The sequence below is a fragment of the Nostoc sp. genome, assembly GCF_036917465.1.
In the GTDB taxonomy this organism is placed as follows: domain Bacteria; phylum Cyanobacteriota; class Cyanobacteriia; order Cyanobacteriales; family Nostocaceae; genus Nostoc.
The window spans coordinates 57,672-102,292 of sequence record NZ_JBALDL010000105.1 but is presented as its reverse complement, the minus strand read 5'-3'; the positions used below and the strand labels follow the sequence as shown (position 1 = coordinate 102,292).

The window sequence follows — 44,621 nt, the reverse complement described above, 5'->3', positions numbered from 1 at the left end:
GGACTTTAAGAGACTTTTGCCCCCCTTTTTAAGTAGGGGGAAATGCTTAATCATCCCTGAACTGATTGGGGGACTTTAAGAGACTTTTGCCCCCCTTTTTAAGTAGGGGGAAATGCTTAATCATCCCTGAACTGATTGGGGGACTTTAAGAGACTTTTGCCCCCCAATTTATCGGGGGGTTGGGGGGATCAAAAGCCTATGAGGACACTCTCAAAGACTTGTGTGTACACCGTAGCCTTATAAAGGAGAGGGAACCGGATTTCCTGTTTCCCCCCAATATATCGGGGGGATTAAGGGGGGTAAAACGTCTGTGGGACAAAGCTTTAAGCTTAAGTTGACACCAATGGCAACATGAGCGCCCATATACAAAGGCGCTCATGTTGCCCACGCCACAGGAAGTAGTTGAGTATTTTTTTATTTGGAAGTCCCTTAAGGCTAAAACTCTTTGTTAAGCTCCTAGTTCTCTAAACGCGCTATATCTAAAATATTTGAGCATGAATTTTGATTCAGCCGATGCCATAACAATATCAACTGCTGTACGCCAAGGTAAAACTAGCGCTGTGGAAGTTACTAAAACTGCGTTAGCACGAATAGCAGCACGGGATTATCAACTCAACTGTTTTACGGCTGTGACTGCTGAGGCGGCTTTAGCAGATGCAGCACGCATCGACGAGAAAATTGCCCAAGGTGATAATCCGGGAATCCTTGCTGGTGTTCCTTTTGCGGTGAAAAATCTTTTTGATATCGCTGGTTTAACAACTCTGGCGGGATCGAAAATTAATGCAGAGAAACCAATAGCTACCCAAGATGCAACCGCAGTAGCCAAGCTGAAACAAGCTGGTGCAGTGCTAGTTGGTGCTTTAAATATGGATGAGTATGCTTATGGATTCGTGACGGAAAATTTCCATTACGGTGCTACTCATAACCCCCATGATTTACAGCGAGTTGCTGGTGGTTCATCAGGTGGTTCGGCGGCGGCTGTTGCTGCTGGGTTAGTGCCTCTGACGCTGGGTTCTGATACTAATGGTTCAATTCGAGTTCCGGCGGCGTTATGTGGCGTTTTTGGTTTCAAGCCAACTTATGGAAGGTTATCTCGGGCTGGGGTAGCTTTATTTTCTAGCAGTTTTGACCACATTGGCCCTTTTGCGCGATCGGTGCAGGATATTGCGATAGTGTTTGATGTGCTTCAGGGAGAAGACGATCGCGATCCAATTTGTACAAAACGTCCGCCTGAATTGGTTTTACCACAACTTAAGCAAGATATTTCTGGTATTAGAATTGCTATTGCAACCGATTATTTTACCCAAGGTGCAGAACTAGAAGCTTTAGCAGCAGTGCAAAAAGTCGCTGATGCCTTAGATGTCAGTGAATATGTGACAATCCCAGAAGCACACCGCGCCCGTGCAGCAGCCTTTGTGATTACAGCTAGCGAAGGCGCAAATCTACATTTGCAAAAATTGCGATCGCGTCCTCAAGATTTTGATCCAGCAACACGCGATCGCTTTTTGGCTGGGGCGTTAATTCCTAGTAGCTGGTATCTTCAAGCACAAAGGTTTAGAAAATGGTATCGCGATCGCATTCGAGAAGTGTTTCAAAATGTGGATGTGATTCTTGCCCCAACTACACCAATTTCTGCACCGCTAATCGGCCAACAAACTATGGTTTTGGATGGTGAAGAAATTCTTGTCCGTCCTCATTTAGGGTTATTTACTCAACCATTATCTTTCATTGGTTTACCCGTTTTATCAATACCAATTCAGCGTCCAAATGATTTACCATTGGGCGTGCAATTGATCGCAGCACCATATAATGAAGCGTTGATTTTAAGGGTTGCGGCTGCTTTAGAAATAAAGGGTGTAGTTTCAGCCCCAGTAGTATAGCTATGTTAAACCTAGGTTGTTTTCCCGACTTTTAATAAATTAGCCAAGGTTGCTAATCTTCTAAAATCTGGATTTCATCAAGTTGATTAATCACCACATCCGCACCTCGAACGTTATCTGACTTACCCACCCAAGTGATACCAATACAACCTGCGGCTTTGGCATTACGCGCCATTTGCATATCACCAACTGCATCACCCACCATCAATGTAGCGCCTGGTTCGACTCTCAAAGCTTGGCAAGCTTGCAAAAATAGCACTGGATCTGGTTTACTCGGCCCCTCATCTACTCCCATTTCCAATTGGATATAATCACTTAATTGGTGATGTGCTACAAACTTATTTACTTCATCGGTTGTTGCAGCTGAGAGGATACCGAGTTTCAAGCCTCCTTTCTGCAAGTATTTCAACAAGTCCAAGCTACCCACAAATAGCGGTGAAGGAGTTTGTTCGATGTATTTTTCTGCTTCATCCAAAGCTTGACGGGCTATTTTTAAGGACTCAAACCATCCTTTTCCCGTTTCAGCAATATATGCAGCAGCCGCAACTTCTGTTTCGCGGCGACTCGCTACCGATATCAAACCTGCCGGATCTAGAATATTGCCATTGATACCAAATGCCATTAACAGAGGTTCCCCAGTTCCAGGGATTTGGGCATCTATTAATCTTGTTGCCTTTTGTGCTAGCGATCGCAAATACGTTTCAGAATCTTCTAAAGTACCGTTTTTATCAAACAAAATTGCCTGGATATTATCAAAAGTGATATTTCTACATTTAATAGTCACCACAATATTTCACCCCCACTTATTTAATCAGCATTATGAGTTTTTATTCCCAACTCCTGTACAGACAAAGATTTTTCGCGTCTCTCCTAACTCTTCCCAATTTCCACATAAAAAAAGAGGGAAAAACCCTCTTTATCCAATGATTTAATACTCTTACTTAAAAACAAGTAAAACTATAAAATGTATTATTCTTCAATAGCTGCGTTAATTTCCTCTTTAGTTTCCGTGGCTGCGGGAATTTCTTCTTCAGTTTCCGTGGCTGCGGGAATTTCTTTTTCAGTTTCCGTGGCTGCGGGAATTTCTTCTTCAGTTTCCGTGGCTGCGGGAATCTCTTCTTGAATTTCCGCAACTACTGGAGTTGCTTCCTCAAGTTCTGCTGCTGGTGGAATCTCGTCTTCAAGTTCTGCTGCTGGTGGAATCTCGTCGTCTTCAAGTTCTGCTGCTGGTGGAATATCTTCTTCTGCTACAGCATCCGCAGGTGCAGCCGCCGCAGCATTAGCACCTTGTTGCTTGGCTAGTAGTTGTTCACGATACTTAGCAGCCATTTCTTCTGCCTTATCGTAAACCAAATCCCGGTTTTTAATCATGTCGCCGGGTTCGGGTTCTAGCTGCTTGGTAGATAGGGAAATCCGACCCCTTTCTGCATCCAAGTCAATGATCATAACTTTCACTTCATCATTGACATTGAACACGCTATGAGGTGTATCAATATGTTCGTGGGAAATCTCAGAAATGTGTAGTAGACCACTCACGCCGCCGATGTCGATGAAAGCACCGTAGGGTTTGATGCCACGAACTGTACCAATTACTACTTCGCCGACTTCTAGGCGGTTCATCTTCCGCTCAACCAGCGCCCGACGATGAGATAGAACTAAGCGGTTACGTTCTTCATCAACCTCTAGGAATTTCAGTGGTAAATCTTCGCCTACCAATTCTTCTTTAGGTTTGCGAGTACTGATATGAGAACCGGGGATAAAGCCACGTAATCCTTCAATGCGTACCAATGCACCACCACGATTGGTTGCAAACACGCCAGAGCGGACAGTAGCATCTTCTGCTTGTAGCTGTCGCACGCGCTCCCAAGCCCGCATATATTCAATACGGCGAATGGAAAGGGTTAATTGCCCATCTTCGTTTTCATCGGTAAGGATGAAAAATTCTCGCGTTTCGTTTGACTGTAAGACTTCTTCCGGGCTATCAACCCGGTTAATAGACATTTCTTGTATAGGAATATATGCTGCGGTTTTAGCACCAATGTCAATCAGAGCGCCGCGCGGCTCTATACTGAAGACGGTTCCTGGGACAACATCACCAGGGCTAAAATGATAATCGTATTTGTCAAGTAGAGCAGCGAAATCTTCGTGAGTGAATCCAATTTCTGTAGCGGTTAAATTCTGATTGACCATGCTTATTTGTTCCTGGTTCTAGTCTCCGTAAAGGTTGTGTGACAGGTGTGATGTACTATGTAAGCAGTTCTATGGCAGCTTACACAAAAGATCCTTTTTCATCCTAGCGCAGAAAAGCTAGTATTAACACATATCTACTCCAAGATTGGAAATTATATCACAATAATTAGTCATTGGTTATTGGCCATTGGTGAGAAACAAAATAAATCACAAATGACAAAAACAATAATATCCGTTGCGACTACACTTAGCAGCAACGGATACTAACTTCTTGAAATCAGCTTAAAGGTCTGGTAATTAGGATCTACTTATCTTTTGGTTTCTCAAAGCGAGGGGGTTCGCGGAATGCGATCGCAAAAAATAGAGTACCTATACACAAAGTAAAAATCAAGATGTACGCAACGCTTTCCATATTATTAGTTCCTGCCTATCCAGCTAGTAATGAGGAATTAGGGATTGGGTACTGGGTATTACGGATTGGGAAAAGTTTTTCCTAGTCCCCAATCCCCAGTCCCCAGTCCCCAGTCTCTTAGAGAGCTTCTTTCCGGCGGGTTGATTTGTCACCCACTTTCTGGAACAGACCCCACTCAACTTGTTCTTCTAGATCCGCATCAACACCAGCAAATACGTCTCGGTAGATTGTCCGAGAGCCATGCCAGAGATGACCAAAGAAGAACAGCAGAGCAAATACAGCGTGTCCAAAGGTAAACCAACCTCTAGGACTTGTGCGGAATACACCATCAGAGTTCAAGGTTTCCCGGTCAAATTCAAAGATTTCACCACCTTGAGCTTTACGGGCATACTTCTTCACATCAGCTGGTTCTGTAAATGTTTTACCATTCAGATTACCACCATAGAAGCTGACGGTGACACCAGATTGCTCGAAGCTATACTTCGATTCTGCCCGACGGAAGGGAATATCAGCGCGGATAATTCCATCAGCATCAGTCAAAATCACTGGGAAGGTTTCAAAGAAGTTGGGGAGACGACGCACGGTCAATTCCCGTCCTTCAGAATCTTTGAATACGGCGTGACCTTGCCAAGACTGGGCAATACCATCACCCTTCACCATCGGCCCTGTACGGAATAGACCGCCTTTAGCGGGGCTATTACCGACGTAATCATAGAAAGCCAGTTTTTCAGGAATCTGCGACCAAGCTTTGTCAAGGGTTGCACCTTCAGCAACGTTAGTTTGAACGCGGCGCTGAATTTCTTGACGGAAGTAGCTTTGATCCCATTGGTAACGGGTAGGGCCAAACAATTCGATGGGTGTGGCGGCGTTACCGTACCACATAGTACCAGCAACAACGAAAGCAGCAAAGAAAACTGCTGCAATACTGCTAGAAAGTACTGTTTCAATGTTCCCCATCCGTAGGGCTTTGTAAAGCCGTTCGGGGGGTCTAACTGTGAGGTGGAATAAGCCTGCAATAATACCAACAACACCCGCAGCGATGTGGTGAGCCGCAATGCCACCAGGGTTATATGGGTTAAAACCATCTGGGCCCCATTCTGGTGCTACTCCCTGTGCAGCCCCAGTTATACCATAAGCATCAGAAACCCATATCCCCGGCCCGAATAGTCCGGTGACGTGAAAAGCACCAAAGCCAAAACAAAGTAGACCAGATAAGAACAGGTGAATGCCAAACATTTTTGGCAAGTCGAGGGCAGGTTCACCAGTGCGGGGATCTCTAAAGAGTTCCAAATCCCAGTAAACCCAGTGCCATACGGCAGCTAGGAATAAAAGACCGGAAAGAACAATGTGAGCCGCAGCAACGCCTTCAAATGACCAGAAACCAGGATCGGTTGCAGGGCCACCAGTAACGTTCCAACCGCCCCAAGATTGAGTAACGCCCAAACGTGACATGAAGGGTAGAACGAACATCCCTTGTCGCCACATCGGGTTGAGAATCGGATCGCTAGGGTCAAAAACAGCTAGTTCGTAGAGTGCCATCGAACCAGCCCAGCCTGCTACTAAGGCTGTGTGCATTAGGTGTACAGAAATCAGCCGTCCTGGATCATTCAGAACGACTGTATGTACTCGGTACCAGGGTAGTCCCATCGACTACGCTCCTCCTCGATGAGTTAGTTTACAAAGCAATTTTCTTACTGAGATTCTAAGAAACGAAATTCGCCACTCAGAAAACTCTCTCTTGTTTTTTGTTATTGCCAGAGCCAGAGTACTACCACAGTTAGTCTTAAAAGTCAGACAGCGTGGGCGCTTTGGCAATGCTTACTCGCTTCGGGAGGTTTACCTTGTAGGGTAGCCACCACCAAGCAAAAAATGAGAATGTTTTAAAAAGTGTAACTATTGATGGAATTGTTTGCAAGCGTGTAAATTGATGCGATCGCGTAGCATGACAAAGTTTTTTCACTACCAATCCCTGTTGGGGATTAAATTTACTTATATTTTCTTTATGAAAGACAAAGGAGAAATTGCAGTTAAGTATTTCCCCTCTGCCCCATGTCTATCTTACTGAACTACCAACTGGATATTTTGTAGTTGACACTTTGCCTCAGCTGTGTTTAGACGTTCAATTACTTGTTCGGCACTCATCAGACGTTTGAGTACTACTTGACCTATGGTAGTACTGGCTGTGTCTGGTATTGTAGGTTTCACCTCAATGGTTAAAATGGCTTCTTCAACTCGATAAAGCCATAGCAATTCGTTTTCTTCCACTAAACAAATATTCATTCGCTGAATATCTGGTTGTCGTCGCCATGCGGTTATTTGCCAAAGTCCATCAGATGCCCAGACTCTAGCAACTGCCCATCCCTCAGATAGAAAGAAATACTTCACGCTCTTAGTCTCACTATTAAACTTTCAATCTGCTGTTTACGATATCGTATATTATTTGTTAATTATGTATAATTAATGATATTTTAGCTTAATGCTGTTTAAATTATTATTGCCCAATTTTTAATAGAAAAAATACTTATTTATTTCATTTAACTCAGTAGAAGAAATAAAAAAATCATAATATTATGATTTTAAACTAATAGTTTTATTTTATTTCCAATTTGACAATAAATATTTATGTATACTATGGTTAGCAAATGTCGAATAGAATTTTATAAATGCTTAATGTAACTATGAACAAACCGATAAACTCACCATTTAGATATCCTGGCGGCAAATTTTATGCTCGCAATTTGATTCTTAATCATATTCCTTCTCACTCTTATTATGCTGAACCTTTTGCGGGGGGTGGTTCTATATTTTTTGTAAAAGATAAAGTAAATATTAATTGGCTCAATGATATTGATGAATTATTAATAAATACATTATTGATAATTAGAGATCAACCAGAAGAATTAATAAAATTTTTAGCAGAGGAATCTGCTACTAAAGAAAGACATACATATTACAAAAATGAATTCATCCCACAAAATAAATTAGAACAAGCTGGTAGATGGTTTTACCTTAATAGAACCTCCTACTCTGGGATTATGAAGCATCAAAACTGTTATTGGGGATATGGTGATAAATATAGTATGCGTCCAGAGAATTGGCCCAGAAACATACATCGGACTTCTGAGAAACTTCAAAAAGTTAAAATTACTAATCTCGACTTTGAAAAAGTTATCGAATCTGTACCTAATGGATCTTTTTTATTTATTGATCCTCCTTATTTTAATGCGGATCAAGATAAATTTTATGCTCATTCATTTTCTAAAGACGATCATTTAAGGCTATGCCAAATATTAAACAGACATAAGGAAAGGATAAAATTTCTTATAACTTACGATAATAGCGAAGAAATTAGAAACCTATATGAATGGGCATTAGAAATACACGACAAAGAATGGAATTATACAATTAATAGAACCGACGAACAAAAAAATGGAAAAAGTAAACAAGATAATTTTAAAGGTGAACGATACAAGGGGAAAGAAATTTTTATATTAAACTACTCTTCTCTTGACTCTACCTCTCAAAATTGTGAACAATTAGTTTTAAAAGTTTGAATAATTTTATAGAAATAATCAATATAAATTAGATCATATTCTAAATTTTTAGAAGTAATTCATCGAAGAAAGCTTCGCATTTTTCTATTTCTATCCATTTATTTGTTGGATATGGAACTAATGTTGATTCTAAATTTTGAACATTGCCAAAATTAATAACTGGATAGTTAGGTATAAAACCACAATTAGACTTGTCTAGGCACTTTTTTCTTCCACAAATAATCCCTGTTTCATGTGATATAGCTATATCAAAAGAACTAGCAAGATAAACTTTGTTATAAACAAATTCTTGTATAAATGCTTCGGTAAGATTAGGAGGATTTAGCTTTTTTATAAATTCCATTCCTTCCTGAGTAAAATTAAATCTATATGATATATTTGCCTCTTCATCTTCACCTGTTTCATAAAAAGCATTGCCAATAGAAGTAGCAACAACATGAAAACTAGATGTACGATATTGGTCACTATGTGTAATAAAAGCATCAAGAGAAACATTGAATTTGTTTGCTGCTGCTAATGCTTTATCATTACTCTTAGTAGTTCGTGAACGCATACACTTAACAGGTATCAAATAATCACCTTTCTGACCAAGACCACTTTTATTCTGCTTGAGTACTTTAAAATCTCCTTTTTTAGCTAACTTACACTCAATAGATATTATTTTCCGTGTGTCTTTATGTTCCAACTTTATATCAATATCATGTGTTCCAGTCTGTGCATTCATCATAGGCTTTGTTACCATCCATTTTTCCCCGAGGCAAAAGTTGCTTTAATCTAGCGGATGTAGAAAACTAAAATGCTTTCCCACGAATCATGGGAGAAACTTTTAAATCAGTTACAATTTTATATAAATCATTAATTGATATATTTAATGACTGACAATACTTCCGAATATCATTTATCCATTTTTCTTGTTGTTCTTGAAGCACTTTTAAGTAATACCTTTTAATAATTCATCTACAGTTATAACCAGGGCTTTGGCTATTTTTTGAATATTGATAAGAGTGATGTTTTTCTCGCCTCTTTCAATCATTCCTATATATGTCCGATGAAGTTCTGCTTTTTCGGCTAATTCCTCTTGGGATAGTCCTCTCTGCAATCTTTAATATCTGACTCGTTTTGCGAATTTATCAAGTATCTCAGCTCTCATAGAATTTTGCTAAGACAACTAAAGATAGTACTAAACTTATACATACTAAAGTTATACATACTATAGTTAGCATTAAAGTATTTTTACTTAATCATTCTGAATACACATAATTTATTTATTCGATCAAGATCCTCTATAAAAGGTATGTCAAGTAGTAATTAATTGTAAAAATTGCTATAAAACTAGCGAATATATAGTATAATTGCTGACTTCTAATTACATAAAATTTAACTGTATGACCTGGTTTTCCTTGTCGGTGAAACGGTGGGGTCGGATAACACAATTCCTATCTTTGTTCTCTCTATGTTTATTTTTAGTTGTTAGTTGCGCTCCTCGTCCACAGTCAACTATGCCACCATCGGGTTCTGTAAATAGCCTTACAGGTGATGGTCGTATTACTATAGGTACAACAGCAAAGCCGAGAACCCTTGATCCGGCTGATGCTTATGAGTTAGCATCTTTGGGCTTGGTGTTTAATATGAGCGATCGCCTCTACACATACAACCCAGGAAGCACGGAAATTAAGCCCCAGCTAGCTACAGCATTACCTAAAGTCAGTCAAGATGCCTTAACTTATACCATCCCCTTACGTCAGGGAGTGGTTTTTCACGATGGGACTCCCTTCAACGCCCAAGCAATGGCGTTTACCATCAACCGCTTTATTCAAAATAAAGGAAAACCCTCATTTTTACTAACTGATGTAGTCGATTCGGTAAAACCTACAAGCGAGTATGAATTAACCATTAAGCTGAAAAAGCCCTTTGCAGCGTTTCCGTCACTGCTGGCGTTTCCTGGGGTGTGTGCGGTTTCGCCAAAAGCTTACGAACTCGGTGCTGGGAAATTTAAGCCGAATATTTTTGTTGGGACTGGCCCTTACAAGTTAGCGCAGTATGGTACTGATTCAATCAGATTTGATCCGTTTGATAAGTATTGGGGAGAAAAACCAGCTAACAAGGGTGTTAACCTGCAAATTCAAACTAGTCCGGTTAATTTGTTTAATGCTTTCCGTACTGGTGCAGTGGATGTGGCTTATCTGTCGCTACAGCCAGATCAAAATCGGAGCTTAGAAGAAGGTGGTAAAAAAGGGGATTGGCAAGCGATCGCAGCTGAAGGTAGTGTAGTAAGTTATCTGGTATTAAACCGAAATCAAAAGCCCTTAGATAAATTAGAGGTTAGACAAGCGATCGCGTCAATCATTGACCGTCCACTTTTAAATGAGCGGGCTTTACTTGGTCAAGCCGATCCGCTTTATAGCATGATTCCCACGACATTGAATGTTTCTTTGCCATTATTCAAAGATGCTTATGGCGATGCTAACTTTGATAAAGCTAAAAAATTGTTAGCTACTGCTGGTTTTTCTAAAGAAAATCCGGCAAAAGTTCAAATTTGGTATCCTTCTAGTTCACCTACTCGTACTTTGGCAGCACAGACACTCAAATCTCTTGTTGATGTCAAAATGGATGGAATACTGCAATTTGAAGTCACCCCCGCCGAAGGGCCAGCCTTCTTTAAAGACATTACCAAAGGTTTATATCCAGGAGCTTTACTTGATTGGTATCCAGACTTTTTAGATCCAGATAATTACATCCAGCCATTTTTATCTTGTGATAAAGGTTCAGTTGCTAAAGGATGCGAAGATGGAGGCAGTCAAAGTCAGGGTTCGTTCTACTATAGCGAAGCAATGAATAAACTAATCGATCAGCAACGCAAAGAACTAAATCCCGAAGCGCGTCAGAAAATTTTTGCAGAAATTCAAAAGCAAGAAACTGCTGATGTCCCTTACATTCCCTTATGGCAAAGCAAAGACTATGTATTTGCTCAAAAAGGCGTAAACAGCGTACAACTTAACCCGACCCAAATTCTGGTTTACCAAACAATTAAAAAGTAGTCATTGGGCATTAGTCATTAGTCATTGATAATAACTGTTGACCATTGACTTTTGACTATTAAATAAAATATCTCATGTTCAATATATTATGACTACACCATTTAGTTAACTTTGTACACTCTGAATAGAGTAACCCAATCACCATCCAAATCAGTGTTTTTAAATGCCTAATGTTTGCCCATGTTTTCGATTGACTCAGTAGTGTGAACAAGTCATCATATAAACGGGAGGTCGCTTCCATTTATTTTTCTGTGTTTAGTCACCAGCTAAAGTACAGCGAAATTACTCGTTATATAAGTCTGGCCATCCTTTTTATCTTGAACTCAGAGTTTTGTCAGTCAACCAGGTTACGCGCTCCATATTCTGATACAATATACAGCAGATTGCAACTTGGTGAGGTACAGATCATCGTAGGGGCACAACATGTTGTGCCCCTACCCGTGTACTTAATTTACCTGCAATACGCTGTAATACTAGGAGAGAATTTAATTGAAACTCCAATTAAGAAAGCAAGAAATGGGTAGTTAACAACTGATTAGAAAAAAGAAAATAAGGAGTTTTCATCCAAGCGAGTATTTGTTGAACACCAAATCTGTTCGGTAACTCTTCGACTACGCTCAGGGTTACACCGAGCGAAGCCAAGGTGTAAAAATATTCCGAGTTGTCCAAGACCTATTTAGATTAAATTATAAAAAGTATGAACAAGTAATTTTGACAATTTGTGAACTAGCTCCGATTCGGAATTGGAGCGCTAATATTGCCAATAAAAATAGACACCTTAGCATCAGAATAAAATAAACGCATATAATTACATATTTTTGCGTTTTTATTATCAATAAATATCTGAAAGCCGTATTTTATCGTATTGACTAGCTAGTTAGTAATGCTTGCATGTGTATATTATAAGCTAGTCAAAGCAAAGTTTTGATAGTTTTTGGAGATGTCTAATGATGCTTAGTAAACTAGGTAGACCAAAATATTTATTTCTCTTACTACTAGCACTTTCAATCACCATTAAAGTTGGCGTTAGCTTACTACTAATTCCCTTAAAATCGGAACCGACTCTGCTTGACCAAGATGAGCAGGAGTATTATTTTTTGGCAGGTGACTTGCTCAACGGGAATTATGAGTTCAATTCCCGAAGAACCCTGGGTCATGTTTTAGTATTAGCAATATTCAGGCTAATTACCTTTGACAATTTCAAGTTGACTCAGTTACTTCCTACTGTGATATTTAGTCTAACAGCCCCGCTTATGTATTTGCTGGTGCGACGGGTCACAGATAATAATTTACTAGCAATGGTCGTAGGAGTTCTGACAATTATTTGGCCACCCTATATTTATTATGGCAGATCTCTTTATAGTGAAACGACTGCATTACCAATTTTCATGTCTTTACTGATTATGCTGCCTAAAGGATCGGCACTGATTAATAAGTCAGAAGGAAATTGGATTCGCTGGGGATTGTGCGGATTTATATTGGGACTGTGTATGTTAATTCGTCCAATGTACCTTCTATTTATCCCTTTTGTTGTACTGATTGTATTCTTAGAAGAGATTCAGTGGTCTAAAGCTTTAAGGCGAACAATCTTCTTGTTTGGAGGATGCTTTCTAGTTGTCTTACCTTGGTCAATTTACATGACAATAAATGCAGGGGTTCCTATTTTAATTAGTGCTAATGGCGGAGAAACTATTGCTGGGGGACTAAATCCCACACTCATTAAAGAGGGATATCAGGTTGTGACCATGCCAGATGGTAGGATTACATGGCAAGGTCCAGGCAAGTGGATAGAAATGGATAAAACTGGTTATCTCAGTGAGGAAGACCTAAAGCTACCCTATGCTCAAAAAGATAAACTACTGCGAGAGCGTACCAGAGAATGGATTCTCAAGCATCCTAGTGACGCACTTAAGCTGGAAGGTACTAAGTTACTTTATATGTGGGGCTTTTATCCCTTGCAACTTGAGAAACAAACTCTTTTAGGTAGTATTCCCACTGTCATCGCACTAGTTCTGAGCATCATGTCCTTGATTCGTTTTAGGCAATATACAAGACACCTGGTTCGTTTCTGGACACTACCTATTTTTGTTTCAGGAGTTGCATTGATTAGCTGGGGAAGTTGGCGCTTTCGTGAACCAGGGGATTTAGGAATTCTTGCTCTAAGTTCCATGTGGTTATTGTCTGTATTATTTCCGTCCTTAAAAATTTTCCGATGTGTGAGGGGGCGAAATGAGCAGTGATTCCGAAAGTTACGCGCTTGGAATTGATGAGCCACTTTCAATAGTCTGATCGCCAGGTTTTACTCATATCTACTTAACGCTCTTTTATTACTTTGAAAAAATAAAATATTTGTAGGTTGGGTTGAACATTCGTGTTACCCAACAGAAGCAGGGATTATTGGCGTTGGGTTTCGTTCCTCAACCCAACCTACCCATAGATTTATAGAAAATAGTGACAACAAATGGCATTTCAATAACGAATTAACGACTGTCCCAATATAGTGGCAGATCCTTTGTGGGTTATACAACTTATCTCAAAGCCGATGAGAAAAAACTACGGGTCTCACCTAGACGAGGTTTATATATCTAAATTAATAGATAAAATAGTTCCAAAAAGCGCATTTTAAAGTTTGAATTACTTATGTCTCGCTCTAAAGCTTTACAATATTACATAGTTTCCCGGTTGCTTCTCGCGCCACTTCAGTTATTAACAATTATCACCATTGTATTTCTCTTACTAAGAGCAACACCAGGAGATCCCGCAGATGCAATTCTCGGTGGACGTGCGCCAGAAGCTGCTAAAGAAGAATTACGAAAACAATTAGGTTTAAACTTTCCTCTGTGGCTACAGTACCTCAATTATTTGGGCAGCATACTGCGTTTCGATTTGGGAACCTCTTTAATGAGTCGCGGACAGAATGTTTGGGACATAATTGGGCAATATTTCCCCGCAACGGTGGAGTTAGCAGTATGTAGTATGGCGGTTGCACTCATCGTTGGAATTGCGGTTGGAACTCTTTCAGCTTCTCGTCCTGGGACATATTTCGATGTTGGTGGACGCTTGTTTGGCATTATCACCTACGCACTCCCCATGTTTTGGGCGGGAATGCTTTTGCAGTTGATTTTCTCAGTCCAACTTGGCTGGTTTCCCAATTCTAACCGCTTCCCGCCTAATCTTCCGGCTCCCACTACTGTGACTGGTTTGTATACAATTGATAGTTTGCTCGGTGGAAATCTCACCCAGTTTTTCGCATCTTTGCACCATCTTGCCCTACCAAGTCTCACTTTGGGAATTTTGCTGAGTGGGATTTTTGAGCGAATTGTGCGAGTGAATTTAAAGCAAACGTTGAAAGCAGATTATGTAGAAGCCGCTAGAGCTAGAGGTATTGGTGAAAATAAGATTTTAGTGTCTCATGCTTTAAAAAATGCGCTAATTCCAGTAATTACAGTGTTGGGATTAACGTTTGCTTCCTTGTTAGGTGGGGCGATTTTGACAGAAGTAACATTTTCTTGGCCTGGGTTAGCTAATCGACTGTATCAAGCGATCGCCGATCGCGATTATCCCACAGTCCAGGGAGTGCTAGTCTTTTTTGGTGCGATCGTTGTGAGTGCCAGCATTTTGATTGATATTTTAAATGCTTATGTAGATCCGCGAATTCGATATTAATTTGATATTTTGTTAATTTTCTTGAGAGATACCACTGGCTAAAATACCAAGGATTTTATTTACATCTTTGAGATAATATTCACTTAAATCAATGCTCAATACTTGTTCTTCTAGTTTCAGGAATTGCCAAATACTCCCCGTTGTGACTGCGCCGTAAATTGTTTTAATCTCAGTTGCCGCTTGCTGATTAAACATTTTAGCTGCTACAATTTCGGCTGCACACTGACCCAAACCCGCATTAATATTTTCTTTTTTTGCTTCTACAAGTAAATTACTCGCTGCTAATTCAGGAACGGCAGCGAAAATATCGCGTTTTTCTAATGTGGTTAAACTAAACTCTTGTTTTGTCTTAGCTAAACTAAACTCGCTGTAGTCCATAGAACTACTACTCCGTTATATCAAGCGATCGCCGATCGCGATTATCCCACAGTCCAGGGAGTGCTAGTCTTTTTTGGTGCGATCGTTGTGAGTACCAGCATTTTCATTGATATTTTAAATGCTTATGTAGATCCGCGAATTCGCTATTTTCGATATTAGAGCATCGATTCAGTAATCAAAAACCTCACCCTGGTTATGCTATGCAAAACCTGTCCCTCTCCTTCTTAAGGCTACGGTGTACACACGTCTTTGTACAAACCCAAAATCGTTGGAGATCCCCCTAAATCCCCCTTAATAAGGGGGACTTTAAGAGACTTTTGCCCCCCTTTTTAAGGGGGGTTGGGGGGATCAAAAGCCTATGAGTCCACTCTCAAAGACTTGTGTGTACACCACACCGTAGCCTTATTAAGGAGAGGCATGTCCGTTAGGACAAGGTGAGGTTTTTGTTTTGATTAATTCGATGCTGTGTACACGCGAAGCTAAATTGTTGCAATCATGGCAATGCTTGCGACAGTATACGCTAAGGCATTTGCTATTTCGGCGAACGCATTTGCTATTTCGGCGAACGCATTTGTTATTTCGGCATCTCTATAACGCACCCTACGAAACAACTAGGAGAGTTGAAACCTAGTGCCGATCATGCTTGTGTGTATACCGTAGCTTCGCTTATAGCGAAGGGTGCTGGGGGGTTAGGTTTTTCACGGATGATAATGGAGGTTGAATGTTGACTGGTTCGGTGTAGCGTTGCCGTTGGGTTTTGCAGCAGTAGAGTAGAGCGATCGCAAATAGCTATATTCCTAAAATTATGAAAGCTCATGCATGAGTCATGGATGCCAATGGTAACATTACCCTGATAGCCGAAATATTTACAGTAAATCCTGTACGTTCCTGGTTATCATTTACCTCTTGTCATACTTATGACTAAATCAACTAGGATTTTTGGCGCGAATTCTGTAAAAGCTAAAAGGCAAAGGCAGCCTGGACTTTGGGAGAAGAATAAGCTGGCTCACTTTTTACGTTTGCCTTTGTACTTCCTGATGGCTTTGCTATGCATCCTTGGTTCACCCGTACTGGCAAAGGTTCCTAACTCAATTAATCCCTCATTTAAATTAACAATTAACAGTCAGACATCGCTGGCTATAGTCACCGATCCTACCTCACTACTAGAGCAAGGGAAAATTCTATACGATACGGGAAACTTTGCCAAGGCGGTAGAAGTATTAGAACAGGCTGTCCAAGCATATAGACAGGATGGAGAAAGCCTTTCACTGGCAGCAACACTGACTAATCTTTCTCTAGCTTATCAGCAACTCGGTGCATGGAATCAGGCACAGCAGGCAATTACAGAGAGCTTGAATTTACTCAAAGCACAAGATAAAAACCAAAATCTCCAAATATTTGCTCAAGCACTAGATATTCAAGGTCGTCTTCAACTGAGAATGGGAAATGCTGAGGATGCTTTAACAACTTGGCAGCACACAGAAGAAATTTACAGGCAAGTAGATAATCAAAGCGGCGTGGTGCGATCGCTAATCAATCAAGCACAGGCGTGGCGAACCCAAGGATTTTATCCCCGCGCTATCAAAACACTCACTCAGGTAAGTCAAACATTAAAATCTCAACCAGACTCTAGAGAAAAGACAGTGAGTTTGCGATCGCTTGGTGATGCCCTTTTAGTAGTAGGCGATTTGGAAAAGTCACATCAAGCACTAGAAGAAAGTCTGATAATTGCTCGAAATCTGCAATCAAGCGCTGATATTACCGCCAGTCTCTTCAGTCTGGGGAATCATGCCCGTCAACAAAAAAATAAAGCAACAGCGATCGCCTATTATGAACAAACTATTGCAGCATCTCCCTCACCCTTAATAAAAGTTCAAGCGCAACTCAATCTCCTGAGCCTACTCATTGAAGATCAACAATGGGCAAAGCTTCAAACTCTTTTGCCGTTGATTGAATCACAACTCAACCAACTCCCCCCTAGTCGTGCAAGTATTTACGCTCTAGTCAACTATTCACAAAGTATGACAAGAGTCAAGAGTGGAGTATTACAAGCATCAAGTAATAGTTATTACTTTAAAAGTGGCATTCATGACTCAGCTGCATTACTCGCCAGCGCCATCCAGAAATCTCGCAGTTTGGGTGACAAGCGGGCAGAAGCCTACGCACTAAAGAGTTTAGGCAGCTTATATGAAAAAACTGGACAATGGTCAGAGGCGCAAGAGCTTACCCAGAAAGGGTTAGCTCTGGCACAGAGCAGCAATGCACCAGAAATTACCTACGCCTTGGAGTGGCAGTTAGGTAGATTGCTGCGGGTACAAAAAGATATTAATGGTGCGATCGCAGCGTATGATGCTGCTGTGGATACTCTCCAGTCTCTCCGCAGAGATTTAGTAGTCAATAAAGATGTAGTAAACCAGGATCTGCAATTCAACTTCCGGGACAGCGTAGAACCCATCTACCGCGAGTCAGTAGAGTTATTGCTGAAATCCCAAGAAGGAAAATCAGACCAAAAAATCTTGGAGAAAGCACGCCAGAGGATTGAAGCACTCCAACTAGCAGAATTGAACGACTTTTTTCAGGAAGCTTGCTTACAAGGTCAGAAAGTAGCCCTCGATCAAATAGTAGACAAAGATAATCCCACTGCTGCCATCCTTTATCCAATTATTCTTCAAAACGAACTCCAGGTAATAGTCAAAATTCCCAAACACCCCCTAGAAAGTTACACTACTACTATTTCCCACAAAGCAGTAGAAGAACTCTTAGTAGACCTCCGAAAAAATCTGGTCAACCCCACCGCTACGAAAACCGTCCAAAAACAGGCGCATCAAGTTTACAACTGGCTGCTTCAACCCATTGAGTCAAAATTGCAAAAAAGTGGGGTAGATACCCTAGTATTCGTCCTGGATGGCCCCTTACGCAACTTACCAATGGCAGCCCTCTATGATGGTAAACAATACTTGGTAGAGAAATATGCAATTGCTCTGAGCGTAGGTCTGCAACTCCTCAACCCTAAACCCCTCGTTCAACAGCAGCTAAGAGCGCTAACCGCAGGACTGACTCAGCCACCACCAGGTTTTTCCAAGTTTGCACCGTTGCTTGCAATCAAATCTGAATTTGACGGAATTACCAAAGCAGGAGTCTCGACAACTAGTTTACTAGATGGAGATTTTAAGAAAAAGAATTTAGAGAGTCAAATTAGTGGTGCTTCATTCAACATAGTGCATTTAGCAACTCACGGCCAGTTTAGTTCTCGCCTTGAAGACACTTTTATTTTGGATTTTGATGGTCAAATTAACGTCAAAGATTTTGATACTCTCTTCCGCAGCAAAAGTAAAACCATTGTAGAGCTATTAGTTTTGAGTGCTTGCCAGACAGCAACAGGAGATAGCCGTGCAGCACTCGGTTTAGCAGGAGCAGCTGTACGAGCTGGCGCACGCAGTACCATAGCTTCCCTGTGGCAGATTGATGATGAATCAACAGCAATGTTTGTTAGTGCCTTCTATCGAGAACTCAAGAGTGGCAAAATCAGCAAAGCCGAAGCTGTCCACCGTGCCCAGCTACAACTTTTGAAACATCCTAACTATAAAGCACCAAGCTTTTGGTCTGCCTATGTGTTGATTGGCAACTGGCTGTAATTTGGAAATTCCGATTCCCAATTCCCAATTCCCAATTCCCAATTTTGTGGCATAAATTTAGTGAATGCAGATGATATGTACATAGCAGCATTGATCATTGAAAACTGACTTATGAGTAACGACACCTATCAGCTAGACGATTTCGCCTTAAAATTGCCGATTTCCCAATTAGCTCGTAGAACTGCCCAGGAATTTGCTAACCAACAGCCAAATTCGGAAAAAGGAGAGCAAGTTCGGCTGAATACGCTAGCTGTATGGGTAGTGAATGACTATTTAGAAATGATGGATATTCCTACTAACCTCCAGGCTAGTGACAGCTGGAATCCCATCATGCGTCTCTGTGGAAATATCGCTGACTTAGAAGTACCCTCAGTTGGTCGCCTAGAGTGTCGCCCCGTCCATCAACATCAGCAGATATGTTCCATTCCTCCAGAAACCTGGGAAGAACGGGTGGGTTATTTAGTTGTTCAATTTGATGAATTGCTCCAAGAAGCGAGGCTGCTTGGTTTTATTCCTAGTGTGACAACTGAAACACTACCCTTAAAACAACTGCAACCATTGGAAGCCTTTATCGACCACCTAGATCAACTACGTCAATCCCCAGTTAGTTCACTCGTGAATTTAAGTCAGTGGTTTGCTGGTATATTTGAGACAGGTTGGCAAAGTGTTGAATCCTTGTGGAACTTGCCAGAACTAAGACCAGCTTATGCCTTTCGCAATACTGAAACTCTGGAACTTAATCTCCTCAATCGACCAGAATCAATTACTAAACGCGCAAAACTAATTGATTTGGGTATCCAAATTCTTAACCAACCCGTCATGTTGATTGTGGAAATCAGCCGAGAAAAGGATCAACAAACCAGTATTCATCTGCAATTGCACGCTACGGGAAATCAAATCTATTTACCGCCCGGAGTTCATCTGATTGTTCTAGATAGTTCGGGAGCAGTATTTCTAGACGCTCAATCGAGAAAATCAGACAACTACATTCAGTTGCAGTTTCGCGGTGAACCTACAGAGCAATTTGGCGTTAGAGTGGCCATTAATGATACTAGTATTACTGAGCATTTTCGGATTTGAAACATCTAGCGATCTTCTCTCTTCGTCGGTAATTTACTAAGTGCTAATTGGTCAATTAAAAATTAAAAATTCAAGCCGGCTTTTGGGGATTTTGAGAAAAGTCTGTAAAAGCTTGTGGAGTTTGATTATGAGACATTAGAACAGGGCATGATTTTGCACAGGGAGATAGTGAGGCTCATGGGTAAGTTAGTGGTTCTGAAATTCGGAGAGGGTAGTTTTGAGCAAGGATTTGCTGTCACCCTCCAAATTGGTGAAGAACACGAGCGGGCTGCAACAGAAATTACAGGAAGACTACCTTCATTTCCCGAAATGCCTCTCTATTACAGTCATTGGCAGTCTAGTTATCGGCAGATAGGCAATCGTTATCGTCTCCATGCTGACAAAATGCAGGTGACAAATGTATCAATGGTTCAAGACTGCGAAAACACTTCCTATATCTTACGGGCCCGCTTTAATACCTGGTTACGAGCAGAAGAGTTTCGCCCTTTGAGGGAAAAATGGTTAGAAAGATTGTCGTCCGCAGAAGAAGTACGAGTAATTTTACAAACAGAAAACAGCCAATTGCAGCTATTACCCTGGCATTTGTGGGAGTTGTTAGAACGCTACCCCAAGACTGAAATTGCCCTTTCTTCACCTTCCTACGATCGCATTCACAAGCCACGCACAAAAAATCCATTAGTCAATATTTTGGCAATTGTGGGCAATAGTCAAGGAATTGACACCGAGGCCGATAAAGCTTTACTCCGACAGTGTAAAAACGCAGAAGTGAGCTTTCTGGTAGAACCACAACGCAAAGAATTAACCGAGCATCTTTGGGGAAAAAATTGGGATATTCTCTTTTTTGCTGGACACAGTTCCAGTAACCAAAATGGAGAATGTGGACGAATTTACCTGAATAAAACTGATAGTCTCACCATTGGCGAATTAAAATACGCTCTGAGGAAAGCCATTGAAAACGGCTTGCAACTAGCTATATTCAACTCCTGTGATGGATTGGGATTAGCGCGAGAATTGGCTGATTTACAAATTCCTCAAATGATCATCATGCGTGAACCTGTCCCAGATCAGGTTGCAAAGGAATTCTTAAAGTATTTTCTCGAAGGTTTTGCTGGGGGTGAGTCTTTATATCAAGCGGTACGCCAAGCACGGGAACGATTGCAAGGACTTGAGGATCGATTTCCCTGTGCAACTTGGCTACCAATAATTTGCCAAAATCCAGCACAGATACCACCCACTTGGGAGGAATTAAGGTCTACAACAAAAACTGAAGATAAAACGAATTTAACTTTGTCTACCAAACGCAGATTAGCAAAAACTTTGTTATCCAGTTTAGCAATTACAGTCTTAGTTTGTGGAGTGAGATGGGTAGGATTGCTGGAAAGTTTAGAAATTCCTGTCTTTGATCGGATGATGCGATCGCGCCCTGCGGAAGGACTAGATTCACGTCTGTTGGTAATCACAATTGACGATGACGATCTGGCAATTCAAAGACAAAATAATGAGTCCTTGATTGGAGCTTCTATTTCCGAAAAATCTCTCAATAAACTCCTAGTAAAACTGAATCAATATCAACCCCGTGCGATCGGCTTGGATATTTACCGTGATTTTCCAGCCAAACAACCAGATTTAATTACTCGTCTTCAACACACTCAAAACTTGATTGGCGTATGTAAAGGAAGTGATAGCACAAAAAATATCACAGGTATTAAGCCGCCACCAGAAATCCTCGATACAAATCTGGGATTCAGTGACTTTATTCACGATCCTGATGGAGTTATCCGTCGGCATCTTCTATTCATGAACCAAGAGCCTACATCGTTGTGTCCTGCCCGCCTTGCATTCAGTCTAAAACTGGCCTCTGTCTATCTGCAACCTTCAGGAATTCAACCAAAGTTCACCCCTGAAGGGAATTTGCAACTAGGTAAGACTATTTTTCCGAATCTGAAGTCTCGGACTGGCGGCTATCAAGATATTGATGCTAATGGCGGTCAAATCTTACTTAACTACCGTTCTCCAAAACAGATAGCCCAACAGGTGAAACTAACCCAATTTTTAGCTAGTCCAATTAACCCCAGTGCGATCAAAGACAAGATTGTTTTGATTGGTGTGACAGCAAAGGGAGATTCTCCAGACACCTGGCCTACACCTTTTGGCGCTCCTTTAGATGAGCAAATGCCAGGAGTGTTAGTACAAGCCCAGATGATCAGCCAAATCCTCAGCGCTGTGCAGGATGGGCGGCCGTTGCTGCGCGTTTGGTCGCTGTGGGCTGAGGTGGCGTGGATTTGGGGCTGGTCTTTGGTAGGTGGAGTTTTGGCTTGGCGAAAGCTTTCTTTCCCCTGGTTGGCATTGGCAGTCAGTATTACCTCTAGTGTTCTATATATATTCTGCTTTGGTTTGTTAATTTCGGGTGCTTGGGTGCCATTTGTACCATCGATTTTGTCGCTGGTAGCCACCGTTAGCCTGATGTCAATTTATAATTCAGAAACAAAAGTGCGGGTGGAAAGTGGGAAATAGGGAATTGGGGAAAGATTTTTTTGATTAAATTTTTTAATATCCAGCAGCAATACGGTTCGGTTAACGTTTTTATACCTCGAAGATCCCCCCAACCCCCCTTAAAAAGGGGGGCTTATAACCCTCTTTTACCCCCTTAAAAAGGGGGTCGCCGTAGGCGGGGGGATCTTAACCAAACCGTATTGTATCCAGCAGATAAATTTACAAGGTTTGCATACTTAAAGGAAAGTTTTTATGAAGTCAAATTCACAATTAATAAAACTGTTTTTAGTAGTAGCTTTTAGCTGTACCAGTTTACTAGTTAGCCTGACTTCAGTAGTGGCAAAACCAACTCTTGATTTTTCAATTAGGCATCGCTCTAATGCTAAAACGACCCTCGCTCAAGCCAAAACCTTTAATCAACCTGCAATTCCACCTGGGCCTCCTCCTGGGGGTCGCCCTCGTGGTGGAGCGAAGCGCGGGGGTTTTCCACCTACTAAACATGACCTGACTGCTTTAGTGCCTTTTACACAGGAATCTAACTCAGTGATTAATGTCTGGGGACAGACAACACTAGAACACCCAAGTTGGTTTTTTTATGTGCCATATACCAAAGATTCGCGCTATGGAGTTGAATTTGTATTGCAAGATCAAGACTCTAACGAGATTTACCAAAAAGCGATCGCTCTACCAGATAAACCAGGAGTGATCCGTGTGTCTTTGCCTACAACTGCTCCCGGCTTGGCATTAGACAAACAATATCGCTGGTTTTTCACCATTAGCTCCGATCGGGAAAAAAATTCTCCCCCAACTTTCGTCGAAGGAGTAATCCAAAGAGTCCAACTCAGTCCCGCCGTAGTCAAAGAGCTACAAACAACAGAACTTCTAAAGCGCTATGCTATTTATGCCCAAAACGGGATATGGTACGAAGCATTGACAATACTAGCTCAACTGCGCCAGAAAAATCCTAAAGATGCAGCACTGCAAACAGAGTGGAAAAATTTGTTAGGCAGCATCCACTTAGATGATATTGCCGCAGAACCGATTTTCTTGGAGCAACCTTAGAAACTAGGACTTACCCTTTGAAGGTGGGTAAAATTCTTGGACAATATATTCCTCTTTTCTCTGTGTCCTCTGCGCCTCTGTGGTTAGAAAAATTGCTAAACCGCAGAGGCACAGAGAACGCAGAGATTTTAAGAGTCATCTTGAAAGGGATAGTCCTAGAAACTATTTATAGCGATAAGATTCCTGGAGTTAAATTTGAAGCCCTTGAGGCTTATTATGAGCAAACCTCAAGTCGCGGATTATCAAAGGAAGTTAGGAAAAGTGAGTAATTGTTAGCTTTTTAGTTGCTGTTGATTAGCCCTGCTCCCCTGCCTCTCTGGCCAGAATTATCAAAAAGCGTTACAACTTTGTTCCACACTCAGCGCAGAAGTTGTGGTTAGGAGCATTTTTGGCATTGCAATTGCTACAATACACTGGCTCTGCTGCCGCTTTCGGCGATCGCTTCTGCAAGCCGACCATTTGAGCATTGCTCTTACCAGGAACTACCATTGGATAGCAGTTTTCGTCTCTGGTGACGTGGACATTTAAGATCACCGCGCCTTTGTGTGCCAGCATTTCAGCGATCGCATTTTTTAATTGACTGCGATCGCTGATTACCATACCTTTAATGCCATAAGCTTTTGCCAATAACTCTACATCTGGCATCCCTACTTCCATGTTCGAGCATGAGTAACGCTCACCATAAAAGGCTTGCTGCCATTGGCGCACCATTCCTTGCCAGCCGTTATTGATAATTATTGTCTTGACATCTATCCCATACTGTGCAAGCGTTCCCAATTCCTGCAAACACATTTGGAAACTAGCATCACCGCTAATACAAATGACTTCTTCATCAGGAAACGCCACTTTCGCGCCCATTGCCGCAGGTAAGCCAAAACCCATCGTTCCCAAACCAGCGCTAGAAATCCAGCGCCTTGGGCCATTCTTGAGAAATTGTGCTGCCCACATTTGATGTTGTCCCACATCTGTGGTGTAGAAAGCTTGAGGTGCTTGGCTACTGACTTCTACCATCACTTCTTGGGGTGAAATGCTGTCGGGATGGTGCGGCACTATTAGAGGATACTCATCGCGCCAACGGTTAACAAGATTTAACCACTCTTGGTTTTGATTTGGTGTAGCCTTAACGCCTGTTTCTTTGCAGCGACGCAACAAGTCTACTAACACGTTCCGCACATCACCGACGATAGGCACTTCGGGAATGCGGTTTTTGCCGACTTCTGCCGGATCGATGTCGATGTGAATTACTTTGGCGCGGGAGGCGAATTCGTCTAACTTGCCTGTAACGCGATCGTCAAATCTCGCGCCGACGCAAATTAACAAGTCACAATCACTAACGGCAAAGTTGGCGTAAGCTGTGCCGTGCATCCCCAACATTCCCAAAGCTAGGGGATGATGTTCGTCAAATGCACCGATCCCCATTAAGGTTGTGGTGACAGGGATATCGAATAATTCCGCGAGTTCTTTGATTTCTTCGTGGGCACTAGCTGCGATCGCGCCACCACCGACATACAGTAAAGGACGGCGACTTTCAGTAATTAACTGAATGGCGGCGTTGATTTGTCGGGGATTTCCCTTAACGGTGGGACGATAACCGCGTAATTTTGCTGAACCTGGTTTTACAGGTACATAGTCAAATTCTTCTAAAGCGACATCCTTGGGGACATCAATCAAAACAGGCCCCGGTCGCCCACTGCTTGCGATGTGGAAGGCTTCAGCGACAATTCGTGCCATATCTTTGGGGTCACGCACTACATAAGAGTGCTTGACGATGGGTAACGTAATTCCGTAAATATCGGTTTCCTGAAACGCATCTGTACCAATAGACGGCCGTGCTACTTGCCCCGTAACCACAATCATCGGAATTGAATCCATGTAGGCGGTGGCGATCCCTGTCACCAAGTTAGTAGCTCCTGGGCCAGAAGTGCCAAAGCATACTCCTACTTTTCCAGTTGCACGGGCGTAACCATCTGCGGCGTGGGCTGCGCCTTGTTCGTGTCTCACGAGAATGTGCTTCATAGCACCAGTTGCTTCCACCTTATACAGGTCGTCGTAAATTGGTAGAATTGCTCCACCAGGATAACCAAAAATATAATCAACGCCGTGGCGATGAAGGCTGTCAAGGAGAGCAAAACCGCCAGATGCACGTTTGGGCAGGACTGGCGGGCTAGAAATACGAGACTCTTTGTAATTCTCAGTTTGTGGGAGACTAATTTGGGAGAGCGATTCTCCTGCGGAGACACTTCGTGAACGCACGGTCAAACCTCAGACTATAGCTAAAGTTAATGCTGAATTCTGTATTCAAGATTTCATTTTAATTGAAAACTTCAATCAAAATCTTATTAATTTTTATATTAAATATAAATCTAGATTATTAGTCTACATTAATTAAAGTACGTCTTGCAAGACTTTGCGGGTATTTTGCCAAGCCCAAACACCAACAACTACGACAACAACACTCATTGATAGAAGCACAGTTCGTAGACCCAGAGCATCAGTTAATGGCCCAGTAATCGCCAAGGGTAAGGCCAGAGCGATGTTAACAGCATGATTTTGAAAGCCAAATACTTTACCGTGCATGGTAGGTGGTGTTTGCTGTTGAATTAAAGTTTGCATAGGTACGCCAATTAGGGCAGCACCTATACCTAAAAATGCACAGAGTCCTAGGGCCAGTAATAAGCTGTGCGTAAAAGTGAACACCCCTAAAACTACTGCCATCATCAAAAAACCAATTAAAGGTAAGGGTTTTTGATCTAATTTATCACCCCAATGACCTAAAATCGCTGCACCAGATACCATACCCACGCCTGCTGCTGCCAAGAAAAAGCCAAACTGTTTTTCTTTTAAACCAAACTCCTCGGCTAATTGAATTGTCAGCACCGTTAAGGCTGCAAACACACAATATAAGGTTGTCAGTTGCAGCATGGCATTCAATATCAAACGGTTTTTCTTGAGATAGCGCAGGCTTTCGGTGAATTCAGTCCAAGGGTGATTTGATGCTTGATGTTCCTGTTGGGGTTTGTGTTCTTTAAACTTAATCGGTTGCATGATTACAGCCGATAATATATATAATCCACCAACTACAATCTCTTGACCGTATTCTGCTCCCATTAAGCTTTTTGCCAAGCTCAAAATCGGCTCTCCTATAGCAAAGCCAACAATTAAAGCTCCCATCATTGTGCTGCTAAACAGCGCATTGGCTGCTAACAAATTCTCTCGCTTCACCAATAGGGGAATGGCTGCTTGCTCGGCTGGTGCAAAAAACTGCGTCACCGTGGAGATGGCAAAAGTTAAGATTAACAGAATCAAAAACTGTCGTGGTAACAAGGGAAGACACAGCGTTAAGATTCCCCGTACAATATCTGAGCCAACCATAATCAGTTTTTTTGGCAAGCGATCAACAAAGATACCACCAGCAGAACCAAACAAAATTGCTGGTATTGTAAAGGACAGCATCAAGGTTGAATACATCGAGTTTCGTGCCAACCCAGGAAGCGGTGAGTAGTTCTCTAGTAAAGCAATCATCAAAACGAAAAAGACTTTATCTGCTAACTGGGACACCAATTGCCCAAGCCACAGAAGCATAAAAGCACGGTTTTTTAGCAGTGCGCCAAACCCTTTATTAACAGCAGCCGGTTCAGTTGGAAACATTAGATACTTTACAGTGACTAGGGTAGATGGGGCATTGGGTATGGGGTATGGGGTATGGGGTATTAGGCAGAGAGGAGGATGAATACTGACTCCTAACTTCTAACTCCTGTACAGAAGCGATTAATCGCGTCTGTACTCCTAACTCCTAACTCATAATTCTATTGTCCGGACTAATTTGCTTCATAACGCTTTAACAGCATAAGCAAAAACTCAGCAGCTGTCAGATAACCTTTGGGTGGAGAAATTTCAATTAATGAATCTACCCACCAGCCTTGTACCGTTTGGAGCTTAGATGCAGAGCGACTTTTTGTTAGACATTGCCACATCGACAAATGATCGACTGCTGGTTGTGCATAAAAGTTATTCTGCCCACTACCCAGCAAACTAGAACTCCAATGAGTAAAATAATCATGACTCATCCGATGAATCGGGAAATTACCCTGTAGGGGTACTCCCCATCCATCTATAGCAATAAATGCTTTCACAGAACCACCCAAGAGTTGCCACAAATGTGCTGCCCCGATCGCTCCAACTACGCCAGCACTAAAGCTAATAAATATAATTGGCGATTTTAGAGAGTCGCTCAAGCGATACCTGCGGTGAGCTACGCTAACGCGCAAGAACTGCAAAATATGCAAAGCTGATAAAACTAAAACATCTTTACCCGGATAAACCAGTATATTTGCGGACTCATAGGCGATCGCGCCATCAGCAACCATATCTAATAATCCGACTTTAAAGCTTTCTGTTAATTCTGGCTTATGAATTCCAGGGCAAATAATTATACTTATCTCTCTATTCTGAAAATTGCTCATTTGAAGATAAATCTTTGTACCTGAAAATTTAGATCCCCGACTTCTTTAAGAAGTCGGGGATCTGCACACCGCGACTTTTACCAAATCAGACAGGATTGCTATCTATAAATATAGCCTTATTTTTACTGAGAAAATATAGCTGCTTCACATATTTTTCCGAAAGAATACTATGTCAAAAAAATCTTAACCTCAGCTATAAATAGTATTAGATTATTCTTCTTATTTAGATGATTATTTTTATTGTTATTTGTTGATGACATGATATATATAGCCATTGAAGAAGCAGTAGAAAATAATATACTTGAACCTAATCTATATAAAAGCGTGTTAAGCTTTGCGCCTTTAAGAGAATATTTTGAAACTCTCAACTTGATGTTGGGAATTGTTGAAGACTTAAATCTTGATAGACATATTTGGCACAAACCCGCATCAAATTAATTTCACTGAAAACGCAGCTTTATCACGCAGCCTCGGAGATACCTCACCCTGATTTTGCTGTGCAAAATCTGTCCCTCTCCTTATTAAGGAGAGGGATTAAAGATAGGACAGTGTGAGGTTTTTCTTCTGTTTTGGGTAATTCGATGACTTGTGTGTACACTGTAGCTTTTTAAGGCGAGGGAACTAGATTTCCTGTTTCCCCTCTTAGAAAGGGAGATTAAGATGGGTAATTCGACTTGTATATGCACCGTAGCCTTTTAGGAGAGAGGTCAAAATTGTACCTTTGATTCAATTTCCCATACTTAATGCCCGACGAAAGTCTTACTTTTGATGTATTATTTGAATTTTCCCACCTCTCCTATCCCCCTGGATGGGATAATATGTTACAAGTAAGGAGAATGTGAAAACTATTCCCTAACTTTATATTTCTCTGCACTCTGGTTATATTGAGGAACTAATTGTGGTTGCCACGCCGGAAAAAGTACAACACACCCACGAGCAATTATCAGGTAAAGACCGTGTAGCCGTACTGCTTATGGGCTACGGCGAAGTCGAAAGCTACGAAGATTTCGCCAACTATAACGAACAGGCTTTAAATCTACTGACAGCAAAATTCGCACCAGTACCAACCTGGATTTATCCGCCTCTAGCAAAGCTTTTGGCGCTATTTGACCGCCATGAGTGGGGACACACACACCACGATTTTATCTCCCCACACAATGCCATCTTTGAAAAGCAACGGGCTGGGATAGAGAAGAATTTACAAGAAAAATGGGGTGAGAATGTTCAAGTTTTCAAAGCTTTTAACTTTTGCGCCCCTTTCTTACCCAATCAAGTTTTAGCAGAAATTAAAAACCAAGGCTTTGAGAAGCTGCTAATCTACCCGTTGCTGGTTGTTGATTCTATCTTTACCAGTGGGATTGCGATCGAGCAAGTTAACAATGCCCTGGTTGAGTTGGCTGATGGTGAAGAACACTGGATTAAAGCACAGCGTTACATTCCTTCTTTCTTCAACGAACCAGCTTACATCGATTTGATGGCTCATCTGGTTGAGGAAAAAATTGCTGAGTTAGGCGCAGCTTATCTACCTTCTCAAATCGGTATTGTGTTAATGAATCATGGCTGTCCCCATAAAGCGAAAGGCTTTACTTCTGGGATTGCCGAAAGTGAAGCAATGTACGATTTAGTTCGGGAGAAGTTGATAAATCGTTATCCGTTAATCTCGGTAGGCTGGCTCAATCATGACACGCCCTTAATTGATTGGACACAGCCAAACGCCGAACAAGCGGCAAATAACCTGATTCAACTGGGTGCAAAAGTGGTAATTTTTATGCCAATTGGCTTTGCCACAGAAAACCACGAAACTTTATTGGATGTACACCATATCATCCATGCTTTAGAGAAACAGCATCCTGGTACAAACTACGTGCAAATGGCTTGCGTTAACGATCGCCCAGAATTTTTGGCCATGGTGGCTCAATGGGCTAATGCTCATATTGCAGAGTTATTGTCAGAGCAAGCTTTGACAGTTAATCCCCAACTCGCTGGCGATCGCCATCATCACCACCATCATCATTAAGTTGAGTTGACTTTAGTAGGGTGAGCAAAGTTTTGCGCACCCTATATTTCCGTACCTGTGTACTTCAATTTACCTGAAAAACACTGTATTTGTTTACTTCTTATTCCAGAGACTTAAAAATGCTTGAGAGATAGCTGGGGTAATCTGACTTTGTAAGTGATTTAGGGCATCACGATGATTTTGATTGTTGTCATCATAATAGGTGAACAAATTCGTCAGCTTAACAATCTCAGGATTTTGATCGTTTGTCCCTCTCCATTTATTAGTAACTTTGTGTAAAACGTCCTTGGGTAGGTTTTGTTGTAAGTTATTTAACGCTGCAATGTAAGAAGGATTTTGAGGATTCTTTTTAAATTGAAAGCACAAATCTATCAGCTTGAGTTGTGCTTGTGGCTGAGACTGGGGCTTATCTGTTAGGCTAGCTTGCTGTAGAATTTGACGCTGTTCAAAAGTGGCAATGCCATTCTCAGTTAAACCCTGAGATTTCTGAAATTTCTTGACTGCTGTATAAGTGGCTGGCCCATAAAAAGGCAAGTCTTGAGGAATTTCGGCAGGGGTTGCGAAACCGTGAAACTTCAATCTATTCTGAAGCCCTTTGACTGTCTCTTCCATTAAAGCTCTAGTCTCGACATCAGCGTTACCATTTACCCCAAGTTTTTGTGAGTACTGTTTCTGAAACTTTTTAATCGCTTCTTCAGTAAGATCGTCTATCAATGAGTTGATATTTCGCTTCCAGGGAGCGAATTTAGTCAGATCCGGCTTTGGATCGATCTCAGGGGCTAAATATCCCAACCCGATTAAGATATGACGGATGACTTCAGGGCTACTAGTAGCCATACTTTTTGGTTCCTTTGCGACTAAACTACCATTTAATGTATCTTGATTAACAAAATTTAAGTAAGTAGAAATAAATAAATCTAACATATCTTATTTGCAAAGCGTTCCAAAAGTTAAGCGATGTGTGATAACAGGGTGCAACTCTTTGAGACGTTGAGCGTAGGTGACTACACAGTGGTATATGATTTACGCCAGGACAATACCTTGCGGTAAGAAAAGGGGTTTTAAGAGCATGTCTGAGAAGTATTAAATATTTCGCTTGATCCCCCCTAGCTAGCCCCCCTTAAAAAGCGGGAAGAATCAAAGTCCCCCTTTAAAAGGGGGATTTAGGGGGATCTACAAGTCTCGAATACAACACCAAAAAGTTTTCAGACATCCTCTAAGGCTTGGTGAGCGATCGCTTATTCTTAACCATTGATGATACTACGTCGTAGGTATCCACAGATGTGCATTGCTGTCAAGTTATTTGATTGGCGGCGCTGGTATGAGTTCCCTTTAGATGTCGAACGTTATCTCACCATGACGTATCATTAGGAACATCTGTTTTCATCCGCCCCTAATCTATAAAATACTAGACATACATATTAGTAAAGGCACGGTAGAACCGTGCCCTAATTTGCAAAAAGTATTATTTTGAAAGGTTTTTGCTTTAGAGGAAATTTAATACTGGCGTAAAATTGCAGACAATGAACTATCTTTACGAAGATCCATCAAGTCTGCCAAAGAGTCTGTGCGCTTATCCAAGTGGTGCTTGTGTTCTGCTGGCAGAACCGTCACCAAATGTTTTGCTTTAGGTTGCATCTGCATCATCGGCATCAATTGAGCCTGTGGCACAAAAATTGGCTGGTTCTTGGGAAGGTGTGGTTCCAATTTTTGGTAATTGCTTTGTGCCAAGCGTGCCTGATGGCGGTTAACTTGTTTTTGGACTTTTTGTGGTTGCGTTTTCCGGTTGAGCATTTTGAAAATGAGCAAAGAACCACCACCACAACTTAGGGCGATCGCAGCCACCAACCATAAAGGTGTAGGATTACTATTCTCAGAAGGCACACTAATTGGTTCTTCAACAACAACTGGGATTGTTTCTGGTTCTTCTTGTGCTACCTGTCCAGCATTACCTAAGCTATACAGGGCAAAAGCACCACCTCCTAAAAACATGGCTAAACACCCAGTTAACAATAGCCAAGGATGATGTGCAACCAGATATACCAGAACATTCGAGCTTTGTTTCAATCTCGATTTCTTCTTTGTCAGCTGTGGAGTAGCCCTTCTGAGTCGGGTTGGCTCGCGCTGTACACTCTGACTTTTTTCCATGATTACTTTCAGATTTGTACCCCTCTAGTCAATAAATTGTACTGGAGGAGTCAAGCATCAGGTATCCGTAACAAAATTTCAGATTTCGGTAGCTTTTTTGTAAAACAGAAGCTACCAAATCTGACTAAACTTTTGTCAAAATTGTGTATGTCTTGTGACTTATTGCCCTAATAATCGGAAATCAGTTCACTTATTTTCTGCCTTAACTAGGAGAATACCTTTCTAGAGCAAGTTGAATTAATTGATCGACTAATTGTGGAAAAGAGACTCCACTATGGGCCCAGAGTTGGGGATACATACTCGTTGCAGTAAAGCCTGGTAAGGTATTGATTTCGTTAATAAAAACTTCTTTTGTCGCTTCTACATAGAAGAAATCTACCCTTGCTAAACCCGCAGCATCAACAGCTGTAAAGGCTTGCAAAGCCATGTCCTGAATTTGACGGGCGATCGCATCTGGAATCGATGCCGGAATCAGTAAATCTGCCCGACCCTCTGTATACTTAGTCTCATAGTCGTAAAAATCGCTATCATAACTAATCTCTCCAACGACGGAGGCTTTTGGTTGATCGTTTCCTAAAACGGCACACTCAACTTCTCTGGCAACGACACCAGCTTCTACAACCAGCCTTCGATCATAACTGGCGGCACTATCTAAAGCGGCTTCTAATTCTTGGCGCGATCGCACTTTGGCAATACCCACTGATGAACCCAAATTAGCCGGCTTGACAAAAGCAGGATAACCTAATGCTGCTTCAATGTCATCACACAGTTTTGGAAATACGCAAGGATTAGACCAAACTTGCGCTCTAGTTATCGCTTTGTATTTTACCTGTGGTAGTCCCGCTTGCTCAAAAGCAATTTTCATCGCAATTTTATCCATCCCCATTGCTGAACCTAACACTCCAGAACCAACAAAGGGGACTTGCATCAAAGTTAGTAACCCTTGAATTGTCCCGTCTTCACCGTTGGGGCCGTGGAGAATGGGAAACCAAACATCCACTTGGGCAACTTGAGAGGGAGATTGCCACTTGCTGAGGGTTTGGGCTTGAGGATTGGATATCAGATTTCCCTCAGAAGTTGATTGTTCAGCTTCCAGAAGCGGACTGCCGCTTTCTAAAACCTTTTGGGGTGCAACTCCTGCTAACCAGCGTCCATCTTTTTGGATGTAAAAAGGGAGTATTTCGTACTTACTAGCATTTTCCTCTGCACTTAAAGCTTTAGCGATCGCCCGTGCTGATTTAATTGAAACTTCATGTTCTCCCGAACGACCGCCAAACAGTAACCCCACGCGCAGCTTAGTCATTTTCGGTTCCTCGACACTTCTCAAGGAGATAGCGTATCATAACCTACAAAAGTTGCCATGTTTTTCTATATTATTTTTTTGCCCGTTCAAATCCTGGCTAGAAAAACTTGCGATCGCAGATTGTAACCCACGGAGGTGGGTTTTGCCTGTGTAGTCGCGGTTTATAACCGACCTTTGAAGCTACTTCTGATGCCGCACTTCAACTACAGTATGTACATTACCGCGAGGCGTAAAATCTGCTTTGACAGTCACTTCTAACGGATCGCAAGCAGCCACAAAATCATCCAAAATTTGATTTGCAGATTCTTCGTGAGAAATATAGCGATCGCGGTAACTGTTTATGTAAAGCTTAAGTGCCTTCAATTCCACTACCCGTTCGTCAGGAATATAGGTAACGTAAATTGTCGCAAAGTCAGGATACCCAGAAAACGGACATTTACAAGTAAATTCCGGCAAAGTAATACTAATGTCATATCGTCTGCCAACACGCGGATTCGGAAAGGTAATTAATTTACCTTCCGCAATTCCGCGTTCGCCATACTTCATTTCTTGGCTCGTCGGGGATACACTTTCAGCTAATTTGTCAGTTGTCATGTGTCATTTGTCATTGGTTATTTTACTTATTTTTACGTCCTTTTATGAATTTTGCAGCTTCTTAACTCCAAACTCTTGTACAGACAAAGATTTTTCGCGTCTCTCAATACTCTTCCTTCTCCCAGTCTGGACAATTCTCGTCTTCACAACCGTGGGGATGCATAGCACAAACTAACAAATTACCACTATAAACTTGACCGTGATAGTGAGTACAACCAATGCAGGCAGGATTTTTCTCAGCTGTAGGTTCAACTGAATAAGGAAAACCTGGATCTACATCTGCCACCATGTCTTCCAGTTCCCAGTAAGCCTCAAACATTGGTTCAGCAAAATCCTGTAAATACTGATCGACTTCAGTAACAATGTTAGGGACTTGCTCAGTGATTTCTTCCGTTAGCTCAAAAAAAGCGTCTACCATTTCACTCATTCCCAGGAAGAAACGCTCTACTTCATCAGCCACTGTTTCAACGATTTCTGCTAAATCTTTTTGCCACTGTTCCATAAACTTGACACCTTTGCAGGCTATAAACAGGACGCTTTGTGTTATCTGGGTGAAAGCACTACAATACACACTAGGCAATGTATCTTATCAAGTTTCTATATGAAGTGCCATGTTAAAGTGCCACTTCTTCTGATTATCTCAATCAAAAAATAATTTTTATCGATCGCGTTGCAATCGTTTTAACTCGTTTTGCAAGTCTATAACTTCTTGGCGCAATTTATCCACATTCTCACCAGATGCTTCCTCTTTCACCGTTGGTTCTTCATCTTCCTCTAAAATCTCAATGCGACGAGGTTCAGAAGGGGGTGTTTTTTCAGAGGTTTCAGTAGATGCTTGGGCTTGTTGGGCTTGCTTCATCATATCTTCAACGAAGCGGCGGGCTTCTTCTGTGTTCATTTCGCCCTTTGCCACCATTTCATCTGCCAGTTTTTGGACTTGCGATCGCACTTGGGCTAATTTTCCCCCTGCTTTCTCACCTGCGTAAGAAGCTAATCCAACACCGAGGTAAAAAGCTTTTTGAACAATATCTCCAAAACCAGGCATTGTTGCTGACCGCTCATAAAAATAGGGCGACCCGGAGACTACGCCTATCACAAGCCTCCCGTGTTGCTGCTACCTTCCGGTTCTGACAAGATTTGGGTGTTGCGATCGCATAGATCCAGGTCTTCTAAAAGAATAACATGAAAAACCAGTAAGTGTGTGTTATTCCATAACAATTCGCCATTCGTAAAGCTGATAGTTGACGCAGCCGTGTTTTACTAAGGGGTCATCAGCGACAATTGCTTCTGCTTCTTCCTTTGATGTTGCTGTTTGAGGCAACATCCCGCCTCTTTGCTCTGCCCAATAGCCTGTTCGCGCTTTGTGTCCTTTGCCAATTAAGTCCTGGATGTAGGCTTTATGAGCGGGTACATATTGGTCAAAGGTAGGTTTATCAACTTTGCCCTCTTCAATTTTTACAAACCACGGCATCTGTTTGCATCCTCATAATTGGGGATTTTGGATTGGGAGTAATATCAAGTTCAAATTAATTATAGTAAGGTGCAATCGTTGCAGTTCATCTATCCGAGTCCCATGCCGAAACAGATTACTATGCCTACGCTAACCACTTAAGCGAAGAATTGTTGGTTGGTTATCCTCAAGCAACAGAAGCGTGAGTTGCTCAATGCAGAAAAAGCAGTAGCCCATCCGGTTAAACTGATAAAGAAGAAAATAGCAGATTAGGCAGTGAATAACATAGTGCGGTTAGTTTTGACAGCAATATTGCTGGTGCTAGTTACAGCTTGTGGCAGTATTGGACTGCTACCGACTAGCGAGTTAGTGCAGAAAGCGATCGCACTTGGGCTAGAGCAAACTCAACAAAAACTTAGCCAACAATTGGATCTAGATTTTCAAGGATTTGAAATCAAGGGGCTATCAATTACCCAGGAACAACCCCTAACCATTGAAAATTTACCAGCTTTCCACGTTCGGGGAACCTACGATTTGATTCTCAAGCTACCAAAACGGCGTTTGACGCAACCAAAACAACCCTTTGATGTTTACCTGCAAATTCAGCAAGAAGGTAAAACTTGGCGATCGCTAATTCCAGAAAAAGCTAGTAAAAATACTCAAACAATTTGGCGCAGCTATCTCATCCAATAGCTGTGTGTGCAAATACAAAAACCATCACAACCTTTTACGTATAACTGCTGCGTCATAGTCATGATCGAGGTAATAGTTTCATCGGGGAAAGGGCAAGATGTATATTAACTTTTTCATCAGTTCCATTGCTGGAATTGTGGTTGTAGTACTAACAGCTTTTGGCTTACTGCAATGGTTACACATCCCTGCTGGTAATTTTCTGGATTGGGTGATTGGTGGTGCAAGTTTTTGGTGGCTATTGGTAATTGTTACCGTACCCTGGAATGTCCATTTTCAAGCGAAAGAAGTCTTAGCAGAAGCAGCGCAATCAACTGAGAAAGGAATTCCAGTCGATGAGAAACAAGTGAAGTATGTCACATTGTTGGCAAAGCGATCGCTCTGGGTTGCCATTGCTTTGCATTTATTCTCAGCCGTTGGTCTTTATACCCTTGCTGTCACTGGTATTAGTACGGTGGGATATATAAGTTCTGGTGCAGCTTTGTTATTAACGATTCTGCGTCCAGCGATTCGAGCTTACGAGTATTTATACGCCAGGTTAGCGATGATTCGCCAAGAGTGGAAGTATCCGCGCGAAGATATTGTTGAACTGCGCGATCGCTTCTCGATATTGGAACAAAAAATTCAGTCGTTGGAAGATCAACTTAATCCAGAACAACCTTATTCCTTACCCGCAACTCAACAACGCTTTGCTGAGGAGACTCGTAGAGATTTAGCCCGGATTGCCGCTAATTTTGAGGAATTACGGGCGACAAATCAAACTGAACATGAACGTTTGGCAAGAGAAGCCCGAACTGCGATCGCACAGCTGTCTACCGACGGGCAATTTCTCGATCATGTGCGCGAAATCATTCGATTTTTTAAGACTGCTTAGTTATTGCTCTAATAGCTTAGTATTTACGCATTGACAGATAAGATCAAATATGAATAGCTAAAAAACCATATCTCTCGTAGGGGTTTAGCATTGCTAAACCCCTACGTCGCGGGTCTATTTAGCATCAAAGAATGATTAAAAAAAGTCTGAAACTACCTATTTTGGTAAATTCATATCATGATTAATTTGTACAGTGCGTAAGTCCTGATTGTGTAGTCAACTAGCAGAATCGAGTTTTTGGTGACAATTCCCAACAGCAGAATGATACCAATTAGGGCATAAAGTCCCAGAGGTTTTTGAGCAACCATCAACGTTACCAGTGCGCCACCTAAACAAAAGGGCAAGGCAGCCATAATCGATAATGGGTGAAGAAAGTTGTTATACAGCAACACCAGAATTGCATAGATACACATTAATGCCAGCCCTAATGCACCGCCAAAGCGACCAAAAATATCTTGCATAATTTTGGCACTACCAGAGGGTTGCTGTACTACTCCTGGCGGCAAGTTTTGCATCACAGGTAGTTTGTTGATTTTTTCTACAGCCTCTCCCAAAGAAATCCCTTGTAAATTGGCTTCTACGGCAACTTTACGGGCGCGATCGTAGCGATTGATGGTAGCAGGGCCACTACCAAAACGGATGTCTGCAACCGCCACCAGAGGAATCAATTTGCCATTTTGACTGTCATCGCTGCGTTGACTTGTTTATCCGCTACCTCGCTTTGTTGACGGGATGTAAGACGACTTTATACACCCATTCCAGCAAAGGCGATCGCAATTCTTAAACCAGTACCCAAGAATAATGGTTTCAACTATGCCCTGGTTGATTTTTGATCTGGTTTGCTTAAAAAGCTAGCATCTTCAAAGGTTACAGGTTCTTCCACCTCGACTTTTGAAAAACTTTCATCGCTCACAGTCTTACCTCCACTTTCTTTTTATACATACCAATTTTGGTATTTTCTTAAGAAAACTTGAAATTTATTTACTTTCTATCAACTATGGCGCATTTTATAGCTGATGTCTTTAATCAATAAAAGTATGGAGTAAAACTTTAATGCTAAGGGTAATCACTAGGGTTGGATGCTTAATAATTTTATGTAAATATTAGAATAAAAAAATTATCCCATCTCATCTAGCTACTCTAGGTCACACACTATAGGCATTTAGATCACTGTCAACCAATGCTTAAATATGAAAGACTGATAGAACTAATCTAGATTTATTTAATTAAAACTCGAATAGTAAATGTACTTCTTAAGACTGAAAGACTGCTTTATCTACGCAAACAATAATTCCTTTAAAGCTTTAGTGTTATTAGAAAGCCATGTATCTATGACTTACGCAAAACTACACGCGGTAGGGGCAATTCATGAATTGCCCCTATCGGAAACTCAAGGTTTGGGCTATTTTTTGCGTAAGTCTTGGTATCCAAGCATAGATAAAGCTAGCGTTCACAGCTACACGTGAGTTACAAAGGAGCAAACTCCATAATTCCAGCCGGGATAGCCCTGATGATGGAATTTTGAAATCAATGCAAAACAATAAATAATTGGTATTTACCAGAGTAAGCAGATATGTTCAATGCCACTGAAATTTTAATTGATGCCTTTGTAGATGAAATACGAGAAGGCTACCGTCGCACTTATGGCTGTTTCAAAAATGATTATCAAGACATTATCGCCTGGGCTGGTAACATGGCTTTGGAAAACATTGCCAATAGTGATGCCCTTTATCATAATGTTGAACACACTGTTCTTGTTACCCTTGTGGGGCAAGAAATCTTACGTGGCAAACACATCAGAGAAGGCGGTGTTTCCAGTGAAGACTGGTTGCATTGTATCATTTCCTTGCTTAGTCATGATATTGGCTACGTTAAGGGAGTTTGCCGACAAGATCAAGAAGGAGCAGGTTTATATTCCACAGGTAAAAATGGCAGAATGGTTTCTGTAGCTCCTGGCGCTTCTGATGCTAGTCTCACGCCGTATCATGTTGATAGAGCCAAGCTTTTTATTGATGAACGTTTTGGAGGTCACAAGTTAATAGATGCTGAGGCAATTAAGAGCAATATTGAATTGACTCGCTTTCCCGTGCCTGCGGCAGAAGATCATCAAGATACAAAATGCTTTGCTGGGTTAGTTCGGGCGGCTGATTTGATTGGTCAACTAAGCGACCCGCGTTATCTGAAGAAAATTACTTCATTATTTTACGAGTTTGAAGAAACTGGTGTGAATAAAGTTTTGGGCTATAATACCCCTGCTGATTTACGGAATAACTACGCTAAGTTTTACTGGAATGGTGTCTATCCTTATATCCAAGACGGACTGCATTACCTATCATTGACACAACAGGGCAAACAAATTCTGGCTAATCTCTACTCAAACGTATTTGTTGTAGAACACGAAAAACAACAGCAAGAACAGCAGCGCTATTTAGAGAAATTAGCAGTGAAGAGTTGAGATTTGGGAGACGCGATTAATCGCGTCTGTTGAGAATTATTAATCATGAGTTATGAATTAAGATAAAACTTTAAGAACTCATAACTCATAACTTATAACTCCTAACTACTATGGATTGGTGGCGACGACTAAAGAAAAATCCTTTGGCACAATTTGGGGCAATTTTGCTGTTAATTTTTTACATAGCAGTAATTGCAGCAGATTTTGTGGCTCCTTATGACCCTTACGCTTCCCAGCCTAATGGTTCACTGCTGCCACCAACTCAGATACACTGGGTTTCTCAGTCAGGGCAGTTTATTGGGCCCCATCTGTATCCCACGACTCAGGGAGACACAAATTTAGAAACAGGCGATCGCAAACTCATTGTAGACTTCAAAAAACCCTCACCTTTGCGTCTATTTGTCTCTGGCTCAGAATACCGATTGTTGCAGATGAGTTTGCCACTACCTCCCAAGTGGGATGAAGTCACAATCTTTCCTGGTATTCCTTTAAATTGGCATTTATTTGGCACAACAACTGGTGCAAAAATTAACATCTTGGGTACTGATGACCAAGGACGCGACCAATTCAGCCGCCTGCTGCATGGCGGTCGCATCAGTATGTTTATCGGGATTTTTGGTATCATCATTACCTATCCCCTCGGTTTGCTCATCGGTGGAATTTCCGGTTATTTCGGCGGTGTGACTGATAGCGTCATTATGCGTTTAGCAGAAGTCTTAATGACTTTCCCTAGTATTTATCTTTTGGTGACTTTAGGGGCAGTCTTACCGGCTGGTTTAAGCAGTACCCAGCGTTTTTTGCTGATTGTGGTGATTACTTCGGTTATTAGCTGGGCTGGTTTAGCACGGGTCATTCGCGGACAGGTACTATCAATTAAAGAGCGAGAATTTGTCCAAGCGGCATGCGCAATGGGCGGAAACCCACTTTATATCATTCTTCGCCACGTTTTGCCGCAAACGGCTAGTTATGTAATTATTTCTGCTACTCTTGCAATCCCCAGCTTTATTGGTGCAGAAGCGATATTGAGTCTCATCGGCTTGGGAATCCAACAACCAGACCCCTCTTGGGGAAATATGCTTTCCCTGGCTAGCAATGCCTCAATTTTGGTATTGCAACCTTGGTTAATCTGGCCGCCGGCTGTGCTGATTATCCTCACAGTGTTAGCATTCAACTTACTAGGTGATGGATTAAGAGATGCCCTTGACCCCCGCAGTCTAAGAAGATAAGCCTTATTCCTGCCTCCTGCCTTCATTGATAAAAAGCACAAAACCTGGTCGAGGTTGACCAGGTTTTATCGAGTTCACAGGTTTCAAATTGTTAAACTGAATTAAGTAATTGAAAGTTAATAACTAAGGTGGACTTAAAACTAACAAATCCAGCATTATTACGTTTTTCCGCTTTGGGATTTGGCTTTGCCTTATAAATTAGGCTTTTACCACTCACATAAATTAATATGCTGAAATTTGCTTGGGTTGATGACAGGGGACACTAAGCCATTTACCCTCTTTGTTTGGTTTGATTATATTTGCTGTCCTACTATTTAAGTTATCACTTAGATTTGTGAGTTGCAATCCTTGGTTTACTAAAATTGATGTTTTGTGAGGTTTTGCAATCTAGCTCTAAAAATTTGATCCCCGACTATCTTTTTAAGAGAGTTAAGGGGATCTTCCAGAGTTCAGCATGGATAACCAAGCTACATTGTCATCATTCCCACATAATTTGACTGTTATCGAGATGGTCGGTAACAATACGTCCAATAACATCGATTTCTGCTAATTCGGCGGCAGAAAGCTTAGTTTGAGTAGCTAGTGCGTTGTCTAGTGCTTGTTCGGGATAACGCGCCCCAGCTATGACATTTGTTTGGGGTTGGGCAATTAACCAGGCCAAAGCTAACTGAGCAAGGGTACAATTATGAAGAAGGGCTATCGGACGCAATTTTTCTAGTGCTTCTTGAGCATGTTCAAAATTTTCGCCTTGAAACAGTTTATTTTTAGCACGGTTATCTGCTGGGTCAAATTTATGACCAAGACCAAATTTTCCTGTTAACAGTCCCTGTGCTAAAGGCGAATAGGCAAGAATAGAAATGTTGTTTTCAATACAATAGGGTAAGGCATCTTGTTCTACTTGCCTCCAGAATAAAGAATAGGGTGGTTGTAAACTATCAATACGTCCATAAGTTGCTGCTTCTGATAACTGGGCGTGGGAAAAATTGGAAACGCCAATGGCGCGAATTTTACCTTGCTCTTTGAGCAGGTTTAGAGCGCTCATAGTTTCCTCAATAGGTACGATTTCACTATTGAAAGCACCGGAGGGCCAATGTATTTGGTAAAGATCGATGTAATCAGTTTTCAGATTTGTTAAGGAGCGATCGCAAGCTTCAATGACTTGTTGATACTTTAGATGGTTGGCAAAAACCTTTGTGGCATACTCCACGTGAAGGCGTACATCAGATAAAGCTTCAGCAACAATTCGCTCAGAGTGTCCTTCACCATAAACTTCAGCAGTATCAATTGTAGTGATACCAGCTTCATAAGCGGCTCGGATAGTTTTAATCGAGTCAGCATCCTCAATTCCCACCCACATTCTTTTACCAGCTTGCCAAGTTCCCATCAGGATGGGTGTAATTTGCACATCAGAAGTACCTAGCGATCGCTTTTCCATAACCACTTCCTAATTCATTTCCCTGGATAGTTTCGCACTTTATCGGTCTTAGCTTGAAATAAAATTAGAGTTACACTACATGCTGATGGAATTGACTACAACCTTTCATGCTCTCAAAGAATGGGCAGTCGCCGTAAATGCCTTGGAAAGTGGCAAAACAATTATGTTGCTCCGCAAAGGCGGTATCCATGAACGAAATGGACATTTCCAAGTTGCCCAGAAGGAAATTTTGCTTTATCCTACTTACGAACATCAACAAGCTTTCATGCTGAAAGCTGAGTATGCTAATCGCGTCTATCCAGTAACATCCGGCTGGCATCCTGAAACAGTTCGCATCGGTAGTTGGGCTGAAATTACCGATATTTTGCCTGTTAGTGACGAATTTATTGTCAACGCCTTGCTTCCCTTCCATATTTGGAAGGAGAATTTTATTAGCGATCGTCTCAACTGGAAACCACGCCAGCCTCTTTATATTCTCCTTCTGCGGACATATAAACTACCCCAAGATCGAGAAATTCCTTATCATCCTAAATACCGGGGTTGCAAGTCATGGATTGATTTAGATCAACCAATTCATTTGCAAGGTGCAACACCAGTTTTGTCTGACTTTGCATACAGTCAATTAGTAGAGACAATTCGCAGCATTGTCGGCGACAAAATGGAGAGGAAGATTGACATGCTCAATCACAACCCCATCTTTGGTTAAATCTTGGTTATATTGTTGTCAACTTCATTCTACGCAGTAGGGACAATTCATGAATTGCCCCTACTGCGTAAGTTTTAAGTTTAATACATTTAGGACTTACGCAAGAGTTACGGAATAACGAACCGCAGAGGCGCAGAGGACACGGAGAAATCAGAGTTTGAGATATATTTTGCGTAAGTCCTAACATTGACAAATAATAATTACAGCAGATTGCAACTTGGTGAGGTACAGATCATCGTAGGGGCACAACATGTTGTGTCCCTACCCGTGTAATTCATTTTCGCGCAATACGCTGTAATTAAAATTACTGTTTGTAATGTCAGATGATGAAATTACTGAACCATTAACTAGATAACAGAGGCTATATTCAGTATTCAATAAGATGGGTGCATCTACCATTGATTATGAATCAGCCTCTAACAAAATCTTGGCAAGAAGTTCGCGCAGCTTTTCAGAAAATTTGGGGTTATGAAGATTTTCGTGCGCCACAGGGAGAAATTGTCAGCAGTTTATTAGCACAAAAAGATGCACTAATTATTATGCCCACTGGTGGCGGGAAGTCGATTTGTTTTCAACTTCCGGCACTCCTACAAACCGGATTAACTTTAGTAGTTTCGCCCTTGGTGGCGCTAATGGAAAATCAAGTACAGGAACTACGAGAAAGCAACCAAAAAGCTGCACTTTTGCATAGTGAATTATCTTCATCTCAACGCCGTGCAACTCTGCAAGCTTTGGAACGTCAACAGCTAAGATTGCTTTATTTATCGCCAGAAACTTTGCTAAGTGCGCCAGTGTGGGAAAAATTATGTCAACCACAATTGCAAATTAATGGTTTAATTTTGGATGAAGCTCATTGTTTAGTGCAGTGGGGTGATAGTTTTCGCCCAGCTTATCGCAGATTAGGAGCGGTGCGTCCGGCATTGCTAAAATCAAAACCACCAGGAACAAAAATTAGTATTGCTGCTTTTACTGCGACTGCTGATCCCTTAGCTCAAAAGATTATTCAAACAGTTTTACAATTACAGCAACCAGAGATTTTCCGCTTGAATCCTTACCGTTCTAATTTGCATCCTAGCGTTCGCATCGCTTGGACACCACGAGGTAGAAAACAACAATTATTAAAGTTTATTCAAAATAAACCACAACAATCGGGATTAGTTTATGTTCGTACTCGCCGCGATAGTGAGGATTTAGCTGAATGGTTAGGAGATATGGGTTATGCCACAGCTAGTTATCATGCGGGATTGGGGGCAACTGAACGCCGTGCAGTGGAAGCAAGCTGGTTAAGTAGTAAAATTCCCTTTGTGGTGTGTACTTGTGCGTTTGGCATGGGGATTAATAAAAGTAATGTTCGTTGGGTTGCCCATTTTCACGCGCCACATCTGCTATCGGAATATGTGCAAGAAATCGGCCGGGCTGGAAGGGATGGGAAACCGGCAGAAGCGTTAACTTTGGTGAGTGAACCTACGGGCTGGTTAGATCCAGAAGATAAGCAAAGACAGCAGTTTTTTCACGAACAAATGCGATCGCAACAACAAATAGCGCAACAACTCGTGAAAAAATTACCAAAACAGGGAGAAGTGAACGCAGTAACCCGACAATTTCCTGATGGTGCTACGGCGCTGGCTTTACTTCACAGCAATGGACAGTTAAACTGGCTCGATCCTTTTCATTACACCATTGCTCAAAAAGCGGGAAATCAGCCACCAACTCAATTACACGCTGCTAAACAGATGCATCAATATCTGACTACAAAGCAGTGTCGTTGGCAGTTTTTGTTAAACGCTTTTGGTTTTGATAAAGACGCAGCTAACTGGCGTTGTGGACATTGCGATAATTGCCTTAAGAAGTAAAAAAAAGTAATAATATATT

Annotated in this window: 38 protein-coding genes, 1 other RNA gene and 2 pseudogenes; 19 read left to right on the top strand and 22 right to left on the bottom strand. The window is 41.6% G+C overall.

Features of this window, described 5'->3' with window-relative positions; all coding sequences use genetic code 11:
- Window positions 1–494: 494 nt before the first annotated feature.
- The gene (locus V7K38_RS28185; RefSeq protein ID WP_334862877.1) at window positions 495–1,880 is read left to right on the top strand and encodes an AtzE family amidohydrolase; all 1,386 of its coding nucleotides are present in this window, start codon (window positions 495–497) and stop codon (window positions 1,878–1,880) included.
- Between the two features lie 52 nt (window positions 1,881–1,932).
- On the opposite strand, the gene V7K38_RS28180 is transcribed toward V7K38_RS28185, so the two are convergent.
- From V7K38_RS28180 to V7K38_RS28155, 6 genes are all read right to left on the bottom strand, one after another.
- Window positions 1,933–2,667 carry an HAD family hydrolase gene (locus V7K38_RS28180; protein WP_334862875.1) on the bottom strand — a complete coding sequence of 245 codons (735 nt, stop codon included), beginning with the start codon at window positions 2,665–2,667 and terminating at the stop codon, window positions 1,933–1,935.
- A gap of 182 nt (window positions 2,668–2,849) precedes the next feature.
- A complete protein-coding gene (locus V7K38_RS28175) occupies window positions 2,850–4,070 on the bottom strand; it encodes a 30S ribosomal protein S1 (protein WP_334862872.1) in 1,221 nt (406 codons plus the stop codon).
- A 304-nt stretch (window positions 4,071–4,374) separates the two neighbouring features.
- Complete coding sequence (locus V7K38_RS28170; protein ID WP_084227385.1) at window positions 4,375–4,482, bottom strand: photosystem II reaction center protein T; 108 nt, start codon at window positions 4,480–4,482, stop codon at window positions 4,375–4,377.
- Window positions 4,483–4,599: 117 nt separating this feature from the next.
- On the bottom strand, window positions 4,600–6,129 hold the full coding sequence (gene psbB, locus V7K38_RS28165; protein WP_334862870.1) for a photosystem II chlorophyll-binding protein CP47: 1,530 nt from the start codon (window positions 6,127–6,129) through the stop codon (window positions 4,600–4,602).
- A 136-nt stretch (window positions 6,130–6,265) separates the two neighbouring features.
- On the bottom strand, window positions 6,266–6,442 hold the full coding sequence (locus V7K38_RS28160; protein ID WP_334862868.1) for a hypothetical protein: 177 nt from the start codon (window positions 6,440–6,442) through the stop codon (window positions 6,266–6,268).
- Window positions 6,443–6,540: 98 nt separating this feature from the next.
- Complete coding sequence (locus V7K38_RS28155) at window positions 6,541–6,867, bottom strand: hypothetical protein (RefSeq protein WP_334862866.1); 327 nt, start codon at window positions 6,865–6,867, stop codon at window positions 6,541–6,543.
- Between the two features lie 293 nt (window positions 6,868–7,160).
- On the opposite strand from V7K38_RS28155, the gene V7K38_RS28150 reads away from it, so the two are divergent.
- On the top strand, window positions 7,161–8,036 hold the full coding sequence (locus V7K38_RS28150) for a DNA adenine methylase (RefSeq protein ID WP_334862864.1): 876 nt from the start codon (window positions 7,161–7,163) through the stop codon (window positions 8,034–8,036).
- A 40-nt stretch (window positions 8,037–8,076) separates the two neighbouring features.
- On the opposite strand, the gene V7K38_RS28145 is transcribed toward V7K38_RS28150, so the two are convergent.
- The gene (locus V7K38_RS28145) at window positions 8,077–8,778 is read right to left on the bottom strand and encodes a hypothetical protein (RefSeq protein ID WP_334862862.1); all 702 of its coding nucleotides are present in this window, start codon (window positions 8,776–8,778) and stop codon (window positions 8,077–8,079) included.
- 189 nt (window positions 8,779–8,967) lie between these two features.
- A complete protein-coding gene (locus tag V7K38_RS28140; protein ID WP_334862860.1) occupies window positions 8,968–9,135 on the bottom strand; it encodes a helix-turn-helix domain-containing protein in 168 nt (55 codons plus the stop codon).
- 286 nt (window positions 9,136–9,421) lie between these two features.
- Between V7K38_RS28140 and V7K38_RS28135 the strand changes: the two genes are divergently transcribed.
- From V7K38_RS28135 to V7K38_RS28125, 3 genes are all read left to right on the top strand, one after another.
- A complete protein-coding gene (locus V7K38_RS28135; protein WP_334862858.1) occupies window positions 9,422–11,074 on the top strand; it encodes an ABC transporter substrate-binding protein in 1,653 nt (550 codons plus the stop codon).
- 947 nt (window positions 11,075–12,021) lie between these two features.
- Complete coding sequence (locus tag V7K38_RS28130; protein ID WP_334862856.1) at window positions 12,022–13,314, top strand: hypothetical protein; 1,293 nt, start codon at window positions 12,022–12,024, stop codon at window positions 13,312–13,314.
- Window positions 13,315–13,714: 400 nt separating this feature from the next.
- A complete protein-coding gene (locus tag V7K38_RS28125) occupies window positions 13,715–14,740 on the top strand; it encodes an ABC transporter permease (protein ID WP_334862854.1) in 1,026 nt (341 codons plus the stop codon).
- 12 nt (window positions 14,741–14,752) lie between these two features.
- On the opposite strand, the gene V7K38_RS28120 is transcribed toward V7K38_RS28125, so the two are convergent.
- A complete protein-coding gene (locus V7K38_RS28120) occupies window positions 14,753–15,118 on the bottom strand; it encodes a hypothetical protein (RefSeq protein ID WP_334862853.1) in 366 nt (121 codons plus the stop codon).
- 15 nt (window positions 15,119–15,133) lie between these two features.
- Between V7K38_RS28120 and V7K38_RS28115 the strand changes: the two are divergent.
- From V7K38_RS28115 to V7K38_RS28095, 5 genes and pseudogenes are all read left to right on the top strand, one after another.
- A pseudogene (locus V7K38_RS28115) lies at window positions 15,134–15,277 on the top strand (ABC transporter permease); the annotation flags it as partial.
- A 758-nt stretch (window positions 15,278–16,035) separates the two neighbouring features.
- The gene (locus tag V7K38_RS28110) at window positions 16,036–18,753 is read left to right on the top strand and encodes a CHAT domain-containing protein (RefSeq protein WP_334862851.1); all 2,718 of its coding nucleotides are present in this window, start codon (window positions 16,036–16,038) and stop codon (window positions 18,751–18,753) included.
- 111 nt (window positions 18,754–18,864) lie between these two features.
- Complete coding sequence (locus tag V7K38_RS28105) at window positions 18,865–19,833, top strand: DUF1822 family protein (protein ID WP_334862849.1); 969 nt, start codon at window positions 18,865–18,867, stop codon at window positions 19,831–19,833.
- 177 nt (window positions 19,834–20,010) lie between these two features.
- A complete protein-coding gene (locus tag V7K38_RS28100) occupies window positions 20,011–22,347 on the top strand; it encodes a CHASE2 domain-containing protein (RefSeq protein ID WP_334862847.1) in 2,337 nt (778 codons plus the stop codon).
- 231 nt (window positions 22,348–22,578) lie between these two features.
- Window positions 22,579–23,388 (top strand): DUF928 domain-containing protein, encoded by an 810-nt coding sequence (locus V7K38_RS28095; RefSeq protein WP_334862845.1) that lies wholly within the window; start codon window positions 22,579–22,581, stop codon window positions 23,386–23,388.
- 339 nt (window positions 23,389–23,727) lie between these two features.
- On the opposite strand, the gene ilvB is transcribed toward V7K38_RS28095, so the two are convergent.
- The 3 genes from ilvB to V7K38_RS28080 form a co-directional block, all read right to left on the bottom strand.
- A complete protein-coding gene (gene ilvB, locus V7K38_RS28090; RefSeq protein WP_334862843.1) occupies window positions 23,728–25,641 on the bottom strand; it encodes a biosynthetic-type acetolactate synthase large subunit in 1,914 nt (637 codons plus the stop codon).
- Window positions 25,642–25,773: 132 nt separating this feature from the next.
- The gene (locus tag V7K38_RS28085; RefSeq protein WP_334862841.1) at window positions 25,774–27,036 is read right to left on the bottom strand and encodes an MFS transporter; all 1,263 of its coding nucleotides are present in this window, start codon (window positions 27,034–27,036) and stop codon (window positions 25,774–25,776) included.
- Between the two features lie 170 nt (window positions 27,037–27,206).
- Window positions 27,207–27,827 (bottom strand): hypothetical protein, encoded by a 621-nt coding sequence (locus tag V7K38_RS28080; protein WP_442940813.1) that lies wholly within the window; start codon window positions 27,825–27,827, stop codon window positions 27,207–27,209.
- A 264-nt stretch (window positions 27,828–28,091) separates the two neighbouring features.
- Between V7K38_RS28080 and V7K38_RS28075 the strand changes: the two genes are divergently transcribed.
- Window positions 28,092–28,289: a DUF3137 domain-containing protein gene (locus V7K38_RS28075; protein ID WP_334862837.1), complete on the top strand. Its 198-nt coding sequence runs from the start codon at window positions 28,092–28,094 to the stop codon at window positions 28,287–28,289.
- A 460-nt stretch (window positions 28,290–28,749) separates the two neighbouring features.
- A complete protein-coding gene (locus tag V7K38_RS28070) occupies window positions 28,750–29,868 on the top strand; it encodes a ferrochelatase (protein WP_334862835.1) in 1,119 nt (372 codons plus the stop codon).
- Window positions 29,869–29,961: 93 nt separating this feature from the next.
- On the opposite strand, the gene V7K38_RS28065 is transcribed toward V7K38_RS28070, so the two are convergent.
- From V7K38_RS28065 to V7K38_RS28030, 8 genes are all read right to left on the bottom strand, one after another.
- The gene (locus V7K38_RS28065; RefSeq protein WP_334862833.1) at window positions 29,962–30,792 is read right to left on the bottom strand and encodes a peptidoglycan-binding domain-containing protein; all 831 of its coding nucleotides are present in this window, start codon (window positions 30,790–30,792) and stop codon (window positions 29,962–29,964) included.
- A gap of 573 nt (window positions 30,793–31,365) precedes the next feature.
- Window positions 31,366–31,935: a hypothetical protein gene (locus V7K38_RS28060; RefSeq protein ID WP_334862831.1), complete on the bottom strand. Its 570-nt coding sequence runs from the start codon at window positions 31,933–31,935 to the stop codon at window positions 31,366–31,368.
- 283 nt (window positions 31,936–32,218) lie between these two features.
- Complete coding sequence (locus tag V7K38_RS28055) at window positions 32,219–33,319, bottom strand: D-alanine--D-alanine ligase family protein (RefSeq protein ID WP_334862829.1); 1,101 nt, start codon at window positions 33,317–33,319, stop codon at window positions 32,219–32,221.
- Between the two features lie 180 nt (window positions 33,320–33,499).
- A complete protein-coding gene (gene queF / locus V7K38_RS28050; RefSeq protein ID WP_334862827.1) occupies window positions 33,500–33,913 on the bottom strand; it encodes a preQ(1) synthase in 414 nt (137 codons plus the stop codon).
- Window positions 33,914–34,016: 103 nt separating this feature from the next.
- Entirely contained in the window at window positions 34,017–34,415 is a 399-nt protein-coding gene (locus tag V7K38_RS28045; protein ID WP_334862825.1) for a hypothetical protein, read from the bottom strand.
- A 156-nt stretch (window positions 34,416–34,571) separates the two neighbouring features.
- On the bottom strand, window positions 34,572–34,958 hold the full coding sequence (locus tag V7K38_RS28040) for a phasin family protein (protein WP_334862822.1): 387 nt from the start codon (window positions 34,956–34,958) through the stop codon (window positions 34,572–34,574).
- A gap of 25 nt (window positions 34,959–34,983) precedes the next feature.
- Window positions 34,984–35,080, bottom strand: an RNA gene (gene ffs / locus V7K38_RS28035) — signal recognition particle sRNA small type.
- A 37-nt stretch (window positions 35,081–35,117) separates the two neighbouring features.
- The gene (locus tag V7K38_RS28030) at window positions 35,118–35,384 is read right to left on the bottom strand and encodes a YciI family protein (RefSeq protein WP_334862820.1); all 267 of its coding nucleotides are present in this window, start codon (window positions 35,382–35,384) and stop codon (window positions 35,118–35,120) included.
- A 264-nt stretch (window positions 35,385–35,648) separates the two neighbouring features.
- Between V7K38_RS28030 and V7K38_RS28025 the strand changes: the two genes are divergently transcribed.
- Together V7K38_RS28025 and V7K38_RS28020 are read left to right on the top strand one after the other, a co-directional pair.
- Entirely contained in the window at window positions 35,649–36,056 is a 408-nt protein-coding gene (locus V7K38_RS28025) for a hypothetical protein (RefSeq protein WP_334862878.1), read from the top strand.
- Between the two features lie 97 nt (window positions 36,057–36,153).
- Entirely contained in the window at window positions 36,154–36,927 is a 774-nt protein-coding gene (locus V7K38_RS28020; RefSeq protein ID WP_334862818.1) for a hypothetical protein, read from the top strand.
- Window positions 36,928–37,133: 206 nt separating this feature from the next.
- On the opposite strand, the pseudogene V7K38_RS28015 reads toward V7K38_RS28020, so the two are convergent.
- Window positions 37,134–37,610, bottom strand: a pseudogene (locus V7K38_RS28015) (efflux RND transporter permease subunit); the annotation flags it as partial.
- Window positions 37,611–38,258: 648 nt separating this feature from the next.
- Between V7K38_RS28015 and V7K38_RS28010 the strand changes: the two are divergent.
- The 3 genes from V7K38_RS28010 (at window position 38,259) to V7K38_RS28000 (ending at window position 40,608) form a co-directional block, all read left to right on the top strand.
- On the top strand, window positions 38,259–38,393 hold the full coding sequence (locus tag V7K38_RS28010; RefSeq protein WP_334862816.1) for a hypothetical protein: 135 nt from the start codon (window positions 38,259–38,261) through the stop codon (window positions 38,391–38,393).
- 107 nt (window positions 38,394–38,500) lie between these two features.
- Window positions 38,501–39,382: an Npun_R2479 family HD domain-containing metalloprotein gene (locus tag V7K38_RS28005; protein ID WP_334862814.1), complete on the top strand. Its 882-nt coding sequence runs from the start codon at window positions 38,501–38,503 to the stop codon at window positions 39,380–39,382.
- A gap of 110 nt (window positions 39,383–39,492) precedes the next feature.
- Window positions 39,493–40,608 (top strand): ABC transporter permease, encoded by a 1,116-nt coding sequence (locus tag V7K38_RS28000; protein WP_334862812.1) that lies wholly within the window; start codon window positions 39,493–39,495, stop codon window positions 40,606–40,608.
- A 478-nt stretch (window positions 40,609–41,086) separates the two neighbouring features.
- Here V7K38_RS28000 and V7K38_RS27995 read toward each other — a convergent pair whose 3' ends face one another.
- Window positions 41,087–42,043: an aldo/keto reductase gene (locus V7K38_RS27995; protein ID WP_334862810.1), complete on the bottom strand. Its 957-nt coding sequence runs from the start codon at window positions 42,041–42,043 to the stop codon at window positions 41,087–41,089.
- Between the two features lie 79 nt (window positions 42,044–42,122).
- Between V7K38_RS27995 and V7K38_RS27990 the strand changes: the two genes are divergently transcribed.
- Both V7K38_RS27990 and V7K38_RS27985 read left to right on the top strand, forming a co-directional pair.
- Window positions 42,123–42,749 carry a DUF1802 family protein gene (locus V7K38_RS27990; protein WP_334862808.1) on the top strand — a complete coding sequence of 209 codons (627 nt, stop codon included), beginning with the start codon at window positions 42,123–42,125 and terminating at the stop codon, window positions 42,747–42,749.
- A gap of 404 nt (window positions 42,750–43,153) precedes the next feature.
- A complete protein-coding gene (locus tag V7K38_RS27985; RefSeq protein ID WP_334862806.1) occupies window positions 43,154–44,602 on the top strand; it encodes a RecQ family ATP-dependent DNA helicase in 1,449 nt (482 codons plus the stop codon).
- Window positions 44,603–44,621 lie beyond the last annotated feature (19 nt).

Excerpts from the sequence above, each read along its gene's own strand:
- V7K38_RS28185 (WP_334862877.1), top strand. The coding sequence starts at position 495 with ATGAATTTTGATTCAGCCGATGCCATAACAATATCAACTGCTGTACGC.
- V7K38_RS28175 (WP_334862872.1), bottom strand. The coding sequence starts at position 4,070 with ATGGTCAATCAGAATTTAACCGCTACAGAAATTGGATTCACTCACGAA.
- V7K38_RS28170 (WP_084227385.1), bottom strand. The coding sequence starts at position 4,482 with ATGGAAAGCGTTGCGTACATCTTGATTTTTACTTTGTGTATAGGTACT.
- psbB (WP_334862870.1), bottom strand. The coding sequence starts at position 6,129 with ATGGGACTACCCTGGTACCGAGTACATACAGTCGTTCTGAATGATCCA.
- V7K38_RS28150 (WP_334862864.1), top strand. The coding sequence starts at position 7,161 with ATGAACAAACCGATAAACTCACCATTTAGATATCCTGGCGGCAAATTT.
- V7K38_RS28145 (WP_334862862.1), bottom strand. The coding sequence starts at position 8,778 with ATGGTAACAAAGCCTATGATGAATGCACAGACTGGAACACATGATATT.
- V7K38_RS28135 (WP_334862858.1), top strand. The coding sequence starts at position 9,422 with ATGACCTGGTTTTCCTTGTCGGTGAAACGGTGGGGTCGGATAACACAA.
- V7K38_RS28130 (WP_334862856.1), top strand. The coding sequence starts at position 12,022 with ATGATGCTTAGTAAACTAGGTAGACCAAAATATTTATTTCTCTTACTA.
- V7K38_RS28125 (WP_334862854.1), top strand. The coding sequence starts at position 13,715 with ATGTCTCGCTCTAAAGCTTTACAATATTACATAGTTTCCCGGTTGCTT.
- V7K38_RS28120 (WP_334862853.1), bottom strand. The coding sequence starts at position 15,118 with ATGGACTACAGCGAGTTTAGTTTAGCTAAGACAAAACAAGAGTTTAGT.
- V7K38_RS28110 (WP_334862851.1), top strand. The coding sequence starts at position 16,036 with ATGACTAAATCAACTAGGATTTTTGGCGCGAATTCTGTAAAAGCTAAA.
- V7K38_RS28105 (WP_334862849.1), top strand. The coding sequence starts at position 18,865 with ATGAGTAACGACACCTATCAGCTAGACGATTTCGCCTTAAAATTGCCG.
- V7K38_RS28100 (WP_334862847.1), top strand. The coding sequence starts at position 20,011 with ATGGGTAAGTTAGTGGTTCTGAAATTCGGAGAGGGTAGTTTTGAGCAA.
- V7K38_RS28095 (WP_334862845.1), top strand. The coding sequence starts at position 22,579 with ATGAAGTCAAATTCACAATTAATAAAACTGTTTTTAGTAGTAGCTTTT.
- V7K38_RS28085 (WP_334862841.1), bottom strand. The coding sequence starts at position 27,036 with ATGTTTCCAACTGAACCGGCTGCTGTTAATAAAGGGTTTGGCGCACTG.
- V7K38_RS28065 (WP_334862833.1), bottom strand. The coding sequence starts at position 30,792 with ATGTTAGATTTATTTATTTCTACTTACTTAAATTTTGTTAATCAAGAT.
- V7K38_RS28055 (WP_334862829.1), bottom strand. The coding sequence starts at position 33,319 with ATGACTAAGCTGCGCGTGGGGTTACTGTTTGGCGGTCGTTCGGGAGAA.
- queF (WP_334862827.1), bottom strand. The coding sequence starts at position 33,913 with ATGACAACTGACAAATTAGCTGAAAGTGTATCCCCGACGAGCCAAGAA.
- V7K38_RS28045 (WP_334862825.1), bottom strand. The coding sequence starts at position 34,415 with ATGGAACAGTGGCAAAAAGATTTAGCAGAAATCGTTGAAACAGTGGCT.
- V7K38_RS28040 (WP_334862822.1), bottom strand. The coding sequence starts at position 34,958 with ATGCCTGGTTTTGGAGATATTGTTCAAAAAGCTTTTTACCTCGGTGTT.
- V7K38_RS28030 (WP_334862820.1), bottom strand. The coding sequence starts at position 35,384 with ATGCCGTGGTTTGTAAAAATTGAAGAGGGCAAAGTTGATAAACCTACC.
- V7K38_RS28020 (WP_334862818.1), top strand. The coding sequence starts at position 36,154 with ATGTATATTAACTTTTTCATCAGTTCCATTGCTGGAATTGTGGTTGTA.
- V7K38_RS28010 (WP_334862816.1), top strand. The coding sequence starts at position 38,259 with ATGACTTACGCAAAACTACACGCGGTAGGGGCAATTCATGAATTGCCC.
- V7K38_RS28005 (WP_334862814.1), top strand. The coding sequence starts at position 38,501 with ATGTTCAATGCCACTGAAATTTTAATTGATGCCTTTGTAGATGAAATA.
- V7K38_RS28000 (WP_334862812.1), top strand. The coding sequence starts at position 39,493 with ATGGATTGGTGGCGACGACTAAAGAAAAATCCTTTGGCACAATTTGGG.
- V7K38_RS27995 (WP_334862810.1), bottom strand. The coding sequence starts at position 42,043 with ATGGAAAAGCGATCGCTAGGTACTTCTGATGTGCAAATTACACCCATC.
- V7K38_RS27990 (WP_334862808.1), top strand. The coding sequence starts at position 42,123 with ATGCTGATGGAATTGACTACAACCTTTCATGCTCTCAAAGAATGGGCA.
- V7K38_RS27985 (WP_334862806.1), top strand. The coding sequence starts at position 43,154 with ATGAATCAGCCTCTAACAAAATCTTGGCAAGAAGTTCGCGCAGCTTTT.